Source organism: Iodidimonas sp. MBR-22, assembly GCF_029946565.1.
GTDB lineage: Bacteria > Pseudomonadota > Alphaproteobacteria > Sphingomonadales > Rhodothalassiaceae > Iodidimonas > Iodidimonas nitroreducens.
In genome coordinates this window covers 1-51,670 of record NZ_JARKVQ010000018.1, presented here as the reverse complement: position 1 = coordinate 51,670, position 51,670 = coordinate 1, and the positions used below count along the sequence as shown (strand labels likewise).

43 protein-coding genes are annotated in these 51,670 nt (G+C 55.4%); 24 read left to right on the top strand and 19 right to left on the bottom strand.

From position 1 onward, the window contains the following. Positions 1 to 115: 115 nt before the first annotated feature. Complete coding sequence (locus QK300_RS12160; protein WP_281301967.1) at positions 116 to 1,180, bottom strand: deoxyhypusine synthase; 1,065 nt, start codon at positions 1,178 to 1,180, stop codon at positions 116 to 118. Between the two features lie 18 nt (positions 1,181 to 1,198). Then, entirely contained in the window at positions 1,199 to 2,443 is a 1,245-nt protein-coding gene (locus QK300_RS12155) for a type III PLP-dependent enzyme (RefSeq protein ID WP_281301968.1), read from the bottom strand. 662 nt (positions 2,444 to 3,105) lie between these two features. On the opposite strand from QK300_RS12155, the gene QK300_RS12150 reads away from it, so the two are divergent. Beyond that, positions 3,106 to 4,197: an isoaspartyl peptidase/L-asparaginase gene (locus QK300_RS12150; protein WP_281320853.1), complete on the top strand. Its 1,092-nt coding sequence runs from the start codon at positions 3,106 to 3,108 to the stop codon at positions 4,195 to 4,197. 27 nt (positions 4,198 to 4,224) lie between these two features. Here QK300_RS12150 and QK300_RS12145 read toward each other — a convergent pair whose 3' ends face one another. The 7 genes from QK300_RS12145 to QK300_RS12115 form a co-directional block, all read right to left on the bottom strand. Next, positions 4,225 to 5,382: an osmoprotectant NAGGN system M42 family peptidase gene (locus QK300_RS12145; RefSeq protein ID WP_281301970.1), complete on the bottom strand. Its 1,158-nt coding sequence runs from the start codon at positions 5,380 to 5,382 to the stop codon at positions 4,225 to 4,227. Next, entirely contained in the window at positions 5,379 to 7,097 is a 1,719-nt protein-coding gene (ngg, locus tag QK300_RS12140) for an N-acetylglutaminylglutamine synthetase (RefSeq protein ID WP_348651893.1), read from the bottom strand. Before ngg ends, QK300_RS12145 begins: the two co-directional genes overlap by 4 nt. A 143-nt stretch (positions 7,098 to 7,240) precedes the next feature. After that, the gene (locus tag QK300_RS12135) at positions 7,241 to 9,046 is read right to left on the bottom strand and encodes an N-acetylglutaminylglutamine amidotransferase (RefSeq protein ID WP_281301972.1); all 1,806 of its coding nucleotides are present in this window, start codon (positions 9,044 to 9,046) and stop codon (positions 7,241 to 7,243) included. Between the two features lie 126 nt (positions 9,047 to 9,172). After that, entirely contained in the window at positions 9,173 to 10,480 is a 1,308-nt protein-coding gene (locus tag QK300_RS12130) for an MFS transporter (RefSeq protein WP_281301973.1), read from the bottom strand. Positions 10,481 to 10,661: 181 nt separating this feature from the next. After that, complete coding sequence (locus QK300_RS12125) at positions 10,662 to 11,186, bottom strand: sigma-70 family RNA polymerase sigma factor (RefSeq protein WP_281302009.1); 525 nt, start codon at positions 11,184 to 11,186, stop codon at positions 10,662 to 10,664. Positions 11,187 to 11,395: 209 nt separating this feature from the next. Then, positions 11,396 to 11,986, bottom strand: coding sequence for a superoxide dismutase (locus tag QK300_RS12120; RefSeq protein WP_281301974.1), 591 nt, complete (start codon positions 11,984 to 11,986; stop codon positions 11,396 to 11,398). Next, positions 11,979 to 12,230 carry a hypothetical protein gene (locus QK300_RS12115; protein ID WP_281301975.1) on the bottom strand — a complete coding sequence of 84 codons (252 nt, stop codon included), beginning with the start codon at positions 12,228 to 12,230 and terminating at the stop codon, positions 11,979 to 11,981. Before QK300_RS12115 ends, QK300_RS12120 begins: the two co-directional genes overlap by 8 nt. A 90-nt stretch (positions 12,231 to 12,320) precedes the next feature. On the opposite strand from QK300_RS12115, the gene QK300_RS12110 reads away from it, so the two are divergent. Both QK300_RS12110 and QK300_RS12105 read left to right on the top strand, forming a co-directional pair. Then, the gene (locus QK300_RS12110; RefSeq protein WP_281301976.1) at positions 12,321 to 12,605 is read left to right on the top strand and encodes a DUF883 family protein; all 285 of its coding nucleotides are present in this window, start codon (positions 12,321 to 12,323) and stop codon (positions 12,603 to 12,605) included. Between the two features lie 2 nt (positions 12,606 to 12,607). Beyond that, on the top strand, positions 12,608 to 13,102 hold the full coding sequence (locus tag QK300_RS12105) for a phage holin family protein (RefSeq protein WP_281301977.1): 495 nt from the start codon (positions 12,608 to 12,610) through the stop codon (positions 13,100 to 13,102). 30 nt (positions 13,103 to 13,132) lie between these two features. Here QK300_RS12105 and QK300_RS12100 read toward each other — a convergent pair whose 3' ends face one another. Together QK300_RS12100 and folK are read right to left on the bottom strand one after the other, a co-directional pair. Beyond that, positions 13,133 to 13,888 (bottom strand): M48 family metallopeptidase, encoded by a 756-nt coding sequence (locus tag QK300_RS12100; RefSeq protein ID WP_281301978.1) that lies wholly within the window; start codon positions 13,886 to 13,888, stop codon positions 13,133 to 13,135. 96 nt (positions 13,889 to 13,984) lie between these two features. Further along, positions 13,985 to 14,506, bottom strand: a complete 522-nt coding sequence (gene folK, locus QK300_RS12095) for a 2-amino-4-hydroxy-6-hydroxymethyldihydropteridine diphosphokinase (RefSeq protein ID WP_281301979.1) — start codon at positions 14,504 to 14,506, stop codon at positions 13,985 to 13,987. A 131-nt stretch (positions 14,507 to 14,637) separates the two neighbouring features. Between folK and QK300_RS12090 the strand changes: the two genes are divergently transcribed. Next, positions 14,638 to 15,267, top strand: coding sequence for an NYN domain-containing protein (locus QK300_RS12090; protein WP_281301980.1), 630 nt, complete (start codon positions 14,638 to 14,640; stop codon positions 15,265 to 15,267). Between the two features lie 30 nt (positions 15,268 to 15,297). Further along, a complete protein-coding gene (locus QK300_RS12085) occupies positions 15,298 to 15,951 on the top strand; it encodes a uracil-DNA glycosylase (protein WP_348651892.1) in 654 nt (217 codons plus the stop codon). Positions 15,952 to 15,982: 31 nt separating this feature from the next. Here QK300_RS12085 and QK300_RS12080 read toward each other — a convergent pair whose 3' ends face one another. The 3 genes from QK300_RS12080 to proB all read right to left on the bottom strand — a co-directional run bounded on the left by QK300_RS12080 (position 15,983) and on the right by proB (position 19,726). Then, positions 15,983 to 17,182, bottom strand: coding sequence for an LL-diaminopimelate aminotransferase (locus QK300_RS12080; RefSeq protein ID WP_281301982.1), 1,200 nt, complete (start codon positions 17,180 to 17,182; stop codon positions 15,983 to 15,985). 94 nt (positions 17,183 to 17,276) lie between these two features. Next, positions 17,277 to 18,557, bottom strand: a complete 1,281-nt coding sequence (locus tag QK300_RS12075) for a glutamate-5-semialdehyde dehydrogenase (RefSeq protein ID WP_281301983.1) — start codon at positions 18,555 to 18,557, stop codon at positions 17,277 to 17,279. Continuing rightward, positions 18,554 to 19,726, bottom strand: a complete 1,173-nt coding sequence (gene proB / locus QK300_RS12070) for a glutamate 5-kinase (RefSeq protein ID WP_281301984.1) — start codon at positions 19,724 to 19,726, stop codon at positions 18,554 to 18,556. The genes QK300_RS12075 and proB overlap by 4 nt, the downstream gene beginning before the upstream one ends. A gap of 340 nt (positions 19,727 to 20,066) precedes the next feature. Between proB and ilvD the strand changes: the two genes are divergently transcribed. The 7 genes from ilvD to QK300_RS12035 all read left to right on the top strand — a co-directional run bounded on the left by ilvD (position 20,067) and on the right by QK300_RS12035 (position 28,692). Next, on the top strand, positions 20,067 to 21,764 hold the full coding sequence (ilvD, locus tag QK300_RS12065; protein WP_281301985.1) for a dihydroxy-acid dehydratase: 1,698 nt from the start codon (positions 20,067 to 20,069) through the stop codon (positions 21,762 to 21,764). After that, positions 21,761 to 22,762, top strand: coding sequence for a ketol-acid reductoisomerase (gene ilvC / locus QK300_RS12060; RefSeq protein ID WP_281301986.1), 1,002 nt, complete (start codon positions 21,761 to 21,763; stop codon positions 22,760 to 22,762). The genes ilvD and ilvC overlap by 4 nt, the downstream gene beginning before the upstream one ends. Before the next feature lie 225 nt (positions 22,763 to 22,987). Then, entirely contained in the window at positions 22,988 to 24,565 is a 1,578-nt protein-coding gene (locus QK300_RS12055) for a 2-isopropylmalate synthase (RefSeq protein WP_281301987.1), read from the top strand. 12 nt (positions 24,566 to 24,577) lie between these two features. Continuing rightward, on the top strand, positions 24,578 to 25,537 hold the full coding sequence (locus QK300_RS12050) for a branched-chain amino acid transaminase (protein ID WP_281301988.1): 960 nt from the start codon (positions 24,578 to 24,580) through the stop codon (positions 25,535 to 25,537). A 45-nt stretch (positions 25,538 to 25,582) separates the two neighbouring features. After that, complete coding sequence (gene leuB, locus QK300_RS12045) at positions 25,583 to 26,647, top strand: 3-isopropylmalate dehydrogenase (protein ID WP_281301989.1); 1,065 nt, start codon at positions 25,583 to 25,585, stop codon at positions 26,645 to 26,647. Positions 26,648 to 26,696: 49 nt separating this feature from the next. Beyond that, positions 26,697 to 28,037 (top strand): homoserine dehydrogenase, encoded by a 1,341-nt coding sequence (locus QK300_RS12040; RefSeq protein WP_281301990.1) that lies wholly within the window; start codon positions 26,697 to 26,699, stop codon positions 28,035 to 28,037. Positions 28,038 to 28,167: 130 nt separating this feature from the next. Continuing rightward, positions 28,168 to 28,692 (top strand): YSC84-related protein, encoded by a 525-nt coding sequence (locus QK300_RS12035; RefSeq protein WP_281302314.1) that lies wholly within the window; start codon positions 28,168 to 28,170, stop codon positions 28,690 to 28,692. 20 nt (positions 28,693 to 28,712) lie between these two features. On the opposite strand, the gene QK300_RS12030 is transcribed toward QK300_RS12035, so the two are convergent. After that, a complete protein-coding gene (locus tag QK300_RS12030; RefSeq protein ID WP_281301992.1) occupies positions 28,713 to 29,588 on the bottom strand; it encodes an HAD family acid phosphatase in 876 nt (291 codons plus the stop codon). 105 nt (positions 29,589 to 29,693) lie between these two features. Next, positions 29,694 to 32,387: a TonB-dependent receptor gene (locus QK300_RS12025; protein WP_281301993.1), complete on the bottom strand. Its 2,694-nt coding sequence runs from the start codon at positions 32,385 to 32,387 to the stop codon at positions 29,694 to 29,696. Between QK300_RS12025 and QK300_RS12020 the strand changes: the two genes are divergently transcribed. Both QK300_RS12020 and QK300_RS12015 read left to right on the top strand, forming a co-directional pair. Beyond that, positions 32,319 to 32,987 (top strand): hypothetical protein, encoded by a 669-nt coding sequence (locus QK300_RS12020; RefSeq protein ID WP_281301994.1) that lies wholly within the window; start codon positions 32,319 to 32,321, stop codon positions 32,985 to 32,987. The genes QK300_RS12025 and QK300_RS12020 overlap by 69 nt on opposite strands. A gap of 695 nt (positions 32,988 to 33,682) precedes the next feature. Next, positions 33,683 to 34,738 (top strand): alkaline phosphatase D family protein, encoded by a 1,056-nt coding sequence (locus QK300_RS12015; protein WP_281301995.1) that lies wholly within the window; start codon positions 33,683 to 33,685, stop codon positions 34,736 to 34,738. A gap of 61 nt (positions 34,739 to 34,799) precedes the next feature. On the opposite strand, the gene QK300_RS12010 is transcribed toward QK300_RS12015, so the two are convergent. Continuing rightward, positions 34,800 to 35,438, bottom strand: a complete 639-nt coding sequence (locus tag QK300_RS12010; protein ID WP_281301996.1) for a TetR family transcriptional regulator C-terminal domain-containing protein — start codon at positions 35,436 to 35,438, stop codon at positions 34,800 to 34,802. A gap of 256 nt (positions 35,439 to 35,694) precedes the next feature. Further along, positions 35,695 to 38,034 carry a TonB-dependent receptor gene (locus QK300_RS12005; protein ID WP_281301997.1) on the bottom strand — a complete coding sequence of 780 codons (2,340 nt, stop codon included), beginning with the start codon at positions 38,032 to 38,034 and terminating at the stop codon, positions 35,695 to 35,697. A 378-nt stretch (positions 38,035 to 38,412) separates the two neighbouring features. On the opposite strand from QK300_RS12005, the gene QK300_RS12000 reads away from it, so the two are divergent. Genes QK300_RS12000 through cdd form a run of 8 tightly spaced genes read left to right on the top strand, consistent with a single transcriptional unit; the run spans position 38,413 to position 48,237 of the window. Next, the gene (locus QK300_RS12000) at positions 38,413 to 39,798 is read left to right on the top strand and encodes an NAD(P)-dependent oxidoreductase (RefSeq protein ID WP_281301998.1); all 1,386 of its coding nucleotides are present in this window, start codon (positions 38,413 to 38,415) and stop codon (positions 39,796 to 39,798) included. Beyond that, positions 39,798 to 41,078 carry an NAD-dependent dihydropyrimidine dehydrogenase subunit PreA gene (gene preA, locus QK300_RS11995; RefSeq protein WP_281320852.1) on the top strand — a complete coding sequence of 427 codons (1,281 nt, stop codon included), beginning with the start codon at positions 39,798 to 39,800 and terminating at the stop codon, positions 41,076 to 41,078. Before QK300_RS12000 ends, preA begins: the two co-directional genes overlap by 1 nt. A gap of 5 nt (positions 41,079 to 41,083) precedes the next feature. Next, positions 41,084 to 42,415 carry an aspartate aminotransferase family protein gene (locus tag QK300_RS11990; RefSeq protein ID WP_281302000.1) on the top strand — a complete coding sequence of 444 codons (1,332 nt, stop codon included), beginning with the start codon at positions 41,084 to 41,086 and terminating at the stop codon, positions 42,413 to 42,415. Further along, positions 42,412 to 43,920 (top strand): CoA-acylating methylmalonate-semialdehyde dehydrogenase, encoded by a 1,509-nt coding sequence (locus QK300_RS11985; RefSeq protein ID WP_281302001.1) that lies wholly within the window; start codon positions 42,412 to 42,414, stop codon positions 43,918 to 43,920. The genes QK300_RS11990 and QK300_RS11985 overlap by 4 nt, the downstream gene beginning before the upstream one ends. 29 nt (positions 43,921 to 43,949) lie before the next feature. After that, entirely contained in the window at positions 43,950 to 44,819 is an 870-nt protein-coding gene (locus QK300_RS11980) for a nitrilase-related carbon-nitrogen hydrolase (RefSeq protein ID WP_281302002.1), read from the top strand. A 35-nt stretch (positions 44,820 to 44,854) separates the two neighbouring features. Beyond that, entirely contained in the window at positions 44,855 to 46,384 is a 1,530-nt protein-coding gene (locus tag QK300_RS11975) for an NCS1 family nucleobase:cation symporter-1 (protein ID WP_281302003.1), read from the top strand. Next, the gene (gene hydA, locus QK300_RS11970; RefSeq protein WP_281302004.1) at positions 46,372 to 47,811 is read left to right on the top strand and encodes a dihydropyrimidinase; all 1,440 of its coding nucleotides are present in this window, start codon (positions 46,372 to 46,374) and stop codon (positions 47,809 to 47,811) included. Before QK300_RS11975 ends, hydA begins: the two co-directional genes overlap by 13 nt. Positions 47,812 to 47,838: 27 nt before the next feature. Then, a complete protein-coding gene (gene cdd, locus QK300_RS11965; RefSeq protein WP_281302005.1) occupies positions 47,839 to 48,237 on the top strand; it encodes a cytidine deaminase in 399 nt (132 codons plus the stop codon). 16 nt (positions 48,238 to 48,253) lie between these two features. On the opposite strand, the gene QK300_RS11960 is transcribed toward cdd, so the two are convergent. Continuing rightward, positions 48,254 to 49,369, bottom strand: coding sequence for a LysM peptidoglycan-binding domain-containing protein (locus tag QK300_RS11960; RefSeq protein WP_281302006.1), 1,116 nt, complete (start codon positions 49,367 to 49,369; stop codon positions 48,254 to 48,256). A 176-nt stretch (positions 49,370 to 49,545) separates the two neighbouring features. Here QK300_RS11960 and QK300_RS11955 point away from each other — a divergent pair, with 176 nt between their 5' ends. Beyond that, a complete protein-coding gene (locus QK300_RS11955) occupies positions 49,546 to 50,130 on the top strand; it encodes a TIGR00730 family Rossman fold protein (RefSeq protein ID WP_281302007.1) in 585 nt (194 codons plus the stop codon). A gap of 212 nt (positions 50,131 to 50,342) precedes the next feature. Next, positions 50,343 to 51,557, top strand: coding sequence for an NADP-dependent isocitrate dehydrogenase (locus QK300_RS11950; protein WP_281302008.1), 1,215 nt, complete (start codon positions 50,343 to 50,345; stop codon positions 51,555 to 51,557). The last annotated feature ends 113 nt before the right edge of the window (positions 51,558 to 51,670 follow it).

The following is a 51,670-nucleotide window of genomic DNA, read 5'->3' as shown; positions in this document are numbered from 1 at the left end:
GCCCTCATGCGAAAAATCATCGTCATCGCTAACGCAAAAATCAGAGATATGAAACTCCAACAACAGAGTTGATGACGCGTTATGGGGGGGCGGGGTGACGAAAAACAAGAGACGGCTATTGCCCATCCACCGCATCGAACAACCGGGCGAAATGGCGCGCCTCACGCCCTTTCCAAAACCCGCGATGATAGGCATCCGATGCAATCAGGGGCACCACGGTGGTGGCTTCGGCAAAAACCATCTGTTCATAAGCGGTTTCCACCTTGCCCCAGCTTGATGCTTCTTTCAGTGTTGAGGATGAACAGGCCCCATCGCGCACATCGGCCACGGTGATCTGGATCGCATATTTATGCATTTCCGCTTCAACACCCAGAATTTCCGCACAAACCACCGTATCCTGCACGAAATTCTTGGGCACGCCACCGCCCACCATCAAAAGCCCTGTGCGGCCGGCTTTGATCTTGATATCGGTCAGTTCCCGGAAATCGGCGATGGAATCGATGGTCAGATAAGGCGCATTCGCCTTCATCCGGTTCACCTGATGCTTCACAAGGCCAAAGCCTGCCGAGCTATCGGTGAAAGCGGGGCAGAAGATCGGCACATCATGATCAAAACAGGTTTCGATCAGGCTGCCTTTCTTTTTGGCATTGCTTTTCAGCCAGCGGCCCATTTCACGAATGAAGGCGCGGCTGGAATAGGCCCGTGATGGCAGGCTATCGGCGATTTCCAGCAACACATGATCGCAGGCCTGCAATTCTTCCTCATCGATGAAGGTGTCATAAATCCGATCGATATAAAGATCGCGCAGATCATTATCATCGAGGGTGGAACTGCCCTGATAATGGCGGAAGCCAAGGGCCTCGAAAAAATCCATATCGATGATCGATGCGCCGGTGGCCACGATGGCATCCACCATTCCGGCGGCCACCAGATCGCGATAAACATGCATGCAGCCGCCTGCCGAGGTCGATCCGGCAAGGGTGAGGATCACCGAGCAATCGCGATCCGCCAGCATCCGGTTATAAATCTCGGCAGCCCGGGCGGTATCGCGTGAGGTGAACGACATCTTGCCCATCGCCTCCACCAAAGGGCGGGCGTCATATTGGGTGATATCGATATGTTCCACCGGCTTTGAAAGCAATTCGGCCTTGCGATTGGTTTGGGCGGTCTGGTCAGCCATCTTCAGTCCTCTCGATCTTTATTGTGCATCGGCCATGGCAGCATCATGCTTCACAGGCAGGGGAACGACATTATTGGTCATGGCTTCCCGCGGCGCCACGGCAACGGTGAGATCGGAATGAAAGCCATTGAATTTGGTGCGCATCGACATGCCATAAGCCCCAAGATTGGCCACTTCGATCCAATCGCCTTCGGCCATATCGGCAGGCAGCATGAACGGACCCTTCATCACATCCATGCTATCGCAGGTGGGGCCATAAAAAATGAATGCCTGCTCATTATCACAAGCCGCGCGGCGCAGATCAACCCGTCGCACAGGATAACGCCAGCCAATGGCCCCGGCATCATATAAAGCCCCAAAGGTGCCATCATTGAGATAAAGCGCATTGCCCTTGCGCAATTCCACCTTCACCAGCACTGATCCGCCATCACCCACCAGCGCCCGGCCCGGCTCGCACAAAAGCGGCAGGCCCAGAAAGCCATAATCGGCCACCGCCTGATCGATCACGCCCATGAAATCATCCAAAGCCGGTGGTTCCATCCCCGGATAGGCAACGGGAAAACCACCGCCCACATCAAGGAGATCAATCGAGATTTCCGCTTCATCAAGCAAGGCCCGCACAGCAGCAATGGCTTTGCGGTAGCTATGGGGGTTCATGCATTGCGAACCCACATGAAAGCTCACGGCGAGATTGGCGGAAACCGCCCGCGCCGCCTGCAAAAGATCCACAGCCGCCGCCCCATCCACCCCAAATTTGCCGGACAAATCAAGGGCCGCATCGCCTTTGGGCAGGCCAAGCCGAATGAAGAGGCCCAGATCATCGGCACCATTGGTTTCTTCGATGATTTTTTCCAATTCTGCCAGGCTATCAATGGCGAAATCGCGAACCCCGGCCAGATAGGCATAGCGAATGGCCCGGCGGCTTTTCACCGGGTGCATGAAATAAAGCTTTGCCGTGGCCGATATCCGGCGCACCGCATCGATTTCCTCGATAGAGGCCACATCGAACGCAGTGATCCCTGCATGAACAAGGGTTTCCAGCACCGCAGGCGTGGGATTGCATTTCACCGCATACATCACCGTGCCGGAAAAGCGGCTCAAAAAGGCGTGTGCTGCGCGTTCCATGCTTTGACGATACAGCACATGAATGGGCTGATCATCGGCAATGGTGGCCACCACATCCTCAATCGAATTGAAAACAGGAATATCGTGATCAACGCCAGCATCAACGGATGGGTGCGCAAAGGCATAAAGTGCAGTCATGTTCATGGTCCTTTGGTGAACGAGGCCAGACCCATCTTGCCCGGCAAGAGGATCAAAAGTTCACCGGCCGCCATCCCTTGCGCATCATACAGCCTGGGAGACGTGGGGCACGGCAATGCTTCCCGCAAGGGGAGGCTATGCGAGCATCGGACTATGCTTGTCGAGGACCATGAAGCGCCAGCGCCAATAGCCCCGGTCGCTGGCAATAATTTTAAGCCCTTTGGAAGATATTCCGCCGGGGAAGCACACATCACTGGAGGCCATTGGCGACTCCCTTTATCAATCAGTGTCGGCTCATTGAAAAAGGCCGCCGACCCAACCAACAAAAAAAGCACGCATCGTTACGTAACCAGTACATAAGGGCCAGGGGCACGTGCGCGTACGTGACGCTCATATGACTGAACATTGCCCATGATTCAAGGATGAAATGATGTCTTTTGCCCACCAACCCAAAAAAATTTATAAAGTGCAATTAAACCAATGCGTTGTAAATTTTCACTCTGAGCCCTTTTCGGCCATTTTCATGGCCTCGCCGGGCCATGTCCCCCAACATCGGCCCCGGCCATCTTCTCGATCTGAGAAAAGTGCTTTAGACTATGAGGTCAATAAGACCGTTCTGACCGCGAAATCTCAAAGAATCACCATAATAAAGGACAATCATGATGATCCCCGCGCCCGTCTCATCTCGGCATTTCCAAACGAAACGAACCGGGCTCATCGCCGCCTGCCGCCTGTCGCTTGGGCTTTTGGGCGGCATCATGCTGAGCGCGCTGGCCATCAGCCCCCAAAGCCGGGCGCAGGAGGTGACACAGGATGATGCCCCCTCTTACGCCATCGCCCTTCATGGCGGTGCCGGCACCATCACCCGCGCTTCCATGACGGCAGAGTCTGAAGCCGCCTATCGGGCCGCCCTTGGCGAAGCGCTGATCGCCGGGCAAAGCGTGCTCAAAAGCGGCGGCACAGCCATTGATGCCGTGGCCGCGAGCATTCGCATCATGGAAGACAGCCCCCTGTTCAATGCCGGGAAAGGCGCGGTGTTCACCTATGATGGCCGCAATGAGCTGGATGCCGCCATCATGGATGGCCGCACATTGAAGGCCGGGGCGATCACCGGCGTGACCCGGATCAAAAATCCCATCCTGCTGGCGCGGGCGGTGATGGATCAATCGCGGCATGTGATGCTTTCGGGTTTGGGGGCCGAACATTTTGCCCGCACCCAAGGCATCGACCTCGTTTCCCCCACATGGTTTTTCACCGATCGGCGTTATCAGCAGCTTTTATCCATCCAAAATCATGAAAAAGGCGCCATGCAGCTTCATTTTGATGGCGATCATCAATTCGGTACCGTGGGCGTGGTGGCTTTGGATCAGGCGGGCAATCTGGCGGCGGGCACCTCTACCGGCGGGCTGACCAATAAAGAATGGGGCCGCATCGGCGATAGCCCCATCATCGGCGCAGGCACCTATGCCGATAATAAAAGCTGCGCCGTATCGGCTACCGGCACCGGGGAATATTTCATGCGCGCCACCGCCGCCCGCACGATTTGCGCCCTGATCGAATATAAGGGCTATGATGCGCAAAAAGCCGCCGATGAAGTGATCCATCAAAAGATTGCCGGGCTGGGCGGCGATGGCGGGGTGATTGCGTTGTCGCACAGCGGCGAGATTGCTTTCAGCTTCAATACCGAAGGCATGTATCGGGCAAAATTGAGCAGCCAAAACCCCACCCCCGACATCCTCATTTATAAGGATTGAGATCCCCATGCATGGCCGAGCGGCGGCTCAATCATCGGATGGAAAGCCGTCTGCCGCTTCTTTTTTGGATGGGGTGATCGGTTGATGGGTAAAGCCCTTCAATCCTGAAAGCTGATCCTTGTCGCGTTCGATATGCACTTCGCTTTGCAGATAAACCCCCACAAGCTCGGCAATCGAGCGCAGGGCATGACTATGGATTCGTTCCCACCCATGGCTGGCATCGATCCCGAACGTGATGAGCGCGGTTCGGATATCATTGCCCGCCTCAAGGGCCGAAGCGCTATCCGAGCGATAATAGCGAAAAATATCGCGCTGATGGCGGATATCATGCTGTTCGCATAAGGCCAGCAGCTTTTGGGTGAGGTGATAATCGAAAGGCCCGCTTTGATCGGCCATGGCGATGGTCACGCCAAATTCCCGGCTGTTCTGCCCCGGTGCTGTGGTGCCATTATCGATGCTGACCATCGAGGCGATATCGCCATGAAGAATGGTGGAGGCACCGATCCCCACCTCTTCGGCGATGGAGAAAAGAAAATAGCTATCCACCGGCAGATCGCATGGATCATCCACCAAAGCCTTGATCGCCGCAAACATGCTGGCAACCCCCGCTTTATCATCCAGATGGCGGGAATTGATGAAGCCATTGACCAGTTCCGGCATGGGATCGATGGCCACGAAATCGCCGATGGCAATCCCCGCCCGCATCAGATCGTTTTTGGAAAAGCACAGGCCATCCACCCGCACTTCCAGATTGCTCCAGGCCGAAGGCTGTTGATCGATTTCTTCGTTAAATGTATGGCCCGATGCCTTCAGCGGCAGGATGGTCCCGCGCCATGATCCCTTGGTGGTAAAGATATTGCACCGCGCGCCTTCGGCAAATCGCGCCGACCAATGGCCGATGGGAACGATTTCAAGGCGGCCATTGTCTTTCAGATTCTTCACCTGCGCGCCCAGTGTATCCAGATGGGCGATGATCGCCCGCCCGGGATGTTTGGCCTTGCCCTTGATCCATGCTCGAATGGCGCCGCGCCGGGTCAATTCATAATCAAGGCCCAGGCTTTTGAGCTCCTGCGCGCAGAACCGGACGATTTCATCCGTATAGCCCGTGGGGCTGGGGATCGCCAGCAGGCGCAATAAGATCTGTTCCAGATAGCTGATGTCGATGGTTGGTCTTTTGATCGTCATGATCCTCCGCCGATGTCTTTGCTCAGTTTTAAATCCGTAGGCAATGAATGGGGAAACAACAGATCGATGAACCGCTCGGCTGTGGGCTGCGGCTCATGATTGGCAAGGCCCGGGCGTTCATTCGCCTCGATCACGATATAATCGGGCTCGCTTGGTGATTTCACGATCATATCCACACCCACCACCGGAATATCGATGGTTTTAGCACAGGTGATAGCCGCTTGACACAGATGCGGATGCAGCCGATCCGTCACATCATGCAAGGTGCCCCCGGTATGCAGATTGGCCGTTTTCCGCACAAAAAGCTGTTTTTTTGCGGGCAGAATATCAGCCAGACCAAAGCCCGCACTGCGGATGGTGCGTTCGGTTTCCTGATCGAGGGGGATGCGCGATTCACCATTCGTGGCCGCCATGCGCCGACGGCTTTGGGCCTTGATCAGCGCTTCGATCGTGCTTGATCCATCACCGATGATGGCCGCCGGGCGGCGGATGGCCGCAGCCACCAGCTTGAAGCCGATAACGATGATCCTGAGATCGATGCCATCAAAATATTCTTCCAATAGCACATGATCATCCACCCGCCGGGCGGCCTCCACCGCCTGTTCGAGATGCGCCGCATCGGTGATATTGACACTGACCCCCCGCCCCTGCTCCCCATGCCGGGGCTTGACCACGATGGCCCCATGCTCATGCAAAAAATCGGCATTGCGATCAGGGTTTAAAGCCGCCTGCTGCTGGGCGGGCACCCGCACATTGGCCGCCCCCAAAAGCCGCCTTGTGACCATTTTATCCGCGCAGCGGCTCATGGCGATGGCGCTGGTCAATTCGGTGAGGGATTCCCGGCAGATCACCGATCGCCCGCCAAAAGAGAGCCGAAAATAGCCATTTTCAGCATCCAGAACATCCACATGAATGCCCCGCCTGCGGGCTTCATTAACGATGATCAACGCATAAGGATTGAAATTGGCATCAAAAGACGGACCGGCAAACAGCTTTTCATTGATCGAATTCTTGTTTTTGAGGGCAAAGAAAGGCAGGCGCTGAAAGCCCAGCTTTTCATAAAGCGCAATCGCCTGTTCATTATCGTGCATCACCGATAAATCCAGATAGGCATTGCCCCGGGCCTGAAAATGCTCGGCCAGGCGCCGCACCAAAGCTTCGCCGATACCGGGATAGGGGCTTTGGGGATCCACCGCCAAACACCATAAGGACGCCCCGCGCTCGGGATCATGATAAACCTGATAATGATTGACCCCGGTCACCGTTCCCACCAGATCCCCGCTTTCATCATCCTGGGCCACATAATAGGTGAGGCTGCGGCTATCGCGGCGATCCCAGAAAAAGCTGGGATCCACCTGCACCATATTGCGCGCCGCATAGATGCGATTGATTTCGGCAATATCAGAACGATGCGACAAGCGCCGGATATGAAAGCCGCGAAAACGCCGCACCGCAGGCTGATAGGTATGGAGATCAAGGCGATAGGTATGGGATGGATCGAGAAAAAGCTCCTGAGGGGCTTTGGAAAGCGCGACATGGGGATCACGCAGATAAAAAGCGATATCGCGCTGTTGGGGCATTTCCTGACGCAGGGCTTCCACCACATCATCGAGGCGATCAAAGGTCTGGGCAAAATATAACCGCCCCCAGCCGCAATCGATAAAGGCATCATGGGCCATGGTTTTACGCTGGGGTTTCAAGGATTGCGCGCGCATTTTATCAAGGCGATATTGCCGATCAGGCCGCCCTGACCCGGGCTTGCGCCCCGGCGAAGCGGATGGCTCCGCTCGGCGCTTCCCTGTCTGGTCCCCATTTGCCGGGCCATCTTTTTGATCATCGGGCACATCACTCATAGCGATCAAAGCCCCTGTTGTTGCAGCCAATATTCCAGCAAAGCCACCTGCCACAGCTTAGACCCGCGCAAGGGGGTGATATGATCCGCCGGATGCGCCAGAAGCTCATCCACCTTAGCCCGATCAAATAATCCGCGCGCCCGGGCTTGGGGGGCATTGAGAATATCGCGCACCAGATCATGATAGGGCCCTTCGATATATTTAAGGGCAGGCACCGGAAAATAGCCCTTTGGCCGATCGATCACTTCATGGGGAATGATTTTTCGCGCCGCTTCCTTCAGAATATATTTGCCGCCATCCCGTACTTTCAATTCAGCGGGAATGCGCGCCGCCAATTCCACCAGTTCATGATCCAGAAACGGTACCCGGGCTTCCAAGCCCCAGGCCATGGTCATATTATCCACCCTTTTCACCGGATCATCCACCAGCATGATCTCGGTATCGATCCGCAGGGCCTTGTCGATGGGCCGATCCGCCCCTTTTGCGGCAAAATGCCCTTCGATAAAGCTTTTGGCATGATCATCACCGCGATAATCGGGGCCCAGTATTTTTTGCATTTCACGATGATCGCGATCACAAAACACCCGCATATAATCCGCCACCCCATCGCGCGACTCCATCATCGGCGGATACCAGTGATAACCGGCGAAAATCTCATCCGCCCCCTGCCCGCTTTGCACCACCTTCACATGCTGCGAAACCTTTTCGCTCAACAGGTAAAAGCCGATAGCATCATGGCTGACCATGGGTTCCGACATCGCCGCCACGCATTGCCCCAATGCCGGCAGGGCACGCGTGGAATCGATGAAAAGCTGATGATGATCGGTGGCAAAATGCCTGGCGATCAGATCGGAATACTGAAACTCATCCCCCCGTTCATTGCCCACGGTTTCAAAGCCGATGGAAAAAGTCGCCAGCCCCGATTGACCGGCTTCCGCCAAAAGCCCCACCACCAATGAGCTATCAAGCCCGCCGGAAAGCAAAACCCCCACCGGCACATCGGCAACAAGGCGGCGCTGCACCGATTGGCGCAAAACCTCGATCAGCTTGTCTTCCCAATCATTTTGGCGATAAGCCCGTTCATCCTCATGAGGGCCAAATTGGACTGACCAGTAAACAGTCTCCGTTTCCCGGCCTTCGGCATCGATTTCAAGCAATGTGGCGGGGGGCAATTTCCGCACCCCCTTCAAAATCGTGCGGGGTGGCGGCACAATCGCATGAAAGCTCATATAATGGGCAAGGGCGATGGGATCGATATCGCAATCCACATCACCACCCGCCAATAAAGCAGGCAGGCTGGAGGCAAATCGCAACCGCCGCCCCCCCATACCGGCGCCCCCATCGGGATCGGTTTGCTGCCATGACAGATATAAAGGCTTGATCCCCTGACGATCCCGGCCAAACAAAACCCGGCCATCATCCCGGTGCCAGATGCAAAAGGCAAACATGCCATAAAGCCGGGTGACGAAATCCTTCCCCCAATGATGATAGGCTTTTAAGATCACCTCGGTATCGCCATGGGAAAAGAATTGATAGCCCTTGGCGATCAATTCGGCGCGCAATTCGGGGTAATTATAGATACAGCCATTGAAAACAATCGCCAGCCCCAGCGCAGAATCGACCATGGGCTGTTGGGCGGCCTCGCTCAGATCGATGATTTTCAGCCGACGATGGCCGAAAGCCACCCGGCCTTGCGACCACAGGCCGTGGCCATCGGGCCCGCGCGGTGCCAGCGCCCGGGTCATCCGCTCAACGGCCGCAGTCTCAGCCCTTTGATGATGAAAACTGATCTCGCCTGCAATGCCACACATAGGCGTTTCATGCTCCTTCATTCATGATCATCGGATCATGCATCACAGCATAAAAGACGGCGCATTGGCCAGTTTGTTCGCGATAAAAGGCAGGTGATCCCCATTTGAACAGGATAGATAAGGCTTTTAGCGCCGCTCGTCCGCGTCAAAATTCCCATCCAAATGCCCATCAAAATCCGCTTGTTGGTCACCCGCATCCCCGGCTGCATTTTCATCAACAGGATCGTGCAATTGGAAAGCCGCCATGGTGGTGCGCGGGGTGAGTTGGAAATCTTCTTTCTCGGCATCCGGCGTGGGGGCGCGGCTTTTGATCAGAGCAAAAATCACCAAAGCCCCCAGCCCATGAACAAAGGCTGTAAAGCCAAACATCATCAGCGGACCATGATATTTGATGAGCACCGCCGTTGCCAAAGGCCCGAACAGCGAACTCGCCCCATATAAAAACAAAAGTCCGCCTGAAACGCTGACAAAATTTTCCGGCCGCGCCTGATCATTGGCATGGGCAATGCAAATCGGCTGGATGGTGAAAGCAAAAGCCCCGAACAAAAAGCCCAGAACCATAACCGCCACCGGCGATATTCCGGCAAAAAAGACCAGACCCAAACCGCTGAGGCTGGCCGCCGCAGCAACGATACCGGCCACCTTTCGTCGATCATAACGATCTGATAAATGGCCAATGGGCCACATCAAAACAGCCCCGCCCAAAAGGGTGAGCGCCATGAACAGGGAAATATCATCAACAGCCATGCCCATCCGGGCCGCAAAAATAGGACCAAAAGCCCAAAAAGAGCTATTGGCAAACCCCACTGCGATTGAACCAACCACCGCCACCCGCGACACATCGAGCAAGGATCCCATCCGCAAACGCGGTTGGGGCACCGGCACCGGCAGGGGGGCCCGTGTGAGGGCCACGGGCAAAGCCGCCAGGGCCGAGGTGATCGCCACCAATGAAAAAAGCTGATAGCCCCCCAAGGGATAGGCCATCAATAAAAACTGGCCCAGCGCCAGCATCACCATCCCCACAAGGGAATAAAGCGACAAAAGCGCCCCCCTGATATGATTAGGGGCGCGTTCATTAAGCCAGCTTTCAATCGCCATATAGGCAATCGCCAGCGACGTGCCCGTTAATACCCGGGCCAGCATCCAGAAGATCTCATCAATCACCAGAGGATAGAGCAAGGCGAGAGCGCACAAAGCCGCTAAAACCGCAGTCAGCACCCGCACATGGCCCAAGCGGCCGATCAGCGGGGCGCCGATGATACATCCCAGCAAAAAACCCGCAAAATAGCCCGTGCCCAAAGTGGCGATGGCCATATCACCAAATTGCTCGGCCTGCGCCCGGATGGGAATCAGGGTGAATTGCAGGCCATTCCCCAATTGCAGAATGGCTGCACATAAAAGCAGTGCGAAAATGGAGAAAACGACCGGGCGCATCGATGCTGTTTCATTGACCTGTGTTGAAAAGGAGCGAACCCTTGATCCGCGCCCTCTCCTACCCCCTTGCGAAGCCGGACGCAAATTCCACGATCCCGCAAGGGCCCAATCTCACCGAAAAAGGCTAAAAAAGGATTTCACAAAACAGCTTTAGGGCAAAAAAGCTGAAGAGTTCAAGGCTTTAATGGACACTGACTGACTTCTGCATGTCGCGCAAAGAATCACGCGCCCTGAACAGGCGGCTTTTAACCGTCCCCACAGCCAGCCCCAGATGATCTGCGGCTTCATGATATTTATAGCCACAAACCCCCACCAGCAATACCACCGATTGTTCCGGCTCGCTCAAGCGATCGAAACTGCGGGAAAATTCTTCCAATTCCACGGTCCATGGCTGGGGAGCCGGATGCGACATCCCCTCGCCCCACTCTTCCATGGGGATATGCACCCCGCGCCGGCGCAGACTGCGGCATTGATCGATATGCATATTATGCATGATGGTAAACATCCAGGACCGCAGATTGGACCCTTCGCGGAAAAAATCCTGCCGCGAGATGGCCCGTTCCAAGGAATCCTGCAGCAAATCATCGGCCTGATCCAGATCCCGCGTCAAAGACCGCGCATAACGGCGCAAATGGGGAATTTCATGCTTTATCTGTTCCAGAATGGCGTGCTTCATAGCCCGTCCTCCTTTATTTAGATCAGCAATTATAGTGTTAATTATGTCATAAAGAAGAATAGTTTAGTTAATGGAAAATTCATACGAAAATCAAAAGTCGCATTAGAACATTATTACAAAATAATTCATAATTTTTAACAAGTTAAAATAAAATGGGTGCGCTCATCCATAAGCACACCCATTCTAATTGATATCCGAACAGTCTCAAATATTCTTTGAAAGTTCGGATTTAAAAATAATCAGGCCTTTGAAAGGCGCTCATTGACATAATCCCAATTGACCAGCTTTTCGATGAAGGTTTTGAGGAAATCCGGCCGACGATTTTGGTAATCCAGATAATAAGCATGTTCCCACACATCGGCGACCAGCAAAGGCGTTGCCCCATGAACCACGGGATTTTCGGCATTGGCGGTTTTCATGATCGCAAGCTTGCCATCCTTGAGCACCAGCCACACCCAGCCAGAGCCGAATTGCCCGGTCCCGGCGGCCACGAATTCTTCCGCAAAGACTTCAACCGAGCCAAAGGCTTCAACAAGCTTGGCTTTCAAGGCGTCTGGAACGGCACCACCGCCATTGGGCTTCATGCATTTCCAGAATTCATTGTGATTATAGATCTGGCCCACATTGTTGAAAAGCTTGTCATTCTTGCCAAAGCTTTCCACCATCACCTGTTCAAGGCTTTGGCCTTCATGCGCCGTACCTTTCACCAGATCGTTCGCCACATCCACATATTTTGCATGATGCTTGCCATGATGAAAATCCAGTGTTTGAGCCGACATATGAGGCTCCAGCGCATGTTTTTCATAAGGCAGTTTTGGCAATTCAAACATAGTCAATCCTCCGGTTATTAAGGGCGATAAAAGCGCAGACCCATGAATTCAGCGCATGCGACGCCGCAGTCATGACATTGTCTCCAATCCATGATGATACAAGGACGGCCCCAGCATTTGCATGACAAGATACTGGTTTTATAGAAAATTCTTTTGCCAGATGCACCTGTTGTTTTCTGCGGATATGATCATAGATGTAAAGGACAAGGCTGATACAAAATGTAAAAGCCCGGGAACGTTCCATGCTGACCCACGTTCCTTCATGATAGCCCATGAGGGCTGCACCGGATTTTCAATATGAAGACCGGACCCGCATTTATACGGAGGACTGACCATGGCGACCGAAAAAAATTATGCCACCGAAATCGATGCCATCAAAGGGGATGTTCATCAATTGCGCGAAGATATCAGCGCCCTACTGGGGGCCTTTGGCGATGATGCCGGAGAGCGCGGTGTCCAGGCCCGCGAAGCCGCCCTAGCCAAATTACGCCAGGCCCGTGCCCAAGGTACGGCGCATTTGCAGCAGGTGGAAAAAAGCATTGAAGACAACCCCTTGATCGCTCTTGCCGGGGCTTTGGGCCTGGGCTTTCTCATCGGCGCCCTGCTCAATCGGCGCTGATCATGATCGGGGGGGAATTTTTCAAAAATATCGCCGCTGATGCCGCAAGACGTTTGCTGCTCATCCTGATTGCCGCCATTTTGTCAGCGGTCGTGATTGTTTTGCTGTGCGCGGCCATGATCGTGGGGCTGAGCCATTTTGTGCCGATCTGGGCCTCTTTGCTGATCACCGCGGGCTTGCTGCTGGTGATCGCCCTCATTGCCCTTGTCAAAGCCTCTGCTGATGATCGAAAGACGCTTTCATCGCCCCAAAAAAAGGCATCAACGGCCGCACAATCAAACGAAAGCGGATCGGGGGATGCCGCCGCCAAAGGGGCAAATGCCCTTGATACCGGCATTTTTCTGGGCGAAGCCGTGAGTGCGGCGATGAAAACCCATCCCAAAAGCACGCTGGGGCTCGCATTGCTGGGCGGCATGGCTTTGGGGGCCGATCCGGCCTTGCGCCGGGATCTGATCAATCTGTTGCAAGGGGGGCGCAATAAACCCGGATCGGATTGATCAGCGCAGATTTCCCAGATTTCCCAGATTTCATTGGGGCTGATAATAAGCCATGGCTTCAGGGATCAAGCCCCTTATCCGTTCGATTCGATCTTCGGGCAAAGGATGGGTCGAAAGAAATTTCGGTTGCCGCTCTCCACCCAAGGCGGCGAAATTAGTCCATAATTCCACCGCCGCATGGGGATCATATCCGGCTTTCGCCATATAAATCAAACCGATGCGATCGGCTTCGGATTCCTGCGATCTGTTGAACGGTAAAGCCACCCCCAAAGTCGCCGCCCCCGATACCATCGCAACCATTTCCTGGCTGCCGGTGCTGGCCCCCAAAACGGCCAGCCCCAATTGAGTGGCCATATCCCGGCTCATGCGTTCCGCCGAATGCTGGGCCATCACATGGGCGATTTCATGGCCCATCACTGTAGCAAGCTGAGCTTCGGTTTTCGCGACTTGAAACAGGCCCGTATTCACCCCCACCTTGCCACCGGGCAGGGCAAAGGCATTGGGCGTCTCATCCTTGAACAGGGTAAATTCCCAGGCAAACCCTTCTGCGCCCTCAACCACTTTTGCCATGGCAATCCCGATCCGCTCCACCATCCGGGCTTCGGGGGTATTGGTCACGACCGGCAATTGCTCCTTGATCTGCTGATAGGAGGCCACGCCCAAAGCGGTGGATTGGTCCTGGGAGACCAAAATCAACTGCCGCCGCCCGGTCACCGGCGCCGTGGTGCAGGAAACCAGCAGAAAAATCAGCACAAAAGCCGCCGGAACCACTCGTTTCATCCCCATCACGCACTCCACCTAAAGGGTTCAGTCTCTCATCCCCTTATAAAGAGGATTCCCACTTTCCAACACCAGAAATCATCGAAAGACCGCGAGAAGATTTCATAGGCGCAGCACAGATTGATCCCCCAGGCCACGCAATAGCTTTTGCCCCGAACCCAAAATCGGATGCTGCCAATCAGGCGCAATTTCCAGCAAGGGCTGAAGAACGAAGCGGCGTTCATGAAGATGGGGATGCGGTAAAATCAGGCTTTGCGGGGCGGCATGGCTTGTGGATGCCTGCGCCCACGCTTTTTTATCGGGCAATATCATCCCATCCATATCCAAAAGATCGAGATCAAGGGTGCGCGCCTGCCATCTGACATCGCGCTGGCGGGCAAAATGGCTTTCCACCTCATGCAAGCGATGCATCAGGGCCTGGGGCGTATCCATCCAATGGATCAGAGCCGCTGCATTAATATAAGACGGCTGATCTTTTGGGCCTATGGGAGCGCTTTCATATAAAGAGGATTTCTTTTCCACATTGATGCCAAAATCACGGAGTATAGAAAGTGTAGTGATGATTGTATTGGCAGGGTTACCCGCTATAGTCGTGAGATTACTGCCTAATCCAATATAAATCATATGAATTTTGTGCCATTTGTTGATTTGTTTCTATTGCGAACAGCTTCAAAAATACCTATGGCTAGCAGCGCAAGGGCTGAGCTTTTGAAAATCAACAATGATCCATCCATAAAAAAACGGACGCTTTCAAGATGATATTTTATCCGAACGAGAAAATTGGCGTATTTATCGACGGTGCCAATCTGTTTGCCACCGCACGCTCGCTGAATATGGAAATCGATTATAAAAAGCTGAAAACCTTTTTTGCGGAAAAAGGCCGTTTGATCCGAATCTTCTATTATACGGCCATGATTGATGATGCGGATTATTCGCCCCTGCGGCCCTTGATCGATTGGCTCGATTATAATGGCTATACCCTTGTAACCAAACCGATCAAGGAATTTACCGATGATCAGGGGCGGCGCAAGGTAAAGGGCAATATGGATATCGAAATCGCCGTCGATATGCTGGCCCTGTCGGAAAATCTCGATCATGTGGTGCTGTTTTCCGGCGATGGTGATTTTCGCCGATTGATCGAAGCCATTCAGCGCAAAGGGGTGCGGGTGACGGTGATTTCATCCAATACCACCCAGCCTTCGATGATTGCCGATGAATTGCGCAGGCAGGCGGATCAATATGTGGATCTGGCAAAAATCCGTGATGATTTTGCTCGCCCCCGCAGCCAGAATCCGCAGCAGCCCCAAAGCATCGAAAATGATGATTTCGATGAGGATGGCGAGTATTATGAAGATGACGATGATTATGAAGACGATCCCCAGTGAGCGGGGGCCTTTGTAAAAAAGGACGATCCCATCAAAGCCCCATCCGATACCCCCGCCGAAGCGCCGGCCTTATGCGATCTGTGCCCCCGGCTTGTGGCCTATCGAGCGGCTAATCAACAGAAATTTCCCGATTTTTTTAATGGCGCCGTGCCCAGCTTTGGCGATGAGGCGGCGCGGCTTTTGATCGTGGGACTGGCCCCCGGGGTGAGGGGAGCCAACCGCACGGCGCGCCCCTTTACCGGCGATTATGCAGGCGATCTGCTTTATCCCACCATGCTGAAATTCGGCTTTGCCAAGGGTGACTATCGCGCCGATCCAAAAGATGGGCTGTGCCTGTCGGGGGCGATGGTCACCAATGCCGTGCGCTGTGTGCCCCCGGAAAACAAGCCGATCGGCGCGGAAATTTCCCAATGTCGGCCTTATCTGATCAGCCGGATCAAGGCTCTGCCGCATTTAAAGGCGATTTTTCTGCTGGGGCGCATTGCCCATGAAAGCGTTTTGCGGGCTTTTGGCCAAAAGCCGGGCCACCATCCCTTTGCCCATGGGGCGATGCATCAGATCGCGGGTTTGACCCTGATCGATAGCTATCACTGTTCGCGCTATAATGTGAATACCCGCCGCCTGACCCCGGCCATGTTTGAAGATGCTTTTCAAAAGGCGGCAAAGGCAGCCGATCAACCATAGGGCCATCAAAAAACGGATGGGATCGCAGCCTTCAGGCGTTATCGATCCGGCCCTTGCCGCTTTCAAACAAGCGCTTCAGATTGCGCGCCGCCTGCCGGATGCGATGCTCGTTTTCCACCAGCGCAATCCGCACATGATCATCGCCATATTCACCAAAGCCCAGGCCCGGCGCCACGGCCACCTGCGCTTCTTGCAATAAAAGCTTTGAAAATCCCACCGATCCCAGATGGCGATAGGCTTCAGGCACAGGCACCCAGGCAAACATGGTCGCTGGCGGCGAAGGCACCTCCCATCCGGCCTGGGCAAAGCGCGAAACCAGCACATCGCGCCGCGCCTGATAGATCGCGCGATGTTCGGCCACACAATCCTGCGGCCCATTCAAAGCGGCGGTAGCGGCCACCTGAATGGGGGTAAAGGCCCCATAATCGAGATAGGATTTCACCCGCGACAAGGCCCCGATCAAGGTGGGGTTTCCCGCCGCAAAGCCGATCCGCCAGCCGGGCATGGAATAGGTTTTCGACATCGACGAAAATTCCACCGCGACATCCTTGGCACCGGGAATCTGCAAAATGGATGGCGGCGGATTGCCATCGAAATAAATCTCGGAATAGGCAATATCCGAGAGGATATAAAGCCCTTCCCGCCGCGCGAAATCGACCATTTCAGCATAGAAATCAAGGCCCACCACCTGTGCCGTGGGATTTGACGGGAAATTCAAAATCAGCGCCGATGGCCGGGGAACCGAATGGCGGCAGGCTTTTTCCAACTCCCCCACAAAGCGATCAAGGGGCAAAAGCGGCACATGCCGCACCGATGCCCCGGCAATGGTAAAACCAAAGGCATGAATGGGATAGCTGGGATTGGGGCATAAAATCACATCCCCCGGGGCGGTGATCGCCTGCGCCAGATTGGCTAAGCCCTCTTTCGATCCCAAGGTCACGATGGTTTCACGTTCGGGATCGAGTTCAACCCCGAAACGGCGATCATAATAACCCACCAGCGCTTTTCTAAGGCCGGGAATGCCCCGGCTCATGGAATAGCGATGGGTTTTGGGATCGCGCACCGCTTCGGTCAGCTTATCCACCACATGCCGGGGTGTGGGCAGATCGGGATTGCCCATCCCAAAATCGATGACATCATCCCCCCGCGCCCGCGCCGCTGCCTTCAGGGCATTCACCTCGGCAAAAACATAAGGCGGCAAGCGCCTGATGCGATAGAAATCGGACGTCATGACCCCATGCCACCTTTAGTTTGTTACGGATTTGCGGATTAAATTAACAGATTCATATCCCGAAACGCCCCTTTTAGATGGATTGATGCGGAAATCAAGGGCGGATATGCCCCGAACCCCGCACCCGATAATGATAGCTGGTCAAATGTTCGGCACCCACCGGGCCACGGGCATGAAGCCGCCCGGTAGCAATGCCGATTTCAGCACCAAAGCCAAATTCACCCCCATCGGCAAATTGGGTCGAGGCATTATGCATGACGATGGCCGCATCCACTTCGCTCAAAAAGCGATCAGCCGCCGCCTGATCGGAGGCAATGATGCATTCCGTGTGGCCCGAGCCATGGCGATCGATATGCGCCAAAGCGGCATCAAGGCCATCCACCACCCGCACATTGATCACTGCATCCAGCCATTCCGTATCCCAATCCTCGTCACTGGCAGGCTCGATATCGGGGCAGATGGCCTTTGCCGCCGCATCGCCGCGCACCCGGCATTGGGCATCGCTCAAAGCCTTGACCAAAGGAGGCAGATATTTCGCCGCCACAGCCTCATCAATCAGCAGGGTTTCGGTGGCCCCACACACCCCGGTGCGCCGCATTTTGGCATTCACCACCACCGCTTTTGCCATCTCCAGATCAGCCGAGGCATGAACATAGCTGTGGTTCACCCCCATCAGATGCCCCAATACCGGCACCCGGCTTTCTTCCTGCACCCGTGCCACCAATGATCGCCCGCCCCGGGGGATCAAAAGATCGATATGCTCGGTCATGCGAAACAATTCACCCACCGCATCGCGATCCTGTGTCGGTACGATATTCACTGCTTCCATAGGCAGGCCCGCCTGCTCAAGCCCTTTTTGCATGGCCGACAGGATCATCTCTACGGATCGGCGGCTTTCGCTGCCGCCGCGCAGGATGGTGGCATTGCCCGCCTTCAGGCACAGGCCCGCAGCATCGGCGGCAACATTGGGGCGGCTTTCAAAAATCACCGCAATCACCCCCAAAGGCACCCGCGCCCGTTCAAAACGCATCCCATCCTCGCGCTGCCAGGATTGATCGATGGCCCCCAAAGGATCGGGCCGCGCGGCAATTGCCTCAAGGCTTTTGGCCATGCCTTCGATCCGGCCTTCATCCAAAGCCAGCCGATCGATGAAGGCATCATCCTTGCCCATCTCACGGGCCTGCGCCACATCAGCGGCATTGGCACCCAGAAGATCGACAGAGATGCCCCTAAGGGCCACTGCTGCCGCCTTCAGCGCGGTTTGCCGCATGGCATGGGGGCTGCGCTGAACCACACGCTGGGCACGCTTTGCCCCATCGCCCAAGGCGATCATCTGGTCATGGAGCTGGGATGTGGATTGGCTCGAATGCGTCACAGGGCCTCCTTTGCCGCCTGTTGCGGAACGGTTATTGCAAGATTATCCCGGTGGATGAGGGTATCTGGTCCCTGATATCCCAGCAATGCCTCGAAGGTTTCGGTGCGCTGTCCGGCGATTACCTCCACCTCGTCCGAATCATAATTGCTCAGGCCGATGGCAATATCCTCGCCAGACATGCTGCGCACGCGCACGGGATCACCAGAGAAAAATTCCCCCTCCACCCGGGTTACCCCAACACTTAGAAGGCTATTGCCCGCATGCAAGGCTTTTATCGCCCCGCGATCCACGATGAGCGTGCCCGAAGGGGCCACGGTGGCGGCAATCCATTGTTTTCTCACGGTCAGCGGTTCGGATGATGGGATGAACCATGTGGCCCGCGCATCCCCCCGCGTCAAAGCCCCCAAAGCCCCCTCTTCGCGCCCATTGGCAATGGCCATATGCGATCCCGCACCCAAAGCCAAAGCCGCCGCCGCAATTTTTGCCGCCATGCCGCCGGTGCCAAGGCTGGTGCCGGCATCCCCCGCTTTCGCCATGATTTCGGGGGTAATGGCCCGCACCACCGGAATATGCCGGGCCCCGGGCACCGAGCGGGGATCGGCATCATAAAGCCCATCCACATCCGATAACAGCACCACCAGATCAGCACTGATCAATTGCCCCACCCGCGCGGCCAGCCGATCATTATCGCCAAATTTATGCTTATCAAAAGCCACCGTATCATTTTCATTAACAATCGGGACGATCGCGCGCGACAGCAGGGCTTCCATGGTTGAGCGGGCATTCAAATGGCGCAGGCGATCTTCGGTATCCCCCGGGGTGAGCAGCATCTGCGCCCCCACCGCCCCATGGCGGGCCAAGCTGCGGCGATAGGCATCAAACAGCCGGATCTGGCCAATTGCCGCAGCGGCCTGACGATCCGCCAGATTCTGCACCCCACCCACGAGCGCCGAACGGCCGATTCCCACGGCCCCCGAGGTGACCAGCACCACCTGCTGCCCGCGCGCCCGCATGGCCCCGATATCCGCCGCCAAAGCATCCAGCCAGCGCCTTCTCAGCCGGCCATTTTCCACCAGAAGCGCCGAGCCGACCTTGATGACCACCCGGCGGGCTTCTAAAAGCATCCGGGATGGGTTCGCTGGATCGGCGGTTTCATTTCCCTGCTGCATCAACAGATTTCCTCAATTTATCGTCTTCATATTGCTAAAAATCGTGCGCATTGGTAATTTTTCTCTGATATCTGTGTTGACAGCGACAGAAACATGCATATCCTGCAGCCATGAATTTTGCAACGCACACACCGCGCTCGAACGCCCATGTTCAAATTTTTCCCTCTCATCAGTTGGCGGGGGCTTTTGCCCATGGACAAACCCTTCTTGTGGGGATTGTGATCGTGCTGCTTATCAGCGGCATGATGGGGCTGCCTTCCTGAAAACAACGGATCAGACAAGGAACACCAGCCCCGCTTTGCCCACCGCAGCGGGGCTTTTCTTTGGCCAAGGACAGAAAATGACCAATAAAAACCGACCAAGCGACGCCATCAAATCCCAGGCCCCGGCCCGCGCCATGCTGCGTGCCACCGGCATGGATGATGCTGCTTTGGCAAAACCGATGATCGGGGTTGTCAGCACATGGACCGATGTTTCACCCTGCAATCTGCATTTGCGCACCCTTGCCGAACCGATGAAGGATGGCATCCGGGCAGCAGGCGGAACCCCGGTGGAATTCAATACCATTGCCGTCACCGATGGGATCGCCATGGGCACGGCGGGGATGCGGGCGTCTTTGATTTCTCGCGAAGTGATCGCTGACTCCATTGAGCTTGCCGTCCGAGGCCATTGTCTGGATGCGGTGGCGGTTCTCGTGGGATGCGATAAAACCATCCCCGCAGCGGCGATGGCGCTGGCGCGCATGAATTTACCGGGCATCATCTTATATGGCGGTTCGATCCGTCCGGGGTTTCATAAGGGGAAGTTCATCACAGTTCAAGAGGTGTTCGAAGCCGTGGGGGCGCGCGCTGCAGGCAAAATCGAGGCCGAAGAGCTCGATGCCATCGAGCGGGTGGCCTGCCCCGGGGCCGGGGCCTGTGGCGGCCAATTCACGGCCAATACCATGGCTATGGTGCTGACTATGCTGGGTCTTTCCCCCATGGGGGCGAATGATGTGACCGCCACCGATCCGGCCAAGCCCGAAACCGCCGCCCTGTGCGGTCGGCTGTTGATGGAATTGCTCGAAAAAGATGTGCGCCCGCGCGATCTCATCACCCTTGAAAGCATCGCCAATGCCGCCACCATCGGTGCGGGCACGGCGGGTTCCACCAATCTGGTGCTGCATTTGCTGGCCATTGCCCGGGAAGCAGGGCTGCAAATCGATATCGATGAATTTGATAAAATTTCGGCCCGCACCCCGGTGATCACCGATCTGAAGCCGGGCGGGCGTTTTACCGCCGTGGAAATGAGCGAAGCAGGCGGCACGGCTTTGGTGGCCCGCCGTTTGATGGAAGCCGGGCTTTTGCACGATGGCCCCACGGTGAGCGGTAAAAGCCTGTTCAAGGAGCTTGAAGCGGCCGAGGAAACGCCGGGTCAGGCGGTTGTTCGCACGGTGGATGATCCCTTTAAACCACGCGGCGGCTTTGCGATTTTGCGCGGCTCCCTTGCGCCCGAAGGGGCAATCGTCAAGCTTGCGGGCCATGATGGGGATCGTTTCAGCGGCCCGGCCCGGGTTTATGATGGCGAGGAAGCCGCCTTCAAGGCTGTGCAGGATGGGGCGATCAAGGCAGGTGATGTGATCGTGATCCGCAATGAAGGCCCCAAAGGCGGCCCCGGGATGCGGGAAATGCTGGCGGTCACCGCCGCTATTCAGGGCCAGGGGCTTGGCAATGATGTGGCGCTGATCACCGATGGCCGCTTTTCAGGCGCCACCCATGGCTTCATGGTCGGCCATATCGCGCCGGAAGCAGCGGTGGGCGGCCCCATTGCCCTGATCCGCGATGGCGATCGCATCACCCTTGATGTCAGCGCCCGAACAATCGATGTGGAGGCTGATCTCGCCGCCCGCAAGGCTGAATGGAGCCCACCCCAACCCGCCGCCCTTACCGGCGCTTATGCCAAATATGCAAAACTGGTGTCTTCGGCGTCCGAAGGCGCCGTCACCGCTTTTCCCTACTCACCCATGCAAAAACAAGCAAAAGAGGACATTCGCTCATGAAACTTTATAATAATTCCGATGTCGATCAGGCCGCCCTCAAGGGCAAAACGATTGCCATCATCGGCTATGGCAGCCAGGGCCGCGCCCATGCCTGCAATCTGAAAGACAGCGGTCACAAGGTCGTCGTCGGCGTTCGCGAAGGGGGCAAGGGCTGGCAGGCCGCGCGGCAGGATGGTCATGATGTGGCCGAGCCCGCCGCCGCCGCCAAAGCCGGTGATCTGATCGCCATCCTGGTGCCCGATATGGCGCAGGAAGCGCTCTATCGTGAAACCATCGCCCCCGCTTTGGAAGCCGGCAATACCCTGCTGTTTGCCCATGGTTTTTCCGTGCATTATGGCCGCATCACCCCGCCCGAAGGCATTGATGTGGTGATGATCGCCCCCAAGGCGCCCGGCGATCTGGTGCGCCGCGAATATGAACGTGGCCGAGGCGTGCCCTGCCTTTTAGCGGTGCATCAGGATGCCAGCGGATCGGCCAAGGCCCGGGCTTTGGCCTATGCCCATGGCTTGGGCGGCACCCATGCCGGCGTTTTGGAAACCACCTTCCCCGAAGAAACGATCACCGATCTTTTCGGCGAACAGGCGGTGCTCTGTGGCGGCATGAGCGAACTGGTTTTGAAAGGCTTTGAAACCCTCACCGAAGCTGGTTATCAGCCCGAAGTTGCTTATTTCGAATGTCTGCATGAACTGAAGCTGATCGTTGATCTGATGCAGGAAGGCGGCCTTGCCAAAATGCTCAGCTTCATTTCTGAAACCGCCAAATACGGCGATTTCGTTTCTGGCCCACGAGTGGTGGATGAAACCACCAAGGCGCGGATGAAGGCGGTGCTCACCGATATTGAAAACGGCACCTTTGCCCGGGAATGGATTTTGGAAAATCAGGCCGGTTTGCCGCGCTATAAAGCCAGCCTGCAAAAAGATCTCGATCACCCGATTGAAAAAACCGGCAGTGCCCTGCGTGCGCGCATGGCGTGGCTTAATCCCAAACATAACGCCTAAGCAAAAAAACATGGTGCACAGCCTCTCCACATCCCAAATCAAGACCAGAGCCAACAAGGCGGGCGGGCACGGCAAAGGCCTGACCGGTGCGCAATGGCACATGCATGCTCTTGAGGCTCAGGATGTGGAGAGTGTGTTCGGCCATCCGGGCGGGGGCTGTCCGATCAGGTTCGTGCAATCCTCGCGATGGATAGCCCCCGAAACACAATGGGCAGGAGCGGCAAGATGACCGAGCAGGATAAAGTTCTCATTTTCGATACCACCTTGCGCGATGGCGAACAGGCGCCGGGCTTTTCGATGGATCATGAACAAAAGCTGCAATTGGCGCGGGCTTTGGATGCCCTGGGTGTCGATATCATCGAAGCCGGTTTTCCCGCCGCCTCGAAAGGTGATTTCCGCGCCGTCAACAGCATTGCCAAGGACATCGAGGGATCGACCATCTGCGGCCTTGCCCGGGCCCTTGAAGGGGATATTCGCGCCACCGCCGAAGCCATTGCTCCGGCCCGGAAAAAGCGCATCCACACCTTTATCGCCACCAGCCCCATTCATCGCAAACACAAGCTGGCCATGGACAAGGAAACGGTTGTCCGCCGCGCGGTCGAGGCCGTACGGCTGGCCCGTTCCTTTGTTGATGATGTGGAATTCAGCGCCGAAGATGCTTTGCGCACCGAGCCTGAATTTCTGGTGGAAATTTTTTCCGCTGTGATCGAAGCCGGGGCCACCACCTTGAATGTACCCGATACCGTGGGCTATGCCACGCCGGAGGATATCTTTCGGGTTTTTTCCCATTTGCGCAGCCATGTGAAAGGCGCGGATCGGGTTGTTTTCTCGGCCCATTGCCATGATGATCTGGGCTTGGCCGTAGCCAATTCCCTTGCCGCCGTGCGGGCCGGAGCCCGGCAGGTGGAATGTGCGATGAACGGGATCGGCGAACGGGCGGGTAATTGTGCCACCGAAGAAATCATCATGGCCCTGCGCACCCGTGCCGATCATTATCAGGCTCAGGCGGGGGTGGATACCAGACGGCTTTATGGCGTTTCGCGCCTGCTGTCGGGACTGACCGGCCATGCCATTCCGCGCAATAAGGCGATTGTGGGTGAAAACGCCTTTGCACATGAATCAGGAATTCATCAAGATGGGATTCTGAAGAATGTGGAGACCTATGAAATCATGAAGCCTGAAGACATCGGCGTCCCCAAAAGCCAGCTTGTGCTGGGCAAGCACAGTGGCCGCCATGCCTTTGCCGAACGCACCCAAATGCTAGGCCATAAGCTGAGTGCCGAACAGATCGATGCCGCCTTCACCGCCTTCAAGGCTTTGGCGGATCGCAAGAAAACCATCACCAACAGCGATATCGAAGGGCTTATTCTGGGTCGCGAAATGGGGATGCTTGGGCCATGGCATCTGAAATCCCTGCAGGTCTCCACCGGCTCTGGCGATCATGCCATGCACACCTCTGCCGTTCATCTGGTGCATGATAATGGCCGGGTGGTGCGCGAAGCCTCGATCGGCAATGGCCCCCTTGATGCCGCCTTCCGGGCCATCAAACGCGCCACCAAAATGCAGGCGACACTTGCGGATTTTTCCGTGCGCTCGATCGGTTCCGGGGCCGATGCCCAAGGCTGGGCCGATGTCAGATTATCTCATGATGATGTCTCTGTGCATGGCTCCGGGGTGGATACAGATATTGTTCACGCTTCAGCAAAAGCCTATCTTGATGCCCTCAATCGTCTCGTGCGTGAGACCCAATCAGACCCCATCCATAGCGCGCCCGCAGACGATGCCCGCGCTTTATCCGCATAAGGAAGTTTGAAAATGGCCCTGACTCCGACCCGTTTCATCTGGATGAATGGCACCCTGAAGCCATGGGCGGAAGCCACCACCCATGTGCTGACCCATGCCCTGCACTATGGATCGGCGGTTTTCGAGGGGATCCGCTGCTATGAAACGCCTGATGGACCGCGCGTTTTCCGCGTTGGGGATCATATCACCCGGATGTTTCAATCGGGCCGGGTTTATCATATCGATATCCCCTTCACCCGTCAGGAAATCGGCGATGCCTGCAAAACGGTGCTCGCGTCCAATGATCTGGGCAGCGCCTATATCCGCCCCATTGCCTATCGCGGCTATGGCGGGATTGGCGTGGTCAGCCCCGATTGCCCCATCGACGTGGCTATCGCCGCCTTTCCCTGGGGGGCTTATTTAGGGGAGAACTGTTTGGCCGATGGGATTGATGTATGCATCGCAAGCTGGCAGCGCATGGCCCCCAATACCGTGCCGACGGGCCTGAAGGCGGCGGGTAATTATCTATCAAGCCAATTGATCAGCATGGAAGCCAAATCTCGTGGCTTTGCCGAAGGCATCGGCCTTGGCACCGATGGATTGGTCAGCGAAGGTGCGGGGGAAAATCTCTTTCTCGTCCATCGCGGCAAAATTCTCACCCCCCCGGCTGCGGCCTCGATTTTGGCAGGCATCACCCGCGATACGGTGATCACTTTGGCCAAGGATCTGGGGTTCGAGGTGATCGAACAGCCGATCCCCCGGGAAATGCTCTATATCTGCGACGAGATGTTTTTCACCGGCACCGCCGCCGAAGTCACCCCCATCCGGTCGATTGATCGCTTCAGTGTGGGGACCGGCGAACGCCCGATCACCAAGCAGATCCAGGATGCCTTTTTCGGTTTGTTCAATGGCCAGACCGCAGATCGCTGGGGCTGGCTGGAGCCGATTGAAACCGCCGCCGCCAAGCATCCCGCTACCGCCCTGCACAATTGATCGGGCTTGAGGCACTTGAAATAACCGGAAAGGGCTTTTGATAGAATGTCCCATCGTATCTTGCTTTTACCCGGCGATGGCATCGGCACGGAAGTGCTCGAAGCCGGACGCCATGTGCTTGATCAACTGGCTTTGGCCCGCGGCTTATCGTTCATTTACGAAACCGGGCTGATCGGCGGTGCGGCCATTGACGACATGGGCGAACCCCTGCCCGCCGATGTGCTGGAAGCCGCCCGCCGCGCTGATGCGGTTCTTTTGGGCGCCGTGGGGGGGCCGAAATGGCATGATCTTCCGGGGAACAAGCGTCCGGAAGTGGGGCTTTTGGCGCTGCGCAGTGCTTTGGGGGTTTATGCCAATCTGCGCCCCATCATTGTTCGTCCCGGAGCCGTTGATCGCTCGCCGGTGAAGGCCGAAATCGCAACAGGCACCGACATCTTGTTTGTGCGGGAACTCACTGGCGGCCTTTATTTTGGCGATAAGGGCACCGAAGGCGATAGTGCCTATGATATCTGCCGCTATAGCCGCCACGAGATCGAACGCGTGGTGCGCATGGCGGCCATCGCCGCGCGCAATCGCCGGGGCAAGCTGAGCCTGGTTGATAAAGCCAATGTGATGGAAACGAGCCGCCTGTGGCGCGCCGTGACCCAAGAGATTATCAGCCGCGATTTTCCCGATATCGAGCTAGAAATTCTGCTGGTGGATGCCGCCACCATGCATCTGATGACCCGGCCCCGGGATTTTGATGTGATCGTTACGGAAAATCTGTTTGGCGATATTCTTACTGATGAAGCCAGTGTGCTGACCGGCTCCATCGGGCTCATCCCCTCTGCATCATTGGGGGCGAGCGGTGCCGGGCTTTATGAGCCGGTCCATGGCTCGGCCCCTGATATCGCGGGGCAAGGCAAGGCAAACCCCATCGGCATGATCGAGAGCATCGCGATGATGCTGGATCACAGCCTGGGCCTGCCAAATGAGGCAAAAGCCCTGCGCGCGGCCATTGGGGCTGCCATGGCACAGTGTGTCACCGCCGATCTGGGGGGCACGGCCTCTACCATGGATATGGCACGGGCCATTGCCGATCAACTGGAGAGGGCGCTTGCCCTTGCCTGATGCCTCTTCACCCTTTTCTTCCCAATATCTGTTATATGAAGGGTCCGCTATGACCAGAAACGCAGCCGAAACTGTATCGCGAAAACCAGATGAGGCAAAACCGCAGCCCATCCGCCTTGCCATCGCAGGCCTTGGAACCGTGGGATGCGGCCTGCTGGCGGTTCTGGCCAAAAATGGGGCGCTGATCGCTGATCGCTCCGGCCGGGATTTTCAGGTTATTACGGTTTCGGCGCGCGATAAAAATCGAGAGCGCGAGGCCGATATCAGCGCTTATGAATGGCATGATGATCCGCTTCAACTGGCCGATCCCCAAAAGGTGGATGTGGTGGTGGAACTGATCGGCGGAGCCGAGGGCACGGCCCTTGATTTGGCCCGGGCAGCTTTATCCAAAGGGATTTCACTGGTCACCGCCAATAAGGCGATGATCGCCCATCATGGCGAGGAACTGGCCAGATTAGCCGAGCAATCAGGCGCTGTTTTGCGCTTTGAAGCGGCCGTTGCGGGCGGGATTCCCATCGTCAAAACCGTGAAAGAGGGCCTGGCCGCCAATCGCATCGACCGGATGCACGGCATTTTGAATGGTACTGCCAATTTCATCCTCACTTTGATGGAAGACAGCGGCGCAAGCTTTGACGATGCCCTGAGTCAGGCACAGGCATTAGGCTATGCGGAGGCCGATCCATCCTTTGATATCGATGGCGTGGATACGGCCCATAAAATCTCGATCCTGACCAGCCTTGCGTTTGGCGCCCCACCCTCGATGGATCTGCCCATCGAAGGCATCCGCGCCATCACCGATATCGATATTGCCTATGCCCGCGAATTGGGCTTTCGGATCAAGCTTTTGGGCATTGCCCGCATCACCGATGATGGCAAGCTCGATCAGCGGGTTCATGCCTGCCTAGTGGATGCCAATGAAACCTTATCAAAGGTGGGCGGGGCGGCCAATGCCATCGAAGCCCATGGCGATTTCGTTGGCCCCTGCATGATCGAAGGGCTGGGCGCCGGCGCCGGGCCCACGGCCTCTGCGGTGATGGCCGATCTTATCGAACTGGCCCGAGGCAATCGCAATTCCACCTTTTCACTGCCTGCCTCCAAGCTGAAACCCCTGCCCCTTTTGGAAACAGGGACGCGCCGGGGTGAATTTTATGTGCGGCTGCGGGTGGCTGATAAAGCCGGGGTGATGGCGGAAATCGCTTCGGCGCTCCGCGATGAAGGGGTATCGGTGGAACGCCTGATCCAACGCACCCGGGCATCCGATGATAGCGTGCATCTGATCATGACCACCCATGAAACCACGGAGGCCCGGATGCAGGCCGTGCTCAGCCGTTTTCACAAGATTGATGATGTGCTCGATACGCCTTGTATGCTGCGGATTGAACCGATCTGATGATGGCCTTGTTTTTGCGCGGCTCTGTCTTCAAAATGCCTTCTTTATCCGGCAGATAAGCACAGAAAGCATTTTTGGGGGAACGTTGATGCCAATCTCAGGACTATTCAGAAAAATCGCGGCTTTTTCATTGGTCGCGGCTTTTATCATTATCGGCTCGGCCTCGGTTGCCGATGCCGCATCGAAAAAGAAAATTGATCGCCGTGTGGCCGAAACCATGGCCGAATTTCGTGAAAAATACGATGGCGCCCAATCGCTGCTTGATAAATCCGTTGGCGTTCTGGTGTTTCCCAGCATCAAAAAAGCCGGGATCGGCATTGGCGGGGAATATGGCGAAGGCGCGCTTTTGGTGAATGGCTCTGCGGTGGGCTATTATAGCACCGCCGCCGCATCAATTGGCTTGCAGCTTGGCGGGCAGGTGCGCAGCCAGGTTTTGCTGTTCATGGAAGAAGGGGCGCTCAAAAATTTCCGCAATAGCGATAAATGGGAAGTGGGCGTTGATGGCTCGGTGGCCATTGCCACCATCGGCGCGGGGGGCTCTATTGATACCACCAATCTCGATGCGCCGATCATTGCCTTTATTTTCGGCAATAAGGGGCTGATGTATAATCTCTCCCTTGAAGGCTCGAAAATGTCTGAGATCGAGCGCAACTGATCTGCGCTCGCGCTCGTTTTTCAGGGCTTTAAAGCGGCAGCCGGTATCAGGCGGCTTTCCCAGCTTCCATAAACGGGATTGGGCAAAAGCACATATTGCGGATTGGCCATCACCGCCTGCATGGCCTGTGGATCATCGGCAATCGTCTCGGTCAAAGCGGGGAAATCTTTGATATTATCCCCCACATACATCAGGATTTCATGGGGTTTTGCCCATGATGCCTGATAGTGCTCAAGGGCATCACCGGCTTGCCAATTCCAGCAGGCTTCGGCCTTGCCCTCTATGATCAGGCGACGCCGGCGGTCCTTATCATTGCCATAGCCAAAAGCTTCCCATTCCTGCGGATTGGCATCCTTGCGATCTTGCTGCTCCCGGCCAAGGATACACAGATCGGCACGATCCGCATCAAAGCCCAGTGCGCTGAGATTGGCGCGGCTATGGCTCGTCACATCCTGATCGCGATTGGTGATGATCACCAGCTTGCCCCCGCGCTTGCGGATATGATCAAGGAATGAAAGGGCACCGGGCACGGCGGTGGCCTCTTCGCGTTTCACCCAAGTCCTCCAAGCCACAGGATCGAAATCCTTTGCCCCGGCCTGCAACGCTTCCACCTGATATTGGCTGTTATCAAGGATCGTTTCATCGGCATCGAGCACCACGACCCATGGGCGCTGATCCGCACCCCGCTGGCGGGTGATGGCATCAAGATCGGTTTTGGCCTCTTCATATAAACGGGCGGTGATGATGGCATATTCCGCTGATCGGCGAACCCACATCAGGCCGGGCTGCTGGGCCACCACATCCTTGGGCACCACATCATGCGGCGACAAGGCCGCTTGTTCCTGCGCATTGCTCACACACCCCATCAGCAAAATAGCGGTGATCGCAACTCTCATGGGCTTCATCATTTTATCGGTGCTCCTTTATTGAAAACCGAGCCTTGTTCAAAAGCAGAAGGCGGCCGCAGCCGCCTTCTTATCTTTGGTTATCCGATCATGCGATCAGAAGCTGTAGCGAATGCCAATCTGCAACCGCCAGATTGATGAGTCTACATTGATCTGGTTGTTGGCATTAAACCCGTTCGCTGCTGTATTGCTGTTTCCTGGATTGAAATTGCTGAAAACGAATTGCGATCCATCCGCACTCAGAGCGGCATCAAGAACGGGAACACCTTCAGCAACATCGCCGCGATCAAATGTCCGGAAGACATTGGCACCGCTATCGATAAAGTTCAGGAAGTTTTCGACATCAAAGAACAGCTGAAATTTATGGCCCGCCCACGGTGTTGGCAGATCCTGCTGGAAGCGCAGATCAAGATCCTTGGTCCAATCATCGCGGAAGGCATTGCGCGGTGCAATCTGACCGGCAAATTTATTCAGCCCCGTTTCATCAAGGAAGTTGAAGAAATCATCGAGAGTCCCTTGTGCAGCCAAAATCGAAAGATCAGCACGGGGATCATTCGGACCGGATGGCACATAGAGCAGATTACGTTCTTCATTGTCGCTATCGCCAAACAAAGTGGTTGGCGTGTTGTTATCGAACACAAAGCTGAACGGACGACCACTGCGCGCCTGGAAGAAGACGCTCAGCCGGCTTGTAAGATCGTTGAAGAAATCATGGCTGAAGGTCGCAGCGACAGTGATATTGTGCTTGTTCGCAAATTGCGAGGGACCAAGCTCGGGATCATTGATATTCGTCAGGGCGACTTCTTCAAAGTTTGAGGTCGACTGAGAACTGATCGTTGGGTTCTTCAATTGGGCGTCCGTGAAAGCATAGCCGAAATTGAAGTCGAAAGTAGCGGGGCGATTGAAGAGGGTATAATCCCAGCTATTGTTCAACAGCACTGAGATCGATGTGGTGCCGCCCTCTTTGCCGACGGTATTGGTGAGCAGAATGTCTTGGGCATTATCACCCACGACCCGGCTGCCATTCGGATTCAGCATGAAACATGCCTCTGTGACACCGGAGAACCCGCGACGCGGACCAAGGAAGGAGGCATTACAACCAGCCTGCAAAGGATCAATGCCTTCAAACAGCAAACGGCCATCCGGCGCAAAACCAACCGGCGAACGGGTCAGATCAACGAAATCGGCAGAATTGCGACGGCGGTCATGGATGATGTCGAAATCGACCCGCCAATTATCGAAAATGCCGCCCGCTGCACCGTCGAAATCGGTGAAGTGGGTAAAGCCCCAGCTTCCACGCACAACTGTCGGTAGCTTGAAATTGGGATCAAGCGCATCCACACGCCCGTTGAATGCAGAGGCGACGGCAGCCGACGCATTGACAAGACAGTTCGGGACACCGGTAAAGTTTCCGCTGCCATCAAGCACTTGAAGGTCTGCAACCGTGCAGCCCCCAGGGACAGAGGTTGGAGACAAAGCCGAGATGCCGAGCCCTCCACCGAAATTCGAGAAGGAGTTCGAGAACCACACGCTCGGATCACCACCCGAGAAGATGCCCGCCCCGGCACGGAAGGTGGTTTGACCGTAGAATTCCCATGGGGCTTCATAGGTGATCCCAAAACGGGGAAGCAGCACATCCAGGCCATCAAAGGAATTTGTGTTGTCAAATCCATAGCGTGCAAAGAAATCGGCATTTCTTGGAGGTTCGTCAGATGAGACATAGAAATCATAACGAAGCCCAAGCAGGAAGGTCAGATCATCTGTGGCTTTCCATTCATCCTGCAAATAGATCGAATGGATCGAACGTGAGAATTTTGCCGCAGCGTCATTGATATCGCCCGAGAATGACCCGTTGAAATTGATGCTGGATGCATTGCCAGCCTGCAAATCGGCAATCGAATCAAAATTGATAGTGCCGGTTGCGTTGACAGCGAAAAGATTGAACGCATCAAGCTGATCAAGCTCATAGCCAGCGGTGATCAAATGATTTCCGGTCAGATATTCGGCTTTGAAGCGGATCTGATCGATCTGGGTATCAAGGGCATTGGCCGAACGGAACTGGCCCGGACCAGCGAGCAATATGCCCCCCGGAGTCCCTACGAAAATACGCGGAATGGGATTACCATCCTGCGCTTCACCGCCGCCCAGCGGATTTTGTCCATCTTCATTATCGGTTCGAGATACCCACAATTCTGTGCTGAGCTTATCCGACCATGTCGAGAATAATCGCACCGAATAGGATTCGACCTCACTGCCCTGCTCATTGAAATTACCCCTGAAGGCAAAATCATTGCTAAAGCCGAAGTCGTCGGCAACTTCGAATGTTTCACGAAGGCGCGAATAGGTCGCCGCAACCCGGTGATTGTCATTGATGAACCAATCGAGGCGGCCAAGAATGCGGCGGTTATCCCGCGCGAGGCCTCGAGCGATCCCTAAAGTATCAATCCCGAACTGATTTTCAAGAATGCCTTGTACCTGCTCGACCTGAGCAACGGTTGGTCCTTCTTCCGAAGCAAAACCGCCGCCAATGGGACCACGATTTTGAATGCCGGAATCATCCGCCTCTTCATAGGCAACATAGAAAAACAGCTTGTCTTTGATAATCGGGCCACCAAGCTCGGCACCCCAGTTTTTATCGGTGAAGGGATCGGTGACCGCCTCATTGCCGTTGATTTTCGTGCCGGTCAGATCATCATTATTGAAAACGAAAAAGCCCGAACCATGAAATTCATTGGTCCCGGATTTCGTGACGATATTGATATTACAACCGGTGAATTGCCCATAAGTCACATCAAAAGGCGCGAATTCTACCGAAGTTTCCCGCACGGCATCAAAAGGAATGGGCATATTATTGCGGCTGGGCAAGCCGGACGCATTCAAGCCAAAGGCATCGGCAGCGCGCACACCATCGATGGTTACACTATTGCCTCGGTTATTCCCGCCCAGACAGGAAATCGCGTCGCTATTGCCTTCATTGATGCTGACGCGGGGATCAATCCGGATAATATCGCGAAAATCGCGGCTGATCGACGGAAAGGATTCCAGCGTTTCAAGACCAAAGGAGCGACCCGGACCAATCGCCAACTGGTTCATCACAATGGGTGCTGCGGTGATGACGATTTCTTCCAACTCACCTGTCGTGAGGGAAATCGACAGATCAGACATCTGCGAAATATTGAGAAAGAGCCCTTCAATGCGCTCGGCACGATAACCGCTGGCTTGAACTGTCACCGTGTAGGGGCCGCCGGTTTCCAGACCGCTGGCAGCAAAGCGACCCTGATTCGTCGTTTGCGATGTGATCGTTCTGCCCGTACGACTATCGGTGATGCTGATCGCCGCATTCACCAAAGGCTGACCCGATGGATCGGTGACAACACCCCGAACGCCTGATGTCGTTTGCTGTGCTTCAACCTGCTGGGCCACCAGCATGGCGGGCATAGAGGCGGATAGCAAAAGCAATGCTTTCGCAGCCCCCAGATAATTTTGTCTAAACCTCTTCATCGTGTCATTCCCTCCTGCTTTACATATTTTATGGGCAGTTAATCGAACGCAGCCTTTGCCCTTGGCTTCGACGGACCATGCACAGATGCTTTTGCAATTCTATGACAAAGCCCACAAGTTTTATGATCAGCCTTTTATTTTTATAACCGTTTGGTCAAGTTATCTTGCAAAGTCGCGTGCTTACAACGCTTTTTTCGGACTTCGCCAAGGACCAAAAAACAATTTTATGCGTGTTGTTTCATCTGATAGCCGCGCGAGGACGCTCTGTGTCTCGCGAGAACCTTGAAAATTTTCTATGAGAAAACATAAGCTTGTCATTTCAATCGCCTCTTTATTGGCAACAGACTGTGCGCGCAACATGTTGCAACGCAACAAATATTTTGAGTGTCTGATCAAGGATGTTCTGAAAAGTTTAAAACGATGTGTTGTAAAATTCACACAGATGCGCGCGCGCAGAGTCTATAATCTGAAAAGGATGAGGCTGGGATCAAACAGGCCTGCCCATTCGCTGAAAAAAGGGAGGAAGACCAGTGAAATTCTCGATTGATCACCTATTGGCAATCACTTGCCTCATGATAATGGGCATGATCCCGCATCAACTCAGGGCAGAAGATGGCTTATCAGTCCTTGCGCCCTTACCTGCTGAAAGCAGCGCCATCAGTCGAATCGCTTTTGGCTCCTGTGCCGATGAAACCCGCCCGCAGCCCTTTTGGAACACCATTGCCGCACAAAATCCCGATCTGTTTCTGTTCACGGGCGATAATGTTTATGCCGACCAATATAAAGGTGAATGGATCAAGGAACCGGCTTTGGAACCCATCAGCCACGCCTATGCGCTTTTGGGCGGCATCCCCGAATTCAAGGATTTTCGCCGGTCTGTGCCCATTTTAGCGGGCTGGGATGATCATGATTATGGCGTGAATGATGCCGGTGCCGAATTTCCCTTAAAAGAAGGCTCCAAAAATATCATGCTCGATTTCTTTGGGGTGCCTGATGATGCGCCGGTGCGCCAGCGTGATGGGCTTTATCATGCCCGCATCATGGGGCCGGTGGGGCAAAGGGTTCAGATCATTTTTCTCGATACACGCTGGTTCAGATCCGATCTGCGGCCCACCGATGAACATGGTGCGGTTGGGAAAGAACGCTATCTGCCCGATCCCGATCCCGCCAAAACCATGCTGGGAGAAGCGCAATGGACATGGCTGGAACAGCAACTCCAAAAGCCTGCCGATCTCCGGATCTTGGTATCGTCCATTCAGGTGCTGGCCGATGGCCATGGTTGGGAAGGCTGGCACAGCCTGCCTCTTGAGCGGCAAAGGCTTTATGATCTGATCAATGAAAGCGGCGTTTCATCCTTGCTCCTTATTTCGGGCGATCGCCATGTGGGCGGGCTTTATCGGCGCGATGATATTGCCGCTTTTCCGCTTTATGAAATCACCTCAAGCTCGCTTAATCTCAGCTTTGCCAAAGGCCCGGTTACCGAAACCGGTCCGCATCAGATGGGGCAGCTTTATGGGCCGGAAAATTTTGGGATGATCGAGGTGGATTGGGATCGGCGCATTCTCAGCTTTGATTTGCGCGATATGGCTGGTGATCCCGTGCGGGGCATGACCATTGCTCTCGATGATCTGGCACCTTGATGAGCAGCACTTTTGGCCCCTGATCTTTTCTGAACTGCCCGCATCGGCTTGCGATTAAGATTTACAACCTTTGCAAGCCGGTGCCGCGCAAAACCAACTGCACCAGATCTTCAGTGGCCTCGATAAAAGCGCGATCGCTCATCCGGGGTTCAAGAGTATCTGGGGATAGCTTTGAAATCTGCCAATCATGGGTGGCATGATAATGCGTACTCGCCCAGATCATATGGAACAAAATAGCCGGATCGAGCAAGGGCATCTTTGCCGTGCTGATCCAGCGTTCGATCTTTTGGCAATGATCGGCCAGCCACGCCTTTAAAGGCTCCATCACATCATCGGGCAAATCCTGCCCCCGCGATGCGACCGCCATCGCCCACACCCGCAGAGCATCCGGCCGGTTGCGGGCCAATTCCATATGGCTGACCACAAAATCGCGCAGGGCTTCTGCCGGTTCAGGATTGCGATCAAAAGCCGCACAAGCCGCCATGACCGCATCAAAAACCCCGGCCATCACCCGCTGATAAAGGCGCTTTTTATTGACAAAATAATAATGCACATTGGCTTTCGGCACGCCTGCCGCTTCGGCGATGCCATCCATGGTCGCCCCACGATATCCATATTGTGCAAAGATCTTTTCCGCCGCCTGCAAAATCTGCGCTTCATTGGCACGGCGGATCTGCTCTTTTGGATTTCGAAGCGGCACAATCCCAAACCCTTGTCCCTGAAAATTAAATGAGTGCCCGGGATCATCCCGATCCGGATTGAGGATCATTGAGCACTCATGAAACCAGAGATAAGCATCCGGTGTTACAGCTATATTTCATTGATATGACAGCTTGGCTATAAGCCTGCTTTCATCAATCACGATCAAAAACCTGCATAAAAAACCCTCATAAAAAACCCGGCCCCTTTTGATGGGAGGCCGGGTATTTGCAAAGCTGCACAGAAGGGAGATCGGATCAGAAACGCTTGTTGAATTTCAGCCCGAATTCGCTGCGATCATTGTTCAAGATCACTTCGGTAAAGCCGGAAAAGGCCTGATCAAGACGGCCAACATCATATTTTTCGTTCCAGACATTATCGCCATAAAGGGTTGCCGACCAGTTATTAGCCAGATTTTCATAGCGGATCGAGAAATTGAGCAGATCACGGGCATCGAGCTTGTTAAACTCATTATTGACCGATTGCCCAAACATGGAACTGCGATAAGAATAATCAGCCCGCATGGTGATCATATCGCCATTCGGCAAAATGAACTGATATTGCGGGCCCACATTCACCGTCCAATCAGGGGTCAGCGCCGGGGTATCACCCACGGCGACGCCTTCTGTGCCCGGTTCAACACGCTTGATCTCACTATCCAGATAACCAACCGAGGTATTGAGGGAAAAACCACCAAACTGGAAGGTATTTTCAATCTCAAATCCCAAAGCTTCCGATTTCCCGGCATTGGCGGTGATGGTCACAAAACCAGCTTCCGAAGGGCTGGAGAATGGCAAGGCCAGATCGGTATATTCGGTAAAGAAGAAGGCCACTGAGGATTGCATGAATTGGAAGGGACGGCCCTTGAAACCCAGCTCATGATTGCGGGCAATTGTGGGGTCGAAATTAACGAAGGTATTTGGCCCGCCAAAAGGACGCGGTGGGAAACCGCCGCTTTGATAGCCTTTGGATTCAGCATAATACACATTCAGATTTTCGGTCAGATCATAGGTAAGGGACGCATTCCACGTGATCTCGTTCCAATCTTCAGACCGGAACACCCGCTGTGCAGAACCCGGTGTGCCATCGCCATTCCCATCTGGCGCGGGCAAGAACCACGGAAAATTGGTGAACAGCGCATCGGCGCTCTTTTTATCATAGCTATAGCGCAGCCCGCCCGAAAGCTTCAGGCGATCAGTAACCTGATAGCCCACATGGGCAAAAGCCGCATAGCTGTTGGTTGTTTGATTGATATCAAAGGTATCGCCCGGCGTGATGAAGGTATTGGGGCCGGAAAAGGTATCGCCTTCTTCGCGGAAATAATAAAGGGCGCTGACAAAATCAAAACGACCGATTTCCCCATTCAACTGTGCTTCGATAGAAACCTGATCCGCTTCCCCTGTTTCCGGGAAAGATTGAAAATCCTGAAAGGCTGCATCATCATCAAGGCCACCCGTATAGGATGAATGGCGAAAGCTCGCCAGAACCTTGGTGCTCAGAAAATCATTGATGATATAATTTGCGGTGAGCGAAGTCCCGAATCCAGAATTGGATTGATTGAGCAGATTGCCCTCGGCGGAATTGGTATCATCGGGATCAGCCGCAATATCGCTGGCTTTCAAAGGGCCGCCGGGCAGATCAACCGCCGGGCCAGTGGGATCGGTGAAAAAGCCCAAACCGGTTTCCGCAAATACGCCGGGCTGATCAAGGCCGGGAATGATTTCTGCGGTCATGGGCGATTGGCCATTTTCGCCTTCCACCATATCAGCCGACCATAAAAGCGAGAAGCGATCATTCACCTGCCAATCAAGAGCGACGCGGCCCGAAGCCTGGAACAATTCGCCCACCTGCCGGGTTGGTTCAACGATATTCAAAGCCTTACCAAATCCATCGCGACGGGTGATGTTGCCTGAAGCCGACATGGCCAGATTATCGGCCAGCTTGAAATTGCCATAGAAATTCGCTGCCACGCGGGCCCGTGTGCCGCCCTGCAGGCCAAATTCGAAATGATCCTCATCCCCCGGCTTTTGAGTGATGATATTGACCGCGCCGCCCAGGGTATTGCGGCCATAAAGGGTACCTTGGGGGCCGCGCAGCACTTCGATGCGTTCGATATTCACCAGATCGAGATTGGCCCCCATCTGCCGCCCCAGATAAACCCCATCCACATAAACCCCAACGCCGGGATCGGTGGTGATGATATGATCCTGCAAGCCGATGCCGCGAATGAAAATGGCGGCGTGAGCAGGATTGCCAACCCCAAAGCGGGTGACATTCAGATTGGGCACGGCCCGATCAATATCCGCCAAACTATCGATGCCGCGCATCTGAAGGTTTTCACCAGACAGCGCCGTGATCGCCATGGGGGTGGAATAAACACCTTCCGAACGCCGCTGTGCCGTCACCACGATTTCTTCCAAAGAGAAAATCTTGGGACCATCGGCATTATCCGCATTTTGCACTGCATTTTGCGCCATGGCCGATGATCCACCAAATAGCGCCGATAAAGCGACGGATGCCAGCAATGCCTTGCGAGCCGGCGATCCTTTTTGCCGCGCTATGGGGCCGTGATCGCCTGTGTTTAAATAGGTTTTCATGTGATCTCCTCCCTTGATGATGATAGCGCGGCAATGAAAATCCGGTTTCAAAGGTCTGGCATGATGAAATCAGAAGCGCATAACCGCAACATTCAGACACATCTTTTGTCCTAACCGCTCACGAAAGCTTTATCAATATTTTATCAACAGGATAAAGTTTGATCGAAATAATTTTTCAAACATGTTGCATTTATGCTTCATATTGAAATTTTATTGACCAATCAGTTTATGACATTATTGTCATATTCTGATCAATCGGACAAAATTTTCTTGATCAATGCGCCCACATATCTGATGCTTGATAAAGGAACGGGCACAGGCTTGGATAAGGGGCTGAACCAAACAGCTTGGGGCACGCATAAAGGAGCTAGAATCGCCATGCGCAAAAAACAGCTATCGCCCACCCACGAGCGGGATATGGATATCGAACGCGCCTTCAGCGATCTGCATCCCCCGCTCGATGCGGGTGCAGCCTTTATCGAAGCCAGCCGCTGCCTTTATTGCTATGATGCGCCCTGCATCAATGCCTGCCCCACGGCTATCGACATCCCCACCTTCATCCATCAGATTCGCACCGATAATCTGGATGGATCGGCCCGAACCATTCTGGATGCCAATATCATGGGCGGCACCTGCGCCCGCGCCTGCCCCACCGAAATTCTGTGCGAAGGGGCCTGCGTGCTGAACAAAGGCGATGAAAAACCCATCCGCATTGGCGCTTTGCAAAGGCGCAGTGTGGATCATCTGATGGATAAGGTCGCCAAAAACGGCATCCACCCCTTTGAGCGCGCGCCCCAAAGCGGCCGCAAGCTGGCGGTGATCGGGGCAGGCCCTGCGGGATTATCCTTTGCCCATCGCGCTGCCATGCTGGGCCATGATATTACGGTTTATGAAGCCCGCCCGAAGCCCGGCGGGCTGAATGAATATGGCCTTGCCGCCTATAAAATGGTTGATGATTTCGCCCAAAAAGAAATTGATTTCCTGCTCGGCATCGGTGGCATCGGCATCAAATATGGGAAAAAACTGGGGGAAGATTTCAGCCTGTCCGATCTCAAAAAACAATATGACGGGATCTTTATCGGCATCGGATTGGGCGGCTCGGGCACTTTGGGCATTCCCGGTGAAGATCTGGATGGGGTGGAGCCCGCCCTCAGTTTCATTGAACAATTGCGACAGGCCAAGCAGAAATCCCGCATCAAATGCGGGCGCGATGTGGTGGTGATCGGCGGCGGCAATACCGCCATCGATGCCGCCATCCAATCCAAAAAACTGGGGGCTGAAACGGTGACGCTGGTTTATCGCCGGGGCGAAGACAGCATGAGCGCGACCGCCTGGGAGCGCAATCTGGCCCGGCTCAATGATGTTCAGATCCGCACATGGGCCCGCCCCAGTTCAATCGGCGGCGATCAGAAAGCCGATCATATCATGTTCGAACGAACGAAAATCATCGATGGCCGGCTACAAGGCACAGGTGAAACATTCCGCCTCGCTGCCGATTTGATTCTGAAGGCCATTGGCCAGAAAATGCTGCCTTTGGGGCTTGGTGATCTTCAGATCAAAAATGGCCGGATCGTCGTTGACGAACAGTTTCAAACATCGATGCCCGGCATTTATGCCGGCGGCGATTGCATCCAATCCGGTGATGATCTGACGGTGCAGGCGGTGCAGGATGGCAAGCTGGCGGCCCTGGCAATCGATCAGGCTTTAACAGGGAATGATGCGCAGCCCCCGGTGGCGGCCCATTCCGGCAAAGGGGGTGCATGATGGCGGATCTTTCTTGTCGTATCGCGGGAATTGACAGCATCAATCCCTTTTGGCTGGCATCGGCCCCACCCACCGATAAAAAATATAATGTGGTGCGCGCCTTTCAAAAAGGCTGGGGCGGCGTGGTGTGGAAAACCCTGGGCGTCGATCCGCCGGTGGTCAATGTTACCAGCCGCTATGGCCTGCACAAGGATTTCAAGGGGGCCACCATCGGGATCAATAATATCGAATTGATTTCTGATCGGCCGCTGGATGTCAATCTGCGGGAAATCGAGGAATGCCGCAGGGAATGGCCGGATCGGGTGATCATCGGCTCGATGATGGCTGAAATGGATGAACAGGCATGGAAAGAGCTGGCCATCCGGATCGCCAATTCCGGCGTGCATGGGATCGAGCTCAATCTGGGCTGCCCCCATGGCATGTGCGAGCGGGGCATGGGATCGGCCATTGGGCAGGTGCCCGAAATGGTCGAAAAAACCACCCGCTGGGTGCGCGAAGTGGTAAATATTCCCGTTTTCACCAAGCTCACCCCCAATATCACCGATATTCTGGTCCCCGCCGAGGCGGCCCTTGCGGGCGGTGCCCATGCCGTATCGCTGATCAACACGGTGAATTCCATCGTCTCGGTCGATCTCGATGCCATGGCCCCCGATCCGATGATCGATGGCAAAGGCACCCATGGCGGCTATTGCGGCTCGGCGGTGAAGCCCATCGCCCTCAATATGGTAGCGGAAATTGCCCGCAATGCAGCGACCCGCGATCTGGAAATTTCGGCGATTGGCGGAATCAACACATGGCGCGATGCTGCTGAATTCATCGCCCTTGGGGCATCGGGGGTGCAAGTGTGTACCGCTGCCATGCTCTATGGCTTTCGCATCGTGGAAGACATGATCGCCGGTTTATCGGCTTTCATGGATGAAAAGGGCTATAAAACGCTCGATGATTTTCGTGGCCGGGCGGTGGCCAATACGGTTGATTGGAACGAACTGAATATGAATTTCGATCTGAAGGCACGGATCAATGAAGAAAGCTGCATCGAATGTGGGCGCTGCCATATCGCTTGCGAGGATACATCGCATCAGGCCATTCGGATTGAAGCGAAAGACGATGGCGGGCGCCGTTTCGTGGTGATCGATGATGACTGTGTGGGCTGCAATCTGTGTATGCATGTGTGCCCGGTGGATCAGTGCATCGAGATGGAACCGGTGGCCAATGGCCTGCCGCATCTGACCTGGCCCGAGCATCCGAAAAATCCGGCCCATAAAGCCGCTGCGGAGTGAATGAAATGAGCGAACGCGCCAATTCCCCGGCCAATAACTCCCTTGATGCCTATTGGATGCCCTTTACCGCCAATCGCCAGTTCAAGGCCAATCCGCGCATCTTTGTGGGGGCCGATGGCATGTATTTCAAAACCAGCGATGGCCGCGATGTTCTGGATGGCATTGCCGGTTTATGGTGCTGCAATGCCGGGCACAAGCGCCCGCGCATCATCGAAGCGGTGAAAAAACAGGTCGAAGAGCTGGATTATTCTCCGGCGTTCCAGATGGGCCATTATAAGGCTTTTGAATTGGCTGATCGGCTGGCGCGGCTGATGCCCGGCGATCTTGACCATGTGTTTTTCACCAATTCCGGTTCGGAATCCGTGGAAACAGCGCTGAAAATCGCCCTTGCTTATCACCGCACCCGAGGCGAAGGCCATCGCACCCGCTTGATTGGCCGGGAAAAGGGCTATCATGGGGTGAATTTCGGCGGCATGTCGGTGGGGGGGATGCCCGCCAATCGCAAGATGTTCGGATCTTTGGTGGCCGGTGTCGATCATCTGCGCCATACCCATTATGTGCCGGGCAATGCCTATAGCCGCGGCCAGCCCGACCATGGGGTTGAATTGGCCGATGATCTGGAACGCCTGTGCGCGCTGCATGATCCCTCCACCATCGCGGCGGTGATCGTGGAACCCATCGCCGGATCGGCGGGGGTGATCATGCCGCCCAAAGGCTATCTGGAACGCCTGCGCGAGATTTGCACAAAGCACGGCATTCTGCTGATTTTCGATGAGGTGATCACCGGTTTCGGACGGCTGGGCGCGCCCTTTGCCGTGGATTATTTCGGGGTGGAACCCGATCTGGTGACCACCGCCAAAGGGCTGACCAATGGCGTGGTGCCGATGGGGGCGGTTTTTGCCAGCAAGCAGATTTACAACACCTTCATGACCGGCCCCGAGAACATGATCGAGCTGTTTCACGGCTATACCTATTCCGCCAATCCCATGGCCTGCGCCACCGCCCTTGCCACCCTTGATACCTATGAGGAAGAGGGCCTGTTCACACGGGGCGCAGAGTTGGGCGATTATTGGGCCGATGCTGTCCATTCCCTTAAAGGCGCGCCCTATGTGACCGATCTGCGCAATATGGGGCTGATCGCGGCGATCGAGCTTGAAGGCATCAAGGATGCCCCCACCAAGCGCGCCTTCAATGCCTTTTTGAAAGCCTATGATAAAGGGCTTTTGATCCGTACCACGGGGGATATCATCGCCCTGTCGCCGCCCCTGATCATTGAAAAATCGCAGATCGATTTCGCTTTCGATACCCTGCGCACAGTTCTGAAAGAGATTGAATGACCGATACGCACACGCTCATCCCCCATCTGATCGATGGTGCGCCCTATGGGGCGAAAAACCCGCGCACCCAAGGCGTGACCAATCCCGCAACGGGCGAGATCGCACGCCATGTGGCCATGGGCACGGCGGATGATATTGATCTGGCGGTGAAGGCAGCGCAAAAAGCCTTTATCGGCTGGTCGGATACCCCGCCATCGCGCCGGGCGCAGGTGCTGTTTGCCTTGCGCGATGGCATGATGAAGCGCCGCGACGATATCGCCCGCACCATCAGCCTTGAACATGGCAAAACCCATGATGATGCGCTGGGCGAAGTCGCCCGCGCTCTGGAGGTGGTGGAATTTGCCTGCGGGATTCCGCATCTTTTGAAGGGCGATTTCAGCCGTCATGTCGCCCGCGATCTGGATGCCAGCTCGGAACGCCAGCCCCTGGGCGTGGTGGCCGGGATCACCCCGTTCAATTTCCCCGCCATGGTGCCCTTGTGGATGATCCCCATGGCGCTCGCCTGCGGCAACAGCTTTATCCTGAAGCCATCGGAACGCGATCCTTCCAGCGCCAATCTGATCCACGAATTGCTCGAAGATGCCGGTTTGCCACCGGGGGTTTTCAATGTGGTGCATGGCGATAAAGAAGCGGTGGATGCGATCCTTGATCATCCCGGCATTTCGGCCATCAGCTTTGTGGGCTCCACCCCCATCGCCCATTATATCTATAGCCGTGGCTGCGCCAATGGAAAGCGGGTGCAGGCTTTGGGCGGGGCGAAAAATCATATGGTCATCATGCCCGATGCCGATCTCGATCAGGCCGCCGATGCCCTGATGGGGGCCGGTTTTGGCTCGGCGGGGGAACGCTGCATGGCGATTTCGGTGGCCGTGCCGGTGGGCCGGGAAACCGCCGATCGCCTGGTGGAAAAGCTGGCCCCCCGGGTTGAGGCGCTGAAAATCGGCCCCAGCACCGACAAGGATGCGGAGATGGGGCCGCTGATCACCAAAGCCCATCGCGACAAGGTGGCCGACCTGATCGGGAAAGGCGCTGCAGAAGGGGCGAAACTGGTGGTGGATGGCCGGGGCTTCAGCCTGCAGGGCTATGAAGGCGGCTTCTGGCTGGGTGGCACATTGATGGATCATGTGACCCCGCAGATGACCGTTTATCGCGAAGAAATTTTCGGCCCGGTGCTGAGCGTGGTGCGCACGGATCATTATGATCAGGCCGTGGCGATGATCAATGCCCATCAATATGGCAATGGCACCGCGATTTTTACCCGTGATGGCGATGCCGCCCGCGATTTTGCCCGCCGTATCGAGGTGGGCATGGTGGGGGTGAATGTGCCCATCCCGGTGCCGGTGGGCTATCACAGCTTTGGCGGCTGGAAACAATCGATCTTTGGCGCCCATGGCATTTATGGCCCGGAAGCGATCCATTTCTATACCCGGCTCAAAACGATTTCGGCGCGCTGGCCCACGGGCATTCGGGCGGGTGCCGAATTCACCTTTCCCAGCAATGGCTGATCATTCATCTCATTAAAGGAGCAGGCTTCATGACCATAGTGCGCGGCGGATTGATCCAGATGGGGCTGAAAGCCTCGACCGATAAAGACCCCGAAACCATTCGCAAAGCCATGATCGAAGCGCATATCCCGCTGATCGAGGAAGCGGGCGAAAAGGGCGTGCAGGTTTTGTGCTTTCAGGAGGTGTTCACCCAGCCCTATTTCTGCCCGAGCCAGGACAGCAAATGGTATGATGCCGCCGAAGCCATCCCCGATGGCCCCACCACGAAGCTGATGCAGGATTATGCCAAAAAATATCAGATGGTGATCGTGGTCCCGATCTATGAAGCCGATGATGTGACCGGCGTTTATTACAATACCGCCGCCGTGATCGATGCCGATGGCAGCTATCTGGGCAAATATCGCAAGACCCATATTCCGCAGGTGCAGGGCTTTTGGGAAAAATTCTTCTTCAAGCCCGGCGCATCGGATTGGCCGGTCTTCCAGACCCGCTATTGCAAGCTGGGCGTTTATATCTGCTATGATCGCCATTTTCCCGAAGGCTGGCGGGCTCTGGCGCTCAATGGGGCGGAATATATCGTCAATCCTTCCGCCACCGTGGCCGGATTGTCGGAATATCTGTGGAAGCTGGAACAGCCCGCATCCGCCGCCGCCAATGGCTGCTATATCGGGGCGATCAATCGCGTGGGCACGGAAGCGCCCTGGAATATCGGGGAATTTTACGGCCAAAGCTATTTCGTCAATCCGCGCGGGCAGATCGAAGCCATCGCCAGCCGCGACAAGGATGAACTGATCATCCACGATATGGATATGGACAAGGTGAAAGAGGTGCGCAATCTGTGGCAGTTCTTCCGTGACCGCCGCCCGGAAACCTATTATCCCTTGGTCGCTGAAGAATGAAAACTGACCTTTGAAGAAAACCGGGGGCATGACGCATGCATGATACATCAAAGGCGCCGCATCCACAGGATGGGAGACAATCCGGTGATGCCGCCCATGGTCATGATCAGGCCCATGATCGGGCTTTGTGGAATGCCGATCTTGCCCCCACGCCCCTGTCTGAACGCACTTGGGATTGGAAAGCCTTTGCCTCTTTATGGGTGGCGATGGTGGTGTGCGTGCCGGCCTATCTTTTGTCGGGCAGTCTGGTCAGCGAAGGAATGAACTGGTGGCAGGCGGTTCTCACCGTCTTTCTGGGCAATCTGATCGTTTTGATCCCCATGATGCTGGTGGGACATGCCGGGGCGAAACATGGTGTGCCCTTCCCGGTTTTGCTGCGCTCATCTTTTGGCACCGTGGGGGCGCGGCTCCCTGCCTTGCTGCGCGGCCTTGTGGCCTGCGGCTGGTTCGGGATCAATACATGGGTGGGCGGATCGGCAATTTATGTCATTCTCAATACCCTGAGCGGTCAGGCGCTGGCGGGAAGGCCATTGCCCTTTTTGGGGATCGATCTGGCGCAAAGTCTGTCATTTCTCGCCTTCTGGGCCTTGCATGTATGGTTTGTTCGCCATGGCACGGAATCGATCCGCTGGCTTGAAATGCTGGCCGCGCCTTTTCTGATCCTCACCTCTTTTTCCTTATTGATCTGGGCATGGGTCGAGGTGGGCAGCCTTGGGGCCATGCTATCCAATAACTCGCAATTTGCCCCCGGCGGCGCGCGTGAAGGGCAATTCTGGCCGGTCTTTTTTGCCAGCCTCACGGCGATGGTGGGCTTCTGGTCAACCATGGCCCTCAATATCCCCGATTTCACCCGTTTTGCTAAAAGCCAGCGCCATCAGATCATCGGTCAGGCCCTGGGCCTGCCCATTCCCATGGCCCTGTTTGCCTTTATTTCAGTGGCGGTCACCTCAGCCACTCTGGTGATTTATGGCGAAGCCATCTGGGACCCGGTGAAGCTGGCGGCGCGCATGGGCGGCTTCGGGGTCGTGGTGGCGCTGGGGGCGCTGGTGATCGCCACGCTGACCACCAATCTCGCCGCCAATGTGGTGGCGCCGGCCTATGGCTTTTCCAATCTGGCGCCGGGGCGAATTTCCTTTCGGATGGGGGGCTATATCACCGCCGGCATCGGAATTGCCATGTTCCCATGGAAGCTGATGGAAAGCGCGGGCACCTATCTGTTTACCTGGCTGGTGGGCTATTCGGCCCTGCTCGGCCCCATTGTTGGCATCTTGATCGTTGATTATTTCCTGATCCGCCGCACCGAGCTGGTCGTGGATGATCTCTTTTCAAATGATGGCCGCTATAGCCGCAAGGGCGGCTGGAACAAGATTGCCCTTTTGGCCCTTATTCTGGGTGCCCTGCCCTCTTTGCCCGGTTTTCTGCATGCCACCCGCATCCTTGGCTCTGTCCCCCCGATTTTTGACAGCATCTACAGCTATGCCTGGTTTGTGGGTGTGGGCGTTGCGGGGGGCGTTTACTGGATATTTTCGCGAAAAAACAAAGGAGAAGCATCATGTCGGTCCTGATCAAAGGTGGAACCATCGTCACCGCCGAACACAGCACCAAGGCCGATATTTATTGCGAAGACGGGGTGATCAAGGCCGTTGGCCAAAATATCGAAGCACCATCGGGGGCCACCATCATCGATGCAGGCGGCCACTATGTGATGCCCGGCGGGATTGATCCCCACACCCATATGCAGCTTCCTTTCATGGGCACTGTGGCCTCCGAAGATTTTTACACCGGCACCGCCGCAGGGCTTGCGGGCGGCACCACAATGATCATCGATTTCGTGATCCCCAATCCGCAGCAATCCCTGATGGAAGCCTATCGGCAATGGCGCGGCTGGGCGGAAAAAGCCTGTGCCGATTACAGCTTCCATGTTGCCGTTACCTGGTGGGATGAAAGCGTTTCTCGGGATATGGGCCAATTGGTGGAGCAGGAAGGGATCAACAGCTTCAAGCATTTCATGGCCTATAAAAATGCCATCATGGCCACCGATGATATTTTATATCCAAGCTTTTCCCGCGCTTTGGAACTGGGGGCCATCACCACGGTTCACGCCGAAAACGGTGAAATGGTTTATCAGCTGCAACAAAAGCTGCTGGCCATGGGTATCACCGGGCCGGAAGGGCATCCCCTCTCCCGCCCGCCCGAGGTGGAGGGCGAAGCGGCAGCCCGGGCCATTCGCTTTGCCAAGGTGGTGGGGGTGCCGCTTTATGTGGTGCATGTCTCGGCCTCTGATGCTTTGGAAGAAATCAGCCGGGCGCGGGCTGCGGGCCAACGGGTTTATGGCGAGGTGCTGGCCGGGCATCTTATGATCGATGATAGTGTATACCGGCTGAAGGATTGGGACAGCGCCGCCGCCCATGTGATGAGCCCGCCTTTCCGCAGCAAAGAGCATCAAGATGCCCTGTGGCGCGGCCTGCAATCGGGCAATCTGCAAACCACCGCCACCGATCATTGCTGTTTTTGCGCCGACCAGAAAGCCATGGGCCGGGATGATTTCTCGAAAATCCCCAATGGCACGGCCGGGATCGAAGATCGCATGGCCGTTTTATGGACCCATGGCGTGAACAAGGGTCGGCTGACGATGGAGGAATTTGTCGCCGTGACCTCGACCAATGCGGCGAAAATCTTCAATATTTATCCGCGCAAGGGCAGCCTGAAGGTGGGGGCCGATGCCGATATCGTGGTATGGGACCCCGAAGCCACAAAAACCATTTCCGCCAAAACCCATCATCAGAATATCGATTATAATATCTTCGAGGGGATGGCGGTGAAGGGTCTTCCATCCCACACCATTGCCAATGGCAAGCTGGTGTGGAGCGAAGGCGAATTGCGCACCGAAAAAGGCGCTGGCCGCTATATCAAGCGCCCGTCTCATGCGTCGGTTTTCAAAGCCCTTGATAAGGCATCGGCGCTCGCTACTCCCACCGCTGTCAAGCGCTGAGCCATAACACAAAGAAAAGGTTTGAACATGACCAAAGAAAATGCCTTGTGGACAGCCGCCAAAGCCGCCCGCCATCATGCCCACGCCCCCTATTCCAACTATCATGTGGGGGCGGCTGTTTTAGATGAGGGCGGCGATATTCATGCCGGCTGCAATGTTGAAAATGCCGCCTATCCCGAAGGCATCTGCGCCGAGGCCAATGCCATTGGTTCGATGATCACAGCAGGGCGGAAACAGATCAAAACCATCGCCATCGTGGGCGGCCATGCGGGCGACAGCCTCGAAGATTGCACGCCCTGCGGCGGCTGTCGGCAAAAAATTCTGGAATTTGCCGATGCCGAAACCCAAATCCTGCTGGAAGGGGCCGGGGGCAAAATCAGCCGCTATAAGATGGCCGATCTTTTGCCCTTCTCTTTCAGATTTTAGGAACAGCCTTCAGCTTCTAGGGGTGGCCATCCGCATCCATGCCACCCTCATTGGCGGATGAGGGCTCAGCCGCACGATTTTGCGGCTCATCCGCCCCCGGCAGCCGGAAAAGCTGGCCGGGATAAATCAGATCCGGATCGATGATCTGCTCGGAATTTTCCTGAAAGATCATCGTAAAGCGGGTGCCCCGGCCATAAAGCTTGCGGGCAATGGTCCATAAGGTATTGCCCGGCTGAACCACGACCCGCGATTGCGCCTGAGATGGATCAAGGGCCATGCCCGCTTTGAAGGGCTGTTCCACCCGCAATTGCACTTCGCCTTCGGTCAGCACCTGATCCACCCGGATCACATGATCGCCATCGGAAATAGGCTGGGTTTGGCTTGCCATCCACCGCCCCTCATCACCGGCGCGCACTTCTTCGATCAATTCATTATCGATATAAACCCGCACGGTGCTGCGCGGCAGTGCCCGGCCCGACAGGATCGTTTGCCCTTCGGCACCGAAATCCACCGTATCCACGGCAAGGCTATCCCCCACCTCGCCGGGGGCGGCAAGCCCGGGCTTTTGCATCACCCGACTGGGGCCATCGCCGGTTTTCGGTGTCAGAACCGCAACCACCCCTTCGCCTTCCCGATCAACAAAGCGCTCGGGCTGGATCGGTTCAGGGATCGATACCACCACCACATCATCCGATGATCGTGCCTCGCCGGTCTCATCGATGGCGCGCAGGGATAATTCAACGGTTCCCGCAGCCAAGGGTTCTTCAAGGATCAAAACCCATTCGCCATTGCGATCCGCCCGCACTTCGGCAATCACCCGATCATCAAGGCGCAATTCAACCCGGCTTTCGGGAGCTGCCCGGCCTGCCAGAACGCCCGTGCCGCCGCGCGAGATGCGCACCACATCAAAGGACGGTGTGAGGGGCGCATCAGCCAAGGCATCCGCATTGGATTGGTCCGCAAGATCAGAGCCCACGGCCGACGTCTCGGTTTGATCGGACCCGCTAAAATTGAAATAGGCAAGCCCGATGATTGCCGCAAAGGCAAGCACCATCAAGCCCGCCGATAACCATGGTCGGCTTAGACGAGGATTTTCATCAGACCAATCATCTGATTTGGGAGATTTGCTCAAAACGTCACTCTTTCAGGATCGTTGATCCATCCTGTTCAATCCGGGAAATCATACTACGTCAAGACGCCTTCTGTCACATCAATGTGCCTTGCTTAAAGACGCAGTTCACCAAAAATCAAAAACAAAATTGGTAAAATCATCGCTATGATGTTTTTTTATCCTCAAAAGGAGTGCTTATGGCCAAGATAAAATCGGTCTGTGTCTATTGCGGTTCCCGGGCGGGTGTTCATCAGGATTATGCCCAGCTTGCTGAAGATACAGGAAAAATACTGGCAAAAGCCGGCATCACCCTGGTTTATGGCGGCGGACAGGTGGGCTTGATGGGCCTGATGGCCCGGGCCGCCATGAAAGAGGGTGGATCGGTGGTGGGGATCATCCCCGAACATCTCGATCAGGTCGAAATTGCCCAAAGTGGATTGAGCGAGCTGCATATCGTGACGGATATGCACAGCCGCAAACGCATGATGTTTGATCGCTCGGATGCCTTCATCGTTTTACCCGGTGGCATGGGCACGCTGGATGAATTTATCGAAGTGCTCACCTGGTCGCAGCTTGATCTGCACGATAAGCCGATTTTCCTGCTCAATCACAAAGGCTATTGGGAACCATTGCTGGCTTTACTGCGCCATGTCACGGCTGAAGGCTTTGCCAATCCATCCAATCTCGATTTGTTTATCACCGCGCCCGATCTTGATTATGTCCTTGATATCATGAACGATATGGCGGAACCAAAAACCCCTGCCAAGGCTGATCTTTTCTGATTGGCCCCAGCGATCCGCCCTTGATGATCAATCTCCTTTTCTGGTTGGCGAACACCTGCTAGGGTGCGCCCGATTTTCCGGGGAGGGCCGGAAAGGGAGTGAATGCGTGTTTCCGACCATGGTTTGTGGGCTGCATGTTCTGCGCCCAAAACTGCCTTCCTGAATAGACCTGAACAGAACAGATCGATAGCAACAAAAGACGAGGACTGAGAATGGCCAAGATTAAAGTCAAAAATCCTATCATCGAGCTCGATGGCGACGAAATGACCCGGATCATCTGGAAATGGATCCGCGAACGGCTCATTCTGCCTTATCTGGATGTTGATCTGCATTATTATGATCTGTCGGTGCAAAAACGCGACGAAACCGACGATCAGATCACGGTGGATGCCGCCAATGCCATCAAGAAATATGGCGTTGGGGTGAAATGCGCCACCATCACCCCCGATGAAGCCCGGGTCGAGGAATTCAGCCTCAAGAAAATGTGGCGCTCCCCCAATGGCACCATCCGCAATATTCTGGGGGGCACCGTTTTCCGCGAGCCGATCATCATCCAGAATGTGCCGCGCCTTGTTCCGGGCTGGACCCAACCGATGGTGATTGGCCGCCATGCCTTTGGCGATCAATATCGCGCCACCGATTTCCGGGTGCCCGGCCCCGGTCGGCTGACCATGACCTACACCCCCGCCGATGGCGGCGAGCCGGTGGAATATGAAGTGTTTGAATTCCCCTCGGCCGGTGTGGCCATGGGCATGTATAATCTTGATGATTCGATCCGTGATTTCGCCCGGGCCTCGTTCAACTATGGCCTGCAACGCGGTTTCCCGGTCTATCTCAGCACCAAAAACACCATCCTGAAAGCCTATGATGGCCGGTTCAAGGATCTGTTCCAGGAGATCTTTGATGCTGAATTCAAGAGCCAGTTCGATGCCAAGGGGCTGACCTATGAACATCGTTTGATCGATGACATGGTGGCCGCCGCCATGAAATGGTCGGGCGGTTTTGTCTGGGCCTGCAAAAACTATGATGGCGATGTGCAATCCGATACCGTGGCTCAGGGCTTTGGCTCATTGGGGCTGATGACATCGGTGCTGCTCACCCCCGATGGCAATACCGTGGAAGCCGAAGCCGCCCATGGCACCGTCACCCGGCATTATCGCCAGCATCAGGCGGGGAAAGCCACCTCCACCAATCCCATTGCCTCGATCTTTGCCTGGTCGCGCGGCTTGAGCTATCGCGGTAAAATGGACGATACGCCCGCAGTGGAAGAATTTGCGCGCGCAATTGAAGATGTTTGCGTGGAAATCGTGGAACAGGGCTATATGACCAAGGATCTGGCCCTGCTCATCGGTCCCGATCAAAGCTGGCTGACCACCGAGCAATTCTTCGAGAAGATCGACGAAGGCCTGAAATCCAAACTATCCTGAGGCCGCATCCGCGTCCTTAGGCGTTGCCCCGGGCTTGACCCACTGCTGTCCGGTTTAAATTTGTGGACATGATGCACGGTGTTGATTCTACTCGTGTTCAGACGTTGGAGCGT

What these genes read in the sequence shown, in the direction of transcription:
- QK300_RS12160 (WP_281301967.1), bottom strand. Translation starts at nt 1,180, where the DNA reads ATGGCTGACCAGACCGCCCAAACCAATCGCAAGGCCGAATTGCTTTCA.
- QK300_RS12155 (WP_281301968.1), bottom strand. Translation starts at nt 2,443, where the DNA reads ATGACTGCACTTTATGCCTTTGCGCACCCATCCGTTGATGCTGGCGTT.
- QK300_RS12150 (WP_281320853.1), top strand. Translation starts at nt 3,106, where the DNA reads ATGATCCCCGCGCCCGTCTCATCTCGGCATTTCCAAACGAAACGAACC.
- QK300_RS12145 (WP_281301970.1), bottom strand. Translation starts at nt 5,382, where the DNA reads ATGACGATCAAAAGACCAACCATCGACATCAGCTATCTGGAACAGATC.
- ngg (WP_348651893.1), bottom strand. Translation starts at nt 7,097, where the DNA reads ATGCGCGCGCAATCCTTGAAACCCCAGCGTAAAACCATGGCCCATGAT.
- QK300_RS12135 (WP_281301972.1), bottom strand. Translation starts at nt 9,046, where the DNA reads ATGTGTGGCATTGCAGGCGAGATCAGTTTTCATCATCAAAGGGCTGAG.
- QK300_RS12130 (WP_281301973.1), bottom strand. Translation starts at nt 10,480, where the DNA reads ATGCGCCCGGTCGTTTTCTCCATTTTCGCACTGCTTTTATGTGCAGCC.
- QK300_RS12120 (WP_281301974.1), bottom strand. Translation starts at nt 11,986, where the DNA reads ATGTTTGAATTGCCAAAACTGCCTTATGAAAAACATGCGCTGGAGCCT.
- QK300_RS12115 (WP_281301975.1), bottom strand. Translation starts at nt 12,230, where the DNA reads ATGGAACGTTCCCGGGCTTTTACATTTTGTATCAGCCTTGTCCTTTAC.
- QK300_RS12110 (WP_281301976.1), top strand. Translation starts at nt 12,321, where the DNA reads ATGGCGACCGAAAAAAATTATGCCACCGAAATCGATGCCATCAAAGGG.
- QK300_RS12105 (WP_281301977.1), top strand. Translation starts at nt 12,608, where the DNA reads ATGATCGGGGGGGAATTTTTCAAAAATATCGCCGCTGATGCCGCAAGA.
- QK300_RS12100 (WP_281301978.1), bottom strand. Translation starts at nt 13,888, where the DNA reads ATGGGGATGAAACGAGTGGTTCCGGCGGCTTTTGTGCTGATTTTTCTG.
- folK (WP_281301979.1), bottom strand. Translation starts at nt 14,506, where the DNA reads ATGATTTATATTGGATTAGGCAGTAATCTCACGACTATAGCGGGTAAC.
- QK300_RS12090 (WP_281301980.1), top strand. Translation starts at nt 14,638, where the DNA reads ATGATATTTTATCCGAACGAGAAAATTGGCGTATTTATCGACGGTGCC.
- QK300_RS12080 (WP_281301982.1), bottom strand. Translation starts at nt 17,182, where the DNA reads ATGACGTCCGATTTCTATCGCATCAGGCGCTTGCCGCCTTATGTTTTT.
- proB (WP_281301984.1), bottom strand. Translation starts at nt 19,726, where the DNA reads ATGCAGCAGGGAAATGAAACCGCCGATCCAGCGAACCCATCCCGGATG.
- ilvD (WP_281301985.1), top strand. Translation starts at nt 20,067, where the DNA reads ATGACCAATAAAAACCGACCAAGCGACGCCATCAAATCCCAGGCCCCG.
- ilvC (WP_281301986.1), top strand. Translation starts at nt 21,761, where the DNA reads ATGAAACTTTATAATAATTCCGATGTCGATCAGGCCGCCCTCAAGGGC.
- QK300_RS12055 (WP_281301987.1), top strand. Translation starts at nt 22,988, where the DNA reads ATGACCGAGCAGGATAAAGTTCTCATTTTCGATACCACCTTGCGCGAT.
- QK300_RS12050 (WP_281301988.1), top strand. Translation starts at nt 24,578, where the DNA reads ATGGCCCTGACTCCGACCCGTTTCATCTGGATGAATGGCACCCTGAAG.
- leuB (WP_281301989.1), top strand. Translation starts at nt 25,583, where the DNA reads ATGTCCCATCGTATCTTGCTTTTACCCGGCGATGGCATCGGCACGGAA.
- QK300_RS12040 (WP_281301990.1), top strand. Translation starts at nt 26,697, where the DNA reads ATGACCAGAAACGCAGCCGAAACTGTATCGCGAAAACCAGATGAGGCA.
- QK300_RS12030 (WP_281301992.1), bottom strand. Translation starts at nt 29,588, where the DNA reads ATGAGAGTTGCGATCACCGCTATTTTGCTGATGGGGTGTGTGAGCAAT.
- QK300_RS12020 (WP_281301994.1), top strand. Translation starts at nt 32,319, where the DNA reads ATGAAATTCATTGGTCCCGGATTTCGTGACGATATTGATATTACAACC.
- QK300_RS12015 (WP_281301995.1), top strand. Translation starts at nt 33,683, where the DNA reads ATGATCCCGCATCAACTCAGGGCAGAAGATGGCTTATCAGTCCTTGCG.
- QK300_RS12005 (WP_281301997.1), bottom strand. Translation starts at nt 38,034, where the DNA reads ATGAAAACCTATTTAAACACAGGCGATCACGGCCCCATAGCGCGGCAA.
- QK300_RS12000 (WP_281301998.1), top strand. Translation starts at nt 38,413, where the DNA reads ATGCGCAAAAAACAGCTATCGCCCACCCACGAGCGGGATATGGATATC.
- preA (WP_281320852.1), top strand. Translation starts at nt 39,798, where the DNA reads ATGGCGGATCTTTCTTGTCGTATCGCGGGAATTGACAGCATCAATCCC.
- QK300_RS11990 (WP_281302000.1), top strand. Translation starts at nt 41,084, where the DNA reads ATGAGCGAACGCGCCAATTCCCCGGCCAATAACTCCCTTGATGCCTAT.
- QK300_RS11985 (WP_281302001.1), top strand. Translation starts at nt 42,412, where the DNA reads ATGACCGATACGCACACGCTCATCCCCCATCTGATCGATGGTGCGCCC.
- QK300_RS11980 (WP_281302002.1), top strand. Translation starts at nt 43,950, where the DNA reads ATGACCATAGTGCGCGGCGGATTGATCCAGATGGGGCTGAAAGCCTCG.
- QK300_RS11975 (WP_281302003.1), top strand. Translation starts at nt 44,855, where the DNA reads ATGCATGATACATCAAAGGCGCCGCATCCACAGGATGGGAGACAATCC.
- hydA (WP_281302004.1), top strand. Translation starts at nt 46,372, where the DNA reads ATGTCGGTCCTGATCAAAGGTGGAACCATCGTCACCGCCGAACACAGC.
- cdd (WP_281302005.1), top strand. Translation starts at nt 47,839, where the DNA reads ATGACCAAAGAAAATGCCTTGTGGACAGCCGCCAAAGCCGCCCGCCAT.
- QK300_RS11955 (WP_281302007.1), top strand. Translation starts at nt 49,546, where the DNA reads ATGGCCAAGATAAAATCGGTCTGTGTCTATTGCGGTTCCCGGGCGGGT.
- QK300_RS11950 (WP_281302008.1), top strand. Translation starts at nt 50,343, where the DNA reads ATGGCCAAGATTAAAGTCAAAAATCCTATCATCGAGCTCGATGGCGAC.